This window comes from Streptomyces sp. NPDC002868 (assembly GCF_055563295.1).
This window is the reverse complement of the sequence record NZ_JBVHDR010000008.1, coordinates 226655-275669: the sequence shown is the minus strand read 5'-3', so window position 1 is coordinate 275669 and position 49015 is coordinate 226655. Positions and strand designations below refer to the sequence as shown.

At 69.1% G+C, this 49015-nt stretch carries 49 protein-coding genes, 2 tRNA genes, 4 pseudogenes and 1 riboswitch (1 of these 56 only partly in view); of the genes and pseudogenes, 34 read left to right on the top strand and 21 right to left on the bottom strand.

Features of this window, described 5'->3' with window-relative positions; translation table 11 throughout:
- Positions 1-201 precede the first annotated feature (201 nt).
- A complete protein-coding gene (locus ACZ3H8_RS24685; RefSeq protein ID WP_467405242.1) occupies positions 202-600 on the top strand; it encodes a hypothetical protein in 399 nt (132 codons plus the stop codon).
- Between the two features lie 130 nt (positions 601-730).
- Positions 731-955, top strand: a pseudogene (locus tag ACZ3H8_RS24680) (DUF5324 family protein); the annotation flags it as partial.
- A gap of 303 nt (positions 956-1258) precedes the next feature.
- On the opposite strand, the gene ACZ3H8_RS24675 reads toward ACZ3H8_RS24680, so the two are convergent.
- Positions 1259-1330, bottom strand: a tRNA-Cys gene (locus ACZ3H8_RS24675).
- Positions 1331-1508: 178 nt separating this feature from the next.
- Between ACZ3H8_RS24675 and ACZ3H8_RS24670 the strand changes: the two genes are divergently transcribed.
- The 4 genes from ACZ3H8_RS24670 to ACZ3H8_RS24655 all read left to right on the top strand — a co-directional run bounded on the left by ACZ3H8_RS24670 (position 1509) and on the right by ACZ3H8_RS24655 (position 6855).
- On the top strand, positions 1509-2972 hold the full coding sequence (locus ACZ3H8_RS24670; protein WP_467405239.1) for an MFS transporter: 1464 nt from the start codon (positions 1509-1511) through the stop codon (positions 2970-2972).
- A 165-nt stretch (positions 2973-3137) separates the two neighbouring features.
- Entirely contained in the window at positions 3138-4922 is a 1785-nt protein-coding gene (locus ACZ3H8_RS24665; RefSeq protein WP_398989833.1) for a DEAD/DEAH box helicase, read from the top strand.
- Between the two features lie 323 nt (positions 4923-5245).
- Entirely contained in the window at positions 5246-5887 is a 642-nt protein-coding gene (locus ACZ3H8_RS24660) for an IclR family transcriptional regulator (protein ID WP_356226496.1), read from the top strand.
- Between the two features lie 179 nt (positions 5888-6066).
- Positions 6067-6855: a S16 family serine protease gene (locus tag ACZ3H8_RS24655; RefSeq protein WP_467405235.1), complete on the top strand. Its 789-nt coding sequence runs from the start codon at positions 6067-6069 to the stop codon at positions 6853-6855.
- A gap of 113 nt (positions 6856-6968) precedes the next feature.
- Here the strand turns inward: ACZ3H8_RS24655 and ACZ3H8_RS24650 are convergent, their stop codons facing one another.
- The 7 genes and pseudogenes from ACZ3H8_RS24650 to ACZ3H8_RS24620 form a co-directional block, all read right to left on the bottom strand.
- On the bottom strand, positions 6969-7148 hold the full coding sequence (locus tag ACZ3H8_RS24650; protein WP_467405234.1) for a hypothetical protein: 180 nt from the start codon (positions 7146-7148) through the stop codon (positions 6969-6971).
- Positions 7149-7162: 14 nt separating this feature from the next.
- Positions 7163-7747, bottom strand: coding sequence for an ArsR/SmtB family transcription factor (locus tag ACZ3H8_RS24645; protein WP_398989837.1), 585 nt, complete (start codon positions 7745-7747; stop codon positions 7163-7165).
- Positions 7748-7836: 89 nt separating this feature from the next.
- Positions 7837-8820 carry a glycine betaine ABC transporter substrate-binding protein gene (locus ACZ3H8_RS24640; protein WP_467405231.1) on the bottom strand — a complete coding sequence of 328 codons (984 nt, stop codon included), beginning with the start codon at positions 8818-8820 and terminating at the stop codon, positions 7837-7839.
- On the bottom strand, positions 8820-9629 hold the full coding sequence (locus ACZ3H8_RS24635; RefSeq protein WP_467405229.1) for an ABC transporter permease: 810 nt from the start codon (positions 9627-9629) through the stop codon (positions 8820-8822). The genes ACZ3H8_RS24640 and ACZ3H8_RS24635 overlap by 1 nt, the downstream gene beginning before the upstream one ends.
- A pseudogene (locus ACZ3H8_RS24630) lies at positions 9626-10917 on the bottom strand (ATP-binding cassette domain-containing protein). Before ACZ3H8_RS24630 ends, ACZ3H8_RS24635 begins: the two are co-directional and overlap by 4 nt.
- Positions 10910-11557, bottom strand: a complete 648-nt coding sequence (locus ACZ3H8_RS24625) for an ABC transporter permease (RefSeq protein ID WP_467405226.1) — start codon at positions 11555-11557, stop codon at positions 10910-10912. The pseudogene ACZ3H8_RS24630 and the gene ACZ3H8_RS24625 overlap by 8 nt, the downstream one beginning before the upstream one ends.
- An 11-nt stretch (positions 11558-11568) precedes the next feature.
- Complete coding sequence (locus ACZ3H8_RS24620; RefSeq protein ID WP_467405223.1) at positions 11569-12045, bottom strand: Lrp/AsnC family transcriptional regulator; 477 nt, start codon at positions 12043-12045, stop codon at positions 11569-11571.
- Positions 12046-12167: 122 nt separating this feature from the next.
- On the opposite strand from ACZ3H8_RS24620, the gene hppD reads away from it, so the two are divergent.
- From hppD to ACZ3H8_RS24595, 5 genes are all read left to right on the top strand, one after another.
- The gene (gene hppD / locus ACZ3H8_RS24615; protein WP_467405221.1) at positions 12168-13313 is read left to right on the top strand and encodes a 4-hydroxyphenylpyruvate dioxygenase; all 1146 of its coding nucleotides are present in this window, start codon (positions 12168-12170) and stop codon (positions 13311-13313) included.
- 89 nt (positions 13314-13402) lie between these two features.
- A complete protein-coding gene (locus tag ACZ3H8_RS24610) occupies positions 13403-14110 on the top strand; it encodes a response regulator transcription factor (RefSeq protein ID WP_467405467.1) in 708 nt (235 codons plus the stop codon).
- A complete protein-coding gene (locus tag ACZ3H8_RS24605) occupies positions 14097-16022 on the top strand; it encodes a sensor histidine kinase (protein WP_467405218.1) in 1926 nt (641 codons plus the stop codon). Before ACZ3H8_RS24610 ends, ACZ3H8_RS24605 begins: the two co-directional genes overlap by 14 nt.
- A gap of 170 nt (positions 16023-16192) precedes the next feature.
- The gene (locus tag ACZ3H8_RS24600) at positions 16193-16612 is read left to right on the top strand and encodes a hypothetical protein (RefSeq protein WP_467405216.1); all 420 of its coding nucleotides are present in this window, start codon (positions 16193-16195) and stop codon (positions 16610-16612) included.
- Between the two features lie 118 nt (positions 16613-16730).
- Positions 16731-17324: a class F sortase gene (locus tag ACZ3H8_RS24595; protein WP_467405214.1), complete on the top strand. Its 594-nt coding sequence runs from the start codon at positions 16731-16733 to the stop codon at positions 17322-17324.
- Positions 17325-17381: 57 nt separating this feature from the next.
- On the opposite strand, the gene ACZ3H8_RS24590 is transcribed toward ACZ3H8_RS24595, so the two are convergent.
- The gene (locus ACZ3H8_RS24590; RefSeq protein WP_467405211.1) at positions 17382-19085 is read right to left on the bottom strand and encodes a tetratricopeptide repeat protein; all 1704 of its coding nucleotides are present in this window, start codon (positions 19083-19085) and stop codon (positions 17382-17384) included.
- Between the two features lie 109 nt (positions 19086-19194).
- Between ACZ3H8_RS24590 and ACZ3H8_RS24585 the strand changes: the two genes are divergently transcribed.
- The gene (locus ACZ3H8_RS24585) at positions 19195-20562 is read left to right on the top strand and encodes an FAD-binding oxidoreductase (protein ID WP_467405209.1); all 1368 of its coding nucleotides are present in this window, start codon (positions 19195-19197) and stop codon (positions 20560-20562) included.
- A 98-nt stretch (positions 20563-20660) separates the two neighbouring features.
- Positions 20661-21041 carry a VOC family protein gene (locus ACZ3H8_RS24580; protein ID WP_398989844.1) on the top strand — a complete coding sequence of 127 codons (381 nt, stop codon included), beginning with the start codon at positions 20661-20663 and terminating at the stop codon, positions 21039-21041.
- Between the two features lie 3 nt (positions 21042-21044).
- Here ACZ3H8_RS24580 and ACZ3H8_RS24575 read toward each other — a convergent pair whose 3' ends face one another.
- Positions 21045-21524, bottom strand: a complete 480-nt coding sequence (locus ACZ3H8_RS24575) for an SsgA family sporulation/cell division regulator (RefSeq protein ID WP_467405206.1) — start codon at positions 21522-21524, stop codon at positions 21045-21047.
- A 219-nt stretch (positions 21525-21743) separates the two neighbouring features.
- Between ACZ3H8_RS24575 and ACZ3H8_RS24570 the strand changes: the two genes are divergently transcribed.
- A complete protein-coding gene (locus tag ACZ3H8_RS24570; protein ID WP_467405204.1) occupies positions 21744-23300 on the top strand; it encodes an RDD family protein in 1557 nt (518 codons plus the stop codon).
- 64 nt (positions 23301-23364) lie between these two features.
- Positions 23365-24093, top strand: a complete 729-nt coding sequence (locus ACZ3H8_RS24565; RefSeq protein WP_467405202.1) for an RDD family protein — start codon at positions 23365-23367, stop codon at positions 24091-24093.
- Here the strand turns inward: ACZ3H8_RS24565 and ACZ3H8_RS24560 are convergent.
- Complete coding sequence (locus ACZ3H8_RS24560; protein ID WP_467405200.1) at positions 24079-24426, bottom strand: hypothetical protein; 348 nt, start codon at positions 24424-24426, stop codon at positions 24079-24081. The genes ACZ3H8_RS24565 and ACZ3H8_RS24560 overlap by 15 nt on opposite strands.
- 371 nt (positions 24427-24797) lie before the next feature.
- Between ACZ3H8_RS24560 and ACZ3H8_RS24555 the strand changes: the two genes are divergently transcribed.
- Both ACZ3H8_RS24555 and ACZ3H8_RS24550 read left to right on the top strand, forming a co-directional pair.
- Positions 24798-27215: an immune inhibitor A domain-containing protein gene (locus ACZ3H8_RS24555; RefSeq protein WP_467405198.1), complete on the top strand. Its 2418-nt coding sequence runs from the start codon at positions 24798-24800 to the stop codon at positions 27213-27215.
- Positions 27216-27338: 123 nt separating this feature from the next.
- Positions 27339-27641: pseudogene (locus ACZ3H8_RS24550) on the top strand (hypothetical protein); the annotation flags it as partial.
- Between the two features lie 303 nt (positions 27642-27944).
- Here ACZ3H8_RS24550 and ACZ3H8_RS24545 read toward each other — a convergent pair.
- Positions 27945-28529: an isochorismatase family protein gene (locus ACZ3H8_RS24545; protein ID WP_467405196.1), complete on the bottom strand. Its 585-nt coding sequence runs from the start codon at positions 28527-28529 to the stop codon at positions 27945-27947.
- Between the two features lie 121 nt (positions 28530-28650).
- The gene (locus ACZ3H8_RS24540; RefSeq protein ID WP_467405194.1) at positions 28651-29979 is read right to left on the bottom strand and encodes a nicotinate phosphoribosyltransferase; all 1329 of its coding nucleotides are present in this window, start codon (positions 29977-29979) and stop codon (positions 28651-28653) included.
- A gap of 80 nt (positions 29980-30059) precedes the next feature.
- On the opposite strand from ACZ3H8_RS24540, the gene clpS reads away from it, so the two are divergent.
- The 7 genes from clpS to ACZ3H8_RS24505 all read left to right on the top strand — a co-directional run bounded on the left by clpS (position 30060) and on the right by ACZ3H8_RS24505 (position 34870).
- Positions 30060-30374: an ATP-dependent Clp protease adapter ClpS gene (gene clpS / locus ACZ3H8_RS24535; RefSeq protein ID WP_307663148.1), complete on the top strand. Its 315-nt coding sequence runs from the start codon at positions 30060-30062 to the stop codon at positions 30372-30374.
- Positions 30374-30967 (top strand): DUF2017 domain-containing protein, encoded by a 594-nt coding sequence (locus ACZ3H8_RS24530; protein WP_467405191.1) that lies wholly within the window; start codon positions 30374-30376, stop codon positions 30965-30967. The genes clpS and ACZ3H8_RS24530 overlap by 1 nt, the downstream gene beginning before the upstream one ends.
- 344 nt (positions 30968-31311) lie before the next feature.
- The gene (locus tag ACZ3H8_RS24525; protein WP_467405189.1) at positions 31312-32778 is read left to right on the top strand and encodes an amino acid permease; all 1467 of its coding nucleotides are present in this window, start codon (positions 31312-31314) and stop codon (positions 32776-32778) included.
- Between the two features lie 81 nt (positions 32779-32859).
- Complete coding sequence (locus ACZ3H8_RS24520; protein WP_467405186.1) at positions 32860-33282, top strand: M67 family metallopeptidase; 423 nt, start codon at positions 32860-32862, stop codon at positions 33280-33282.
- Positions 33283-33392: 110 nt separating this feature from the next.
- Positions 33393-33509 carry a putative leader peptide gene (locus ACZ3H8_RS24515; RefSeq protein ID WP_467405184.1) on the top strand — a complete coding sequence of 39 codons (117 nt, stop codon included), beginning with the start codon at positions 33393-33395 and terminating at the stop codon, positions 33507-33509.
- A 132-nt stretch (positions 33510-33641) separates the two neighbouring features.
- Positions 33642-33920 carry a MoaD/ThiS family protein gene (locus tag ACZ3H8_RS24510; protein WP_356226465.1) on the top strand — a complete coding sequence of 93 codons (279 nt, stop codon included), beginning with the start codon at positions 33642-33644 and terminating at the stop codon, positions 33918-33920.
- Positions 33920-34870 (top strand): PLP-dependent cysteine synthase family protein, encoded by a 951-nt coding sequence (locus ACZ3H8_RS24505; protein ID WP_307663153.1) that lies wholly within the window; start codon positions 33920-33922, stop codon positions 34868-34870. Before ACZ3H8_RS24510 ends, ACZ3H8_RS24505 begins: the two co-directional genes overlap by 1 nt.
- Positions 34871-34958: 88 nt before the next feature.
- Here ACZ3H8_RS24505 and ACZ3H8_RS24500 read toward each other — a convergent pair whose 3' ends face one another.
- Entirely contained in the window at positions 34959-35423 is a 465-nt protein-coding gene (locus tag ACZ3H8_RS24500) for a type II toxin-antitoxin system PemK/MazF family toxin (protein ID WP_467405180.1), read from the bottom strand.
- A 178-nt stretch (positions 35424-35601) separates the two neighbouring features.
- Here ACZ3H8_RS24500 and ACZ3H8_RS24495 point away from each other — a divergent pair, with 178 nt between their 5' ends.
- On the top strand, positions 35602-36354 hold the full coding sequence (locus ACZ3H8_RS24495) for an MBL fold metallo-hydrolase (RefSeq protein WP_467405179.1): 753 nt from the start codon (positions 35602-35604) through the stop codon (positions 36352-36354).
- 109 nt (positions 36355-36463) lie between these two features.
- On the opposite strand, the gene ACZ3H8_RS24490 is transcribed toward ACZ3H8_RS24495, so the two are convergent.
- Together ACZ3H8_RS24490 and ACZ3H8_RS24485 are read right to left on the bottom strand one after the other, a co-directional pair.
- Positions 36464-37717 carry a PTS transporter subunit EIIC gene (locus tag ACZ3H8_RS24490; RefSeq protein ID WP_467405176.1) on the bottom strand — a complete coding sequence of 418 codons (1254 nt, stop codon included), beginning with the start codon at positions 37715-37717 and terminating at the stop codon, positions 36464-36466.
- Between the two features lie 266 nt (positions 37718-37983).
- The gene (locus tag ACZ3H8_RS24485; RefSeq protein WP_467405175.1) at positions 37984-39279 is read right to left on the bottom strand and encodes a PTS transporter subunit EIIC; all 1296 of its coding nucleotides are present in this window, start codon (positions 39277-39279) and stop codon (positions 37984-37986) included.
- Positions 39280-39519: 240 nt separating this feature from the next.
- On the opposite strand from ACZ3H8_RS24485, the gene ACZ3H8_RS24480 reads away from it, so the two are divergent.
- The 4 genes from ACZ3H8_RS24480 (at position 39520) to rdgB (ending at position 41764) form a co-directional block, all read left to right on the top strand.
- Entirely contained in the window at positions 39520-39753 is a 234-nt protein-coding gene (locus ACZ3H8_RS24480) for a PTS sugar transporter subunit IIB (protein WP_307663158.1), read from the top strand.
- Positions 39754-39925: 172 nt separating this feature from the next.
- Positions 39926-40675 (top strand): ribonuclease PH, encoded by a 750-nt coding sequence (gene rph, locus ACZ3H8_RS24475; RefSeq protein ID WP_467405172.1) that lies wholly within the window; start codon positions 39926-39928, stop codon positions 40673-40675.
- 92 nt (positions 40676-40767) lie between these two features.
- Complete coding sequence (locus ACZ3H8_RS24470; protein WP_467405170.1) at positions 40768-41151, top strand: hypothetical protein; 384 nt, start codon at positions 40768-40770, stop codon at positions 41149-41151.
- A 10-nt stretch (positions 41152-41161) separates the two neighbouring features.
- Complete coding sequence (gene rdgB / locus ACZ3H8_RS24465; RefSeq protein ID WP_467405167.1) at positions 41162-41764, top strand: RdgB/HAM1 family non-canonical purine NTP pyrophosphatase; 603 nt, start codon at positions 41162-41164, stop codon at positions 41762-41764.
- A 47-nt stretch (positions 41765-41811) separates the two neighbouring features.
- Here the strand turns inward: rdgB and ACZ3H8_RS24460 are convergent.
- From ACZ3H8_RS24460 to bcp, 4 genes are all read right to left on the bottom strand, one after another.
- A tRNA-Leu gene (locus ACZ3H8_RS24460) sits at positions 41812-41887 on the bottom strand.
- Positions 41849-42475, bottom strand: coding sequence for an HNH endonuclease signature motif containing protein (locus ACZ3H8_RS24455; RefSeq protein ID WP_467405464.1), 627 nt, complete (start codon positions 42473-42475; stop codon positions 41849-41851). Before ACZ3H8_RS24455 ends, ACZ3H8_RS24460 begins: the two co-directional genes overlap by 39 nt.
- Positions 42476-42738: 263 nt before the next feature.
- Positions 42739-43365, bottom strand: coding sequence for an HNH endonuclease (locus ACZ3H8_RS24450; RefSeq protein WP_467405166.1), 627 nt, complete (start codon positions 43363-43365; stop codon positions 42739-42741).
- A gap of 134 nt (positions 43366-43499) precedes the next feature.
- Complete coding sequence (gene bcp, locus ACZ3H8_RS24445) at positions 43500-43967, bottom strand: thioredoxin-dependent thiol peroxidase (protein ID WP_307663162.1); 468 nt, start codon at positions 43965-43967, stop codon at positions 43500-43502.
- A gap of 126 nt (positions 43968-44093) precedes the next feature.
- Between bcp and ACZ3H8_RS24440 the strand changes: the two genes are divergently transcribed.
- From ACZ3H8_RS24440 to ACZ3H8_RS24430, 3 genes are all read left to right on the top strand, one after another.
- Positions 44094-44414 carry a DUF3618 domain-containing protein gene (locus tag ACZ3H8_RS24440; protein WP_467405163.1) on the top strand — a complete coding sequence of 107 codons (321 nt, stop codon included), beginning with the start codon at positions 44094-44096 and terminating at the stop codon, positions 44412-44414.
- 43 nt (positions 44415-44457) lie between these two features.
- The gene (locus tag ACZ3H8_RS24435) at positions 44458-44799 is read left to right on the top strand and encodes a GroES family chaperonin (protein WP_307663164.1); all 342 of its coding nucleotides are present in this window, start codon (positions 44458-44460) and stop codon (positions 44797-44799) included.
- Between the two features lie 68 nt (positions 44800-44867).
- Positions 44868-44932: riboswitch (guanidine-III (ykkC-III) riboswitch) on the top strand.
- A gap of 32 nt (positions 44933-44964) precedes the next feature.
- On the top strand, positions 44965-45285 hold the full coding sequence (locus ACZ3H8_RS24430) for a DMT family transporter (protein ID WP_467405161.1): 321 nt from the start codon (positions 44965-44967) through the stop codon (positions 45283-45285).
- A 49-nt stretch (positions 45286-45334) separates the two neighbouring features.
- Here the strand turns inward: ACZ3H8_RS24430 and ACZ3H8_RS24425 are convergent.
- Positions 45335-47629 (bottom strand): annotated as a pseudogene (locus tag ACZ3H8_RS24425) (transglycosylase domain-containing protein); the annotation flags it as partial.
- 127 nt (positions 47630-47756) lie between these two features.
- On the opposite strand from ACZ3H8_RS24425, the gene ACZ3H8_RS24420 reads away from it, so the two are divergent.
- Together ACZ3H8_RS24420 and ACZ3H8_RS24415 are read left to right on the top strand one after the other, a co-directional pair.
- The gene (locus ACZ3H8_RS24420) at positions 47757-48557 is read left to right on the top strand and encodes an ABC transporter permease (protein WP_467405159.1); all 801 of its coding nucleotides are present in this window, start codon (positions 47757-47759) and stop codon (positions 48555-48557) included.
- Positions 48558-48600: 43 nt separating this feature from the next.
- Positions 48601-49015, top strand: partial view of an ABC transporter permease gene (locus ACZ3H8_RS24415; protein ID WP_467405462.1) — the 5' portion only. 350 nt of this gene lie beyond the right edge of the window; 415 of the gene's 765 nt are visible here — the first part of the coding sequence; its start codon is at positions 48601-48603; its stop codon lies beyond the right edge, outside the window.

Below are 49015 nucleotides of genomic sequence, written 5' to 3'. Positions count from 1 at the left end.
GCGCCTGCGCCTGCTGCTCCGGCTGGAGCGCCTGCTCCTGCGCCTGCGCCTGCTGCTCCGGCTGGAGCGCCTGCTCCTGCGCCTGCGCCTGCTGCTCCGGCTGGAGCGCCTGCTCCTGCGCCTGCGCCTGCTGCTGCGACCGCTCTGGCTTATGAGGCGGCAGCTGATCACTTGAAAACTCAGAATGGCACCATTGGGAATATGCGCACCCGCGCTGCGGGGCTGATCGTGGTCGCCGCGCTAGTGACGTCGTTTTCGACAGGACTTGGTCTAATCAATACCGATTCCAATAAAGGCGAAGTTATCCCTGCGTGGGAAGTCGGTGTTCTGGTAACTGTATTCGTGCTGATCGGATTGTTCTCGATGGCCGTCGTATGGCCAGCGAGATTCTGCTTCGGGCCCAGTCCTGCAGAGATTCTTCGCTGGCGCAACTTTGGACTTAGTGACGTAGATATCCGCAACTATATTACTGAAAAAATGATTGAGGGGATCGGGCAGAATGAGCGCCTTATTCGCGTAAGGGCAGTCTTTTTCCAAATAGCCATCACTCTTACCATCTTTGAGGTGGCTGTTGTCGTGGTCGCTGTCCTGCCCAAATGATTGGAAACTGCATATGACTATTGACGGCATTGGTGCCCGGCACCGGAGGACGTCCACGGACCGAAAGGCCCGTCGCAAGAAGTTGGCTAAGCGCGGCACGATCCTGATCACTGTGGGCGCGTTGCGGCTACGGTGGGCCAGGGCCGGTCGTCTCGCCAAGGGCCTTACGGTCATCGGCGTATTGGCCGGCGGAGCGTTCGCCGCATGGAAGTGGTGGGACAGGCAGGCCCACCCCGATTGGCTGGTGGAACCTCCCGCTGCCGCAAAGATCTCCAGCGGCAGTGACGATCTCGACCCGGAGGTGCACGCCAAGCAGGCCGGGGCGGGAACTGTGGACCGCGACGATCTCCGATGACATACCGCCCCCGAACAGAGCCACCATCGCACAGAGCTAATAGAAGCGAGGGTGACTCATGGGGTTGTCGTCGACGTTCCTTGGCTGTGCGCTATCAGCCCGCGGTGGACGGATTCCGCAGCGACGTCGGCCAACAAGTCGACGGACTCATCTGGAAGCTGTAGGGAGACTTGCCGGACGACGATGATGACAGGCCTGCCAGATCCTTCGCTGGCAACTGAGACGGGAACTGAGACGGACGAACAAAGGGGCGGCACCCCTTCGGGGGTGCCGCCCCTTTGTTCTGCCTGTTCAAGGCGGTAGAGGCCGTGACCGGAATCGAACCGGCGTAACTCGCTTTGCAGGCGAGTCCCTCAACCACTCGGGCACACGGCCGTGTGCATCCAATACGTCGACCGTAGGCGGGGCCGGGACACTGCTCAAGGGTTCCGCTCGGGACGCAATGCGACTGCCATACGGCGTTCACGGTTCATGGTCGTACGACCAAGGGACCAGCGGGGGGCCCGTCCAGAGACAGGGCCCATCCAGGGCCACGCCCCTTACTCTGAGGCTCATGACCGCCCTCGAACCCCGTGACGCCGAGGTCACGCCGCCGACCGATGACAGAGATGACAGAGACGCGGTGCCCGATGGCCAGGGCGTCCTCGGCAGGACGCATCGTGCGCTCAGTGTCGGCATCGTCTCCGTCGTCGTGCTGATCGCCTTCGAGGCGACCGCCGTCGGCACCGCGATGCCGGTCGCCGCGCGGGAGCTGCACGGCATTGAGCTGTACGCCTTCGCCTTCTCCGCGTACTTCACCACCAGCCTCTTCGCGATGGTGCTCTCCGGGCAGTGGGCCGACCGGGACGGGCCGCTCCGGCCGCTCGCCACCGGGATTTCGGCCTTCGGCGCGGGGCTGCTGATGTCCGGGACCGCGGGCACGATGTGGCTCTTCATCATCGGGCGGGCCGTCCAGGGGCTCGGCGGCGGGCTGGTGATCGTGGCGCTGTACGTGGTCGTCAGCCGCGCGTACTCGGAGCGGCTGCGGCCCGCGATCATGGCGGCCTTCGCCGCGAGCTGGGTCATCCCGTCGGTCGTGGGGCCGCTCGCGTCCGGGACGGTCACCGAACACCTCGGCTGGCGCTGGGTGTTCATCGGCATCCCGGCGCTGGTCGTCTTCCCGCTTGCGCTCGCGCTGCCGGCGATCCGGCGGATGGCGTCCGGGCCCGCGGATCCCGCCGCGACGCCGCAGCCGTTCGACGGGCGCCGGATCAGGCTGGCGCTGGGCATCTCGATGGGCGTGGGTCTGCTTCAGTACGCGGGGCAGGACCTGAACTGGTTCTCGCTGGTCCCGGCGGCGGCGGGCGCGGCACTGCTGGTGCCGGCCGCGCTCGGGCTGCTGCCGCGGGGTACGTACCGGGCGGTGCGGGGGCTGCCTTCCGTCGTACTGCTACGGGGCATCGCGGCCGGGTCCTTCATCGCGGCGGAGTCGTTCGTACCGCTGATGCTGGTCACCCAGCGCGGGCTGTCGCCGACGATGGCCGGGCTTTCGCTGGCGGTGGGCGGGGCGACGTGGACGCTGGGCTCGTACGTACAGTCCCGGCCGCGGGTCGAGCCGTACCGGGAACGGCTGATGGCGCTGGGGATGGTGCTGGTCGCGGCGGCGATCGCGACGGCGCCGAGCGTGCTGATCGCGTGGGTTCCGGTGTGGATCGTGGGGGTCGCGTGGGGCGTGGGCTGCTTCGGCATGGGGATGGTGATCGCGTCGACGAGCGTGCTGCTGCTGAAGCTGTCGGCGCCGGAGGAGGCGGGCGCGAATTCGGCGGCGCTGCAGATCTCGGACGGGCTGTCGAACGTACTGCTGCTGGCCGCGGGCGGTGCGGCGTTCGCTGCGCTGGGCGGGGGAGCGGTGGGGGCGGCGCACGTCGCGTCGGGGGCGTCGGGCTCGCACCCGGGGGCGTTCGCGGCGGTGTTTCTGCCGATGGCGGGGGTGGCGCTGGCGGGGGCGTGGGTGGGGACGAGGCTGCGGACGCGGTGAGGTCGGGCGGGGTGAGGGTGAAGTCGCCCAAGACCCGCGCACTGTGAGGCGGGTCTCAACAAGGCCCGCCTCGCCTCGTCTGCCGTGGGGTGCGACAGTCCCACCGGTAGGGTGGCCCGGTTGTCGTACCGACCGACGTGTACCCGAGCCCGTGAACCGGAGACCGTGACTACTACCGCCTCCCACCACCTCTCACCCGCCTTCCCCGGGCGCGCCCCCTGGGGTACCGCCAACAAGCTGCGTGCCTGGCAGCAAGGCGCCATGGAGCGGTATCTCCAGGAGCAGCCACGCGACTTCCTCGCCGTCGCCACCCCCGGCGCCGGCAAGACCACCTTCGCGCTCACCCTCGCCTCCTGGCTGCTGCACCATCACGTCGTCCAGCAGGTCACCGTCGTCGCGCCCACCGAGCACCTCAAGAAGCAGTGGGCCGCCGCGGCCGCGCGGATTGGGATCAAGCTCGATCCGGAGTACAGCGCCGGGCCGCTGAGCAAGGAGTACCAGGGCGTCGCCGTCACCTACGCGGGCGTCGGTGTACGGCCCATGCTGCACCGCAATCGCTGCGAGCAGCGCAAGACCCTCGTCATCCTCGACGAGATCCACCACGCCGGTGACTCCAAGTCCTGGGGCGAGGCATGCCTGGAGGCCTTCGACCCGGCGACCCGCCGCCTCGCGCTCACCGGTACGCCCTTCCGGTCCGACACCAATCCGATCCCCTTCGTCCAGTACGAAGAGGGCAACGACGGGATCCGACGGTCCGCCGCCGACTACACGTACGGATACGGAAATGCGCTGGGCGACGGGGTCGTCCGCCCGGTGATTTTCCTCAGCTACAGCGGCAACATGCGCTGGCGCACCAAGGCCGGCGACGAGATCGCCGCCCGCCTCGGCGAGCCGATGACCAAGGACGCCATCTCGCAGGCCTGGCGCACCGCGCTCGACCCGCGCGGCGACTGGATGCCGAACGTGCTGCGCGCCGCCGACAAGAGGCTGACCGAGGTCAGGAAAGGCATCCCGGACGCCGGCGGGCTCGTCATCGCGTCCGACCAGGACTCCGCCCGTGCGTACGCCAAGCTCATCCGCGAGATCACCGGCACCAAGGCGACCGTCGTGCTCTCCGACGAGACCGCCGCCTCCAAGCGGATCGAGGAGTTCAGCGAGAACGAGGACCGCTGGATGGTCGCGGTCCGCATGGTGTCCGAGGGCGTTGACGTGCCGCGCCTCGCCGTCGGTGTGTACGCCACGACCATCTCGACGCCCCTCTTCTTCGCGCAGGCGGTGGGCCGTTTCGTACGGTCCCGGCGCCGCGGCGAGACCGCGTCCGTCTTCCTCCCCACCATCCCCAACCTCCTTGGCTTCGCAGGCGAGATGGAGGTCGAGCGCGACCACGTACTCGACAAGCCGAAGAAGGACGGGGACGAAGACCCGTACGCCGAGTCCGAGAAGGAGCTCGCGGAGGCGGAGAAGCAGCAGGACGAGGACACGGGCGAGCAGGACATGCTGCCCTTCGAAGCCCTCGAATCCGACGCGGTCTTCGACCGAGTGCTGTACGACGGCGCCGAGTTCGGCATGCAGGCGCACCCCGGCAGCGAGGAGGAGCAGGACTACCTCGGCATCCCCGGGCTCCTCGAACCCGACCAGGTGCAACTGCTGCTGCAGAAGCGGCAGGCACGGCAGATCGCGCACAGCCGCAAGAAGCCGGACGACGAGGCGGACCTGCTGGAGCTGCCCGCCGAGCGGCGGCCCGTCGTCTCCCACAAGGAACTGCTGGAGCTGCGCAAGCAGCTGAACACGATGGTCGGGGCGTACGTCCACCAGAGCGGGAAGCCGCATGGGGTCATCCACACCGAACTGCGACGGGTGTGCGGCGGGCCGCCGAGCGCGGAGGCGACGGCCGGGCAGATCCGGGAGCGGATCAAGAAGGTCCAGGAGTGGGCGACCCGGATGCGGTGAGTTCCGCTCGTACCCAGGACCGCCCCCCACGGGCGCCCATCGAATGATTCCAGAGGTAATAGGTAGTTAAGGGCTTTCTGTCGCCTAAAGTCCATCGATGTCCGGATCTAAGTCCCTGCCGCGCCCGGATTCTGGACGAGGTCTTCCGCTGAGCGAACCAGGTCGCTACTGTCCCCGCATTGCACACGCCCCGTGGCAGCGCCGCCGCGGAGCGCAGCCGGTGCGCATGGCCTGCCGGCGGCCTCTGGGTGCGTCGCCAACGGGACCGGTGTCGTAACTTCCGTAAGAGGACCGCCGTCACTCACTCCGAAGGAGAGGGCGACGTGACCGCGGAGACCTCCCAGACGCTCGACCGGGGACTACGTGTCCTCAAGCTGCTCGCCGATACGGACCACGGACTGACCGTCACTGAGTTGTCCAACAAACTCGGTGTCAACCGCACTGTCGTCTACCGTCTGCTCGCCACCCTCGAGCAGCACGCCCTCGTCCGCCGCGACCTCGGCGGCCGCGCCAGGGTGGGCCTCGGCGTACTCCGCCTCGGCCGACAGGTGCACCCGCTGGTGCGGGAAGCCGCGATGCCGGCGTTGCGCTCGCTCGCCGAAGACATAGGGGCTACGGCCCATCTCACCCTGGTCGACGGCGCGGAGGCCCTCGCGGTCGCGGTCGTCGAGCCGACCTGGACGGACTACCACGTCGCGTATCGGGCGGGCTTCCGGCACCCGCTGGACAGGGGCGCGGCGGGCAAGGCGATCCTCGCGGCCCGTCAGGGCAAGTCGAACGAGCCCGGGTACACGCTCACCCACGGCGAACTCGAGGCTGGCGCGAGCGGCGCGGCCGCGGCGCTGGTCGGGGTGACGGGGATAGAGGGGAGCGTGGGCGTGGTGATGCTCGCGGACTCGGTCCCGGAGAGGGTGGGGCCACGGGTGGTCGACGCGGCCCGCGAGGTGGCGGACGCGCTGCGCTGACGCGGGGCGGGTGTCTGTACCGGGGTGCGGGTCCGCGGGGTGCCGGGTCCGCTGGGCGCGGTGTCTGTCCGGGGCGCGAGGTCCGCTGGGCGCGGTGTCTGTCCGGGGCATGGGGTCCGCTGGGCGCGGGGCGCCCGGTGCCCCGTGGGGCGAGCATCCCCGCCCGATAGATTGACGCCGTGCTCTCCAGTCTCACGCGCCCCCGCGCCATTGCCCTCTGCGCCCTCCCCGTCGCCGCGCTCTTCGCCGTCGCCGGGCTCGCGCCGCTGCCGTACGCCGTGGCGCAGCCCGGCTCGACCGCGAACGTGCTGGGCGAAGACAAGGGCACACCCGTCATCACCATCACCGGCGCGCCCACCCGTACGACCAAGGGCGAGCTGCTGATGACGACCATCGTCGCGACCGGGCCGTCCGCCGACGTCGACCTCGGAGATGTGGCCGGCGCGTGGTTCAGGACCGACCGCGCGGTCCTCCCGCACGACTCCGTCTATCCGGCCGGCAAGTCCGACGAGGAAGTCGCACGGCACAACCTCAAGGACATGCGGCAGTCGCAGGCCTTCGCCACCCGTGCCGCGCTCTCCTACCTCGGCGAGGACCCGTCGAAGGTGAAGGTCACCCTGCACCTCGCCGACGTCGGCGGGCCCAGCGCCGGGCTGCTCTTCTCGCTCGGCATCGTCGACAAGCTCGACGGGGACGGTGCGGGCGGGGATCTCACCGGCGGCCGCAGTGTCGCCGGTACGGGAACGATCAGCGCCGACGGCAAGGTCGGCGCGGTCGGCGGGGTGTCCCTGAAGACCCAGGCCGCGAAGCGGGACGGCGCGAGCGTCTTCCTGGTGCCCGAGGGCGAGTGTTCGGACGCGCAGGCCGAACTCCCCGACGGGTTGCGGCTGATCCCGGTCACGGCCCTGAAGGACGCGGTGGAGTCCCTTCGGGCGCTGGAGAAGGGCGGCAAGGTCCCGAGCTGCTGACGGAGCCCACGGCCGGCGCGTCCGCGTCGGCGAGGCGGGCCCCCGGCAGGCACGTCCCTGGCGAACGGGCCGGCGGCAGGCACGTCCGCGCCGACGACCGGGCCCCGCCGCGCTCATGCGATGCGCGCGGTCCGTGCGGGCGGCTGCCGCTGCACCAGGCGCAGGCCCAACTCGACGAGCGTCCAGCCCAGTCGCGTACGGAGGTTCTTCCGCGGCCGGCGGTACCTGGCGGCCTCCGCCTGCAGCTCCGCGGCGCGCAGCGCATGCAGCTGGAGATGTATGTCGGAGTGCATGTGCGGTGATCCCCTCAGTCGGTGGCGCGCGGGAACGCGTGCAGATGGAAGCGGACCTGGGCGGAGTCCTGTGTGCCGGTTTCCACTTCCAACTCCCGGTAGCTCTCGATGAGTTGGTGCATTTTCTCGTTCAGCTCATCGGTGAGCTCCGGAGTCAGCCGCAGGGTCCAGTCGCTGAGGTCCGCTGCCTCGATCCAGGGCTTCGGCCAGTCGCCCAGCGTGCCGACGAAGGTCGTCAGCTCCTGTCCGTGGATGGACGCGACCTCGTGGATGAAGAAGTTCGCGGCCCCGCGGACGGATGGATCGGGATTGCTGTAGAGGTCGTTGTTGAAGCGGATGGACTGGTACGAAGCCTTCCACCAGCGCTCGCGTCCCTTGCCGTGCTCCGGGGCGTCCTCCACGAAGCCGTGCGCGGCCAGCTGGCGCAGGTGGTAGCTGGTGGCCCCGCTGGATTCGCCCAGGGCGGCGGCGAGTTGGGAGGCGGTCGCGGGACCGTCGGCACGCAGCTTCGACAGCAGCCGCATCCGCAGCGGGTGGGCGAGCCCGCGCAGGGTGCGCGGGTCGAGCTCGTGGACCTGTTCCTCGGGAATCTCCGGCATGGCACCGACTGTAGAGTTGCAAAGGAGCCTTTGCAAGAGGTTCTTTGCAACCAGTTCTTTGTAACTAGCCCTTCCTGGCTGACAGTTGACTAACCGTTCTTGATGAAGCCCTGCTCGATCAGCCAGTCCTTCGCCACCTTGTGCGGGTCCTCCCCATCCACGTCCACCTTCGCGTTCAGCTCCTGCGCGATCTGTGTCGTCAGCCGCGCGCTCAGCGGGTTCAGCAGCTCCGCGATCGCCGGCCACTTGTCGATCGTCGCGCTGTGGATCTCCGGCGCCGCGTTGTAGTTGGGGAAGAAGTGCTTGTCGTCCGCGAGCGTGTCCAGATCCATCTCCTTGATCCGGCCGTCGGTGGTGTACGCCTCGCCCAGCAGGCACGAGTTGGACTTCGACACCTGCGTGTAGATGATCCCGGCGTCCATCTTCTTGATGTTCCCGGCCGGGATCTCCATCCCGTACGCCTTCTGCATGCCCGGCAGCCCGTCCTCGCGCGAGGCGAACTCGTTCTCCACGCAGAGCGTCACCGCCGACGGGTCCTTCTTCGACAGCGCCGCCATGTCCGACATGGTCTTGAGCTTGTACTTCGCGTTGTTCCGCTTGCTGATCGCCAGCGTGTACGTGTTGTCGAGCGTGGACTGCGGCAGCCAGGTCACGCCGTTCTTCAGATCGGCGTTGTGCACCGCCTGCCACTGCGCCTGCGGGTTGACGATCGGCTTCTGGTTGCCCAGATAGGTGATCCAGGCGGTTCCGGTGTAGTCGTACATCGCGTCCGCGTCGTCGCCCACGATCGCCTGGCGCGCGCTGATCGAGCCGGGCAGGTTCGTACGGTCGAGCACCTCCGCGCCCGCCGCCTTGAAGATCAGGCCGATCATCTGGCCCAGGATGATGTTCTCGCTGAAGTTCTTGGAAGCGACCGTCAGCGACGCGCCCTTGAGCGGCTCGCCCCTGCCGACCGGGCCCGGCGTCACATCGTCCACCATCGGCGAGCCGCTCTTGAGCCCGCAGCCGGTCAGGCCCGTCAGCGCCAGTGTGAAGGCGACCGCCCCGCTCAGCGCCGTGCGCACGTACCGCATCACGCCTCCAGTCCGCGCGGCGTCAGCGCCAGTTCGGCCAGCGAGGCCAGCCAGTCCACCAGCAGCGCCAGCGCCACGGTCAGCACCGAGCCGAGCACCAGGACCGGCATCCGCTGGGTCTGGATGCCGGAGGTGATCAGGTCGCCCAGGCCCCCGCCGCCGCCGAAGGTGGCCAGCGTCGCCGTGCCGACGTTCAGCACCAGCGCGGTCCGCACGCCCGCGAGGATCAGCGGTACGGCGAGCGGCAGTTCGACCTTCGTCAGCGTGCCCATCGCGGACATGCCGATCCCGCGCGAGGCTTCCACCAGCTGCGGGTCGATCGCCTTCAGACCTGCCACCGTGTTGGAGAGCACCGGCAGCACCGCGTAGATCACCATGCCGATGATCGCGGTGGACGGGCCGATGCCCAGCCAGATCACCAGCAGCGCCAGCAGGCCGATCGCCGGGGTCGCCTGGCCGATGTTGGCGGTCGCGGTGACCACGGGGGCCGCGCGGCTGAGCCCCCGCCGGGTGAGGGCGATGCCCAGCGGGATCGCGATGATCAGCACCCAGAAGGTGGAGATCGCGATGAGCTGGACGCTCTGCCACAGCCGCAGCTGCACATTGCCGCCCGACAGCGAGTTCTCCGCGATCGCGTCGAGGTCGGCGTTGGAGATCCACAGGAAGGTCACCAGCAGCACGACGGCGAGCACGGCGGGCATGACCACCAGCTTCTGCCAGGTGAACCGGGGCGGGGGCGGTGGTGGCGGCGCCGGCTCCCGTTCCTCCTCGGCCAGCAGGTCCACCTCGGCCTGAGAGGGCTCGCTCATCCGCCCGCACCGCCCTCCAGCTCCACCTCGGTCCGGTGGTGGCGCAGATGCTCCAGATCGTGCTGGTGCTCCATGGCGGCGAGCCGGTCGGCCTCCAGCATCTCCTGTACGGAGTTCATCAGCGTCTCCATGTCGACGACGCCGATGAACTCGCCGCGCCGCCCGGTCACCGCGACCCGCCCGCTGGAGTCGGTGAGCACCGCCTCCAGCGCGTCGTGCAGTGTCGCGTCCCGGGTCACCGTGTCGTGCACCAGCTGCCCTGCCCGGGCCAGCGACCCCTTGGCGCGCATCAGATCGCCGCGCCGCAGCCATTTGTACGGACGGTTCCTGCGGTCCAGCATCAGCAGCTCGTTGTACGGGCCCTCGCTCAGCTTGTTGAAGATCGACTGGAGCGGGTCGTCCACGGTCACCGTCGGGAAGTCGGCGATCCCGACGTCTCGTACGCGCGTGAGATTGAGCCGCTTCAGGGCCGCGCCCGCGCCCACGAATCCGGAGACGAAGTCGTCCGTCGGATTGGTGAGGATCGCCTCCGGGGTGTCGAACTGTGCGATGTGCGAACGCTCCCGCAGCACCGCGATACGGTCCCCGAGCTTGATCGCCTCGTCGAAGTCGTGGGTGACGAAGACGATCGTCTTGTGCAACTCGTGCTGGAGCCGGATCAGTTCGTCCTGCAGATTGTCGCGGGTGATCGGGTCGACCGCCCCGAACGGCTCGTCCATCAGCAGTACGGGAGGGTCCGCCGCCAGCGCCCGCGCGACGCCCACCCTCCCCCTGCCTTCGGCGGGGGGACCCCCAGCTGCTGGCCGCCCGACAGCTGCCGTGGATAGCGCCCGTGGAACTCCCGCGGGTCGAGCCCCACCAGATCGAGCATCTCCTCGACCCGGTCCTTCACCCTCGACTTCGACCAGCCGACCATCTTCGGTACGAGGGCGATGTTCTCCGCGACCGTCATGTGCGGGAAGAGCCCGGACGACTGGATCGCGTATCCGACCTTGCGGCGCAGCTTCACCGGGTCGATGTCGGTGACGTCCTCGTCGTCGATCCTGATCCGCCCGGATGTCGGCTCGATCAGCCGGTTGATCATCTTCAGCGTGGTCGACTTCCCGCAGCCGGACGGACCCACCAAGATCACCGTCTCGCCGGGCTTGATCTCCAGCGAGACGTTGTCCACGGCCGGGCTCGCGCTGCCCGGATAGCGCTTGGTGAGGTTCTCCAGCTGGATGCGGGCGCCGGAGGCGGCGGAGGCGGCAGCCGTCTCGGTCTCGGTCTCGGTCTCGGTCTCAGTCACGGATCCCCCTGGAAATGGTCAGCCGTCCGAGCAGGACGTACGCGGCGTCGAAGAGCAGGGCGAGGATGACGATGCCGACGGTCCCGGCCAGGACCTGGTTGATCGCGTTGGCGCTGCCCAGCGAGGCGATGCCGCGGAAGATCTCATTGCCGAGCCCGGGCCCGGAGGCGTACGCGGCGATCGCGGCGATGCCCATCAGCATCTGGGTGGAGACCCGGATCCCGGTGAGGATCGGCGGCCAGGCGAGCGGCAGCTCCACCCGGAACAGCCGGGCGGTCCGGGACATCCCGATGCCCTTGGCGGCATCCACCAGGGAGGGGTCCACGCCGCGCAGCCCCACGATGGCGTTACGGACGATGGGCAGCAGCCCGTACAGCGTCAGGGCGATCACCGTGGGCGGCACGCCCAGGCCAACCATCGGGATCAGCAGACCGATCAGGGCGAGGGAGGGGATGGTGAGGAAGGCGGCCGTGGAGGTGATGGCCAGATTCCCGCCCCAGGTGCTGCGGTAGGTGAGCAGCGCGATCAGGATGCCCAGCAGGGTGGCGATGACCATGCACTGGAAGACGGCGCTGGCCTGCTGGAAGGCGTCGGTGAGCAGCTGTTGGTGGTGACCCGCGAGATAGTCCCAGAAGCTCACACCGCTTCACCTCAGACCTCGTCGTCCTCCGCGGCCTGCTCCACCAACGGAATGATCCGCAGGGTGACCGGATTCTCCATGACGATCGCCGTGGACGCCCGCACGATGCCATCAAAACCGACAACCCGGTCGATCACACGTTGAAGATCGGCGTTGGAACGGGCGACGAGCCGGCAGAGCATGTCACCGTGACCGGTGGTGGTGTGCAGCTCCAGCACCTCGGGGACGCCGTCCAAATGGGCGCGTACGTCCGCGCCTTGTCCCTGCTTGATCTCCAGCGTCGCGAAGGCGGTGACGGGGTAGCCGAGCGCCGCCGGATCGACGTCCGGGCCGAAACCGCGGATGACGCCATTTGACTGAAGACGGTCCAGGCGGGCCTGCACGGTGCCGCGGGCCACACCGAGGCGGCGGGACGCCTCGAGCACACCTATCCGCGGCTCGCGCGCCAGCAGGACGATGAGCCGGCCGTCCAGATGATCGATCGCCATGGGTGTCTCCCGAATGGTCATCCTGTACAGATAGCCCCTTCATAGTGCGCATACGCAATGCATATTGCCCAGAGTAAACTCAAACTATTGCGCACCTTGTGGATCGGAGGGAGTCTGCGGTCATGACTGAGACCATCGATCACACCCCGGACACCGCGCGCAAGGCAGACCCCTTCCCGGTGAAGGGAATGGACGCGGTCGTCTTCGCCGTCGGCAACGCCAAGCAGGCCGCGCACTACTACTCCACTGCCTTCGGCATGAAGCTGGTCGCGTACGCCGGACCGGAGAACGGCAGCCGCGAGACCGCGAGTTACGTGCTGACCAACGGCGCCGCGCGCTTCGTCTTCACCTCCGTCATCAAGCAGTCCACCGACTCGGGCCGCTTCCTCGCCGATCATGTCGCCGAGCACGGCGACGGCGTCGTCGACCTGGCCATTGAGGTGCCGGACGCGCGGGCCGCGTACGCATACGCCACCGAGCACGGCGCCCGCGGCATCACCGAGCCGTACGAGATCAAGGACGAGCACGGCACTGTGGTGCTGGCCGCGATCGCGACGTACGGCAAGACCCGGCACACGCTGGTCGACCGCTCCGGCTACGACGGTCCGTACCTGCCGGGCTTCGCCGCCGCCGCCCCGATCGTCGAGCCGCCCGCCAAGCGCACCTTCCAGGCCATCGACCACTGCGTCGGCAATGTCGAACTCGGCAGGATGAACGAGTGGGTGGCCTTCTACAACAAGGTCATGGGCTTCACCAACATGAAGGAGTTCGTGGGCGACGACATCGCCACCGAGTACTCCGCACTGATGTCGAAGGTCGTCGCCGACGGCACGCTGAAGGTGAAGTTCCCGATCAACGAGCCGGCGATCGCGAAGAAGAAGTCGCAGATCGACGAGTACCTGGAGTTCTACGGCGGGGCGGGCGTCCAGCACATCGCGCTCGCCACGAACGACATCGTCGCGACGGTACGGTTCATGCGCGCGGCGGGAGTTCAGTTCCTGGACACCCCCGACTCGTACTACGACACGCTCGGCGAGTGGGCGGGCGAGACCCGCGTGCCCGTCGAGACGCTGCGCGAGCTGAAGATCCTCGTCGACCGCGACGAGGACGGCTATCTGCTGCAGATCTTCACCAAGCCCGTGCAGGACCGGCCGACGGTCTTCTTCGAGATGATCGAGCGGCACGGTTCGATGGGCTTCGGCAAGGGCAACTTCAAGGCGCTCTTCGAAGCGATCGAGCGCGAGCAGGACAAGCGCGGAAACCTGTAGCGGTTGGCCTGCCAGTACTTGCGGCCCCACGGATCCTGACCCGTGGGGCCGCTGAACTGCTTACGATCGGCGGCGTGTGCGCATACGTCATGGTCGCGGAGGACGACGAGAAGCAGGCCGAACTGGTCCGCCGTTATCTGGAACGGGAGGGCCATGCCGTCACGCTCGTACGGGACGGCCGCGCCGCCATCGAATCCGTCCGGCACAAAGCCCCCGACCTGCTGGTCCTCGATGTGATGATGCCGCGGGCCGACGGCCTGGATGTGCTGCGCGTGCTGCGGGCCGAGGCCCGCGAGCTGCCGGTGCTGATGCTGACGGCCCGCAGCACGGAGGACGATCTGCTGCTGGGCCTGGACCTCGGCGCGGACGACTACATGACCAAGCCGTACAGCCCACGGGAGTTGATGGCCCGGGTCCGCACGCTGCTGCGCCGCACCCGCCTCTCCGGCGGCGTGGGCCCGGCCGCCGCCGCGCTGTCGGTGGGCACGCTCGTCGTCGACCCGGACCGGCACGAGGTGACCGTCGACGGCGGCCATATCGACTGCACGCCCGGTGAGTTCCGCATCCTCGCAGCGATGGCCGCCGAGCCGGACCGGGTCTTCACCCGGCAGCGGCTACTGGAGGAGTTGCACGGCTTCGACCGCTATATCAGCAACCGCACCGTCGACGTACACATCATGAACCTGCGGAAGAAGATCGAGCAGGCCCCGCGGAGCCCGGCCCGGCTGCTCACGGTCTTCGGCGTCGGCTACAAACTGACCGACCCCGCGAGGAGCACGACCCGTGCCTCGTCGTAGGCAGGGCAAGCGGCTGCCGCTGCGCAAGAGCCTGCTCGGCCGGCTGCTGGCCGTGTCCGCGCTGGTCGCCGCCTGCTCGGTGGCCGCCACCGCCTGGCTGGCCGTGCAGACCACCTCCGGCGCGATCAAACAGGAGCAAGGGCAGAACCTCGCCGACGACGCCCGGATCTACCAGACCCTGCTCGGCCATGCGGCGACCCACCTGCGATGGGACGGGGTCGATGGGACCGTACGCGACCTGGCGAGGCAGACCGGCCGGCGGATCGCTCTGACCACCCCGAAACGGCAGCTCCTCGCCGACTCCGCCACCCAGGCTTCGCCGCCCGCGCTGCCGCCCCAGGCCTCGGCGATCGTCGACCCGCTCTCCGCGGACACCGCTCTCGCGTCGGCGGGTCAGCAGAGTTCCGGTACCACGGCGGACCGCATCGACCCGCGCGCCGTCGGTCCGTTCCGGCTGCCGGTGGCGGAGCGGGACCGGCTGCGCGAGAGCGCGGACCGCGGCGTGGAGTGCCTGCGCCAGTACGGCATCGCCTCGGACGTCGTCGTAAGCCCCAGCGGACGTCCGCGCATCCAGATCGTGGGCAACGGCGTCGGGCGCATCGAGGGCACCAGGTGCGTGACCGACGCCCTGGACGCGCCGACCGCCACCGAGAAGAAGGCGCTCACCGCCCTCAATCAGCTGGCGAACGCCTGCCTGGACCGCCAGGAACTCGCGCACGTACAGCTGAATCCGGACCTGTCCTGGACGACGAATCCCGCGCCGAGCGCGCCGACCGTCCGCGGCCCCAGTGACAACGACCGGGCCGTCGCCTCCTGTGTCTCGGCCGCGCGCCGCGAACAGCTCAGCTCCCATGTCGCCTCGCCCGCCCTGCTGTTCATCGGCGACGCCGACAGCGCGACCGTGCCCGGCTTCGACCTGTCCCCGGCCAACACCGCCCGGATCGCGGGCGCGGCGGCGCTCGTACTGGCCCTCACGGTGGGCGCGTCCGTGCTCGCCGCCACCCGGCTCGTACGGCCGCTGCACGCGCTCACCGGCGCGGCCCAGCGGATGAAGGACGGCCAGGAGTCCTCCCCGGTCCCGGTCACCGCGGACAACGAGATCGGGCGGCTGGCCGCGGCCTTCAACGACATGTCGGCGCACCGGGCGCGCCTGGAAGAACAGCGCAAGGCGATGGTCAGCGATGTCGCCCATGAACTGCGCACCCCGCTCAGCAATATCCGCGGCTGGCTGGAGGCGGCGCAGGACGGCCTCGCCGACCCGGACCCCGCCTTCGTCTCCTCCCTGCTGGAGGAGGCGATGCAGTTGCAGCACATCATCGGCGACCTCCAGGACCTGGCGCAGGCGGACGCGGGCGTGCTGCGTCTGCACCTCGAGCCGGTCCGGATCGAGGAGCTCCTCGGACAGGTCGCCGCGGCCCACCAGAACCTCGCCGAGACCGCGGGCGTCACGATGACGGCGCAGACGGGGCCGCTCGAGGGCCGGGTCCCCGCACCCGCGCTGAGTGCCGATCCGGTCCGGCTGCGGCAGGCCGTCGGCAATCTGGTCTCCAACGCGGTACGCCACACCCCGCCCGGCGGCGGCGTCACCCTTCGCGCGTACGGCTCAGCGGCCGGTTGCGAGGTGGTCGTCGACGTCGCCGACACGGGCAGTGGCATACCGGCCGAGGACCTTGCGTACGTCTTCGACCGCTTCTGGCGGGCCGAGAAATCACGCAGCCGGCGCACCGGCGGCAGCGGTCTGGGGCTCGCGATCGTCCGCAAACTCGCGGAGGCGCACGGCGGCACGGCGCACGTGGAGAGCATGGAGGGGCAGGGCTCGGTCTTCACGCTGCGGATACCGGCCGCGGGCCCTGACGGGGCCCTGATGGGAAATGGGATGACGACTCCGAGCGGTGACGACTCCGAGCGGTGATGACCCCGACGCGGTGACGACTCCGACGCGGTGACGACTCCGACGCGGTGACGACTCCGATGCGATGACGACGCTGATGCCATGACCACAGCGTTCTGACAGCTTCTTCATAACTTCGCGCCAGCCTGTCGCCATCACCACCAAGGCCGAGCTGGAATTGGAGCTGTCCCATGTCCCACCGTCTGTCCCTGCGTGCACTCGCCCTCGCCACCGCCGTGGCCGGCGCGCTGATCGTCCCGTCCACGACGGCCTTCGCCGACACCACGCCCTCGCCACGGGCGACCGAGCGGACGCCGGCGCCCTCCAAGGGCGGCGACACCGTCACGGCCCCGCGGGACCGCGGGCCTTCGGCCGCGCCGCGCGGCGGCGTGGACGCCGGGGACAGGCGCACCCCCGCACCGGCCTCGGATCAGGTCTCGAAGCGGCGCTCAGCCGCGCCCCGGGGCGGCGTGAACGCCGGTGAGCAGCCGGCCGGGAACGAGTCCGGCACCACTGCCGCCCTCGCCGGATCGGCCGCCGCGCTCGCCCTGGTCGCGGGCGCGGGCACCGTCGTGGTGCGCCGGCGCGTGGCCGCTCATCGCGCCGGCTGACACCCGCGCCGGCTGACACCCGCGCCGGCTGACACCCGCAGCGGCGCCGCCCTCGGGCGGCGCCGTTCCGTTCGTCCCCGTTCGCCGCCCCCTTCGCCGTCCCGTCCCTGGAGAGTTCATGTCCCGTACGCACCACCGGGCGCGGTGCACCGGCGCGCTGGTCGCGCTTGCCTGCATCGCGCCGGCGGGCTGTTCGGCCGGCGCCGTGGAGACGGCGGTCGACTCGGCCTCCCGCGCCCCCTCACGTACTGCGTCCGCCTCCACAGCCCCCGGCGAGCCTGCCCAGGTGGCCATCCCGTCGATAGGCGTGGCGAGTTCCCTGATGCGGCTCGGCCTCACCAAGGACGGCACGGTCCAGGTCCCGCCGGCGGACAAGGGCATGACCGCGGGCTGGTACACCGGCGGCGCCGTCCCCGGCGAACGCGGGGCCGCGGTGATCATCGGCCACAACGACACCCGCTTCGGCAAGGCGGTCTTCCACGACCTCAAGAAGATCACCAAGGGAGCGGACATCGCCGTACGGACGACTCGGGGGACGACGGCCCACTTCACGGTCACCGGCACCGAGACGGTCAGCAAGAGCGCGTTCCCGACCGAGAAGGTCTACGGCGCGACCGGCGAACGCGCGCTGCGCCTCATCACCTGCTCCGGGGACTTCGACGACCAGGGCCACCCGGTGGACAACCTCATCGTCTACGCCACCCTGCGCTGACGCCGGTCCGCGGCGCGAAACTGCCGCCGCGGACCGGCTGGTTGGGGCCGGGGCCCCTCACTCGCTCTCCTGCGACGGCGTCGGGCTCGCGGAAGGCTCCACCGTCTCCACGCTCTGCTCCGGCGACGACGACTGCGTCACCTGGGCTGCGTCCGAGCGACTCGCGTCCGACGGCGGCGAAGCCTCCTCGTTCTCCGAAGCCGCGTCCGACGGCCTGCCGTCCGAGGGTGGCGACGCCTCCTGGTCCGCCGAAGTCGCACCTTCACCCGATGCCGATGCCGATGCCGATGCGGATGGCGATGGCGAAGCCGAGTCCGAAGCCGAGTCCGGACCCGCCTCCGTCTCCGTCTCCGTCTCCATCTCCATCTCCTCGGGGTCGTAGCCCAGCACGTCCTCCGGGCCGCCCGGCGGCGGCTCCCCCAGCATGTCCAGCGCCTCCCTCGCCGCCGGAGCCAGCAGGGGCGAGAAGTACGGGTTGATCCGCACCGCCTCGCCGAGGTGGCGGCGGGCCGGGCCGGGCAGGTCCAGTGCGCGTTCGATCTCGCCGCGGTGGTACGCGAAGAGCGGGCTGCGCAGCCCCTGGTCCGTCGCCGTCTTTGCGTAGGGCAGCGCATCCGTCGCCCTGCCCGTGCGGTACAGCGCCCAGCCCAGCGCGTCCGCCACGTACATGCTCCGGTGCCCCCGGTCCCACTCGGCCTGCAGGCGTTGGACCGCTGTCTGCGGATCGCCGTGGTCCGCCTCGAAGAGGCCGAGCACGAGTTCCTCGTTCACCCCGTCGATCCCCGCCCGCACCCCCCTCTTCCGCAGCTTCTCGTACTGAGACGACGCATCCCCGTCCAGCCCCAGCGACTGGTACAACTCGCCTGCCTCCAGGGCATATTCGGGCAGCTGGGCACGGTCGAGCGCCGACTGGTAGTCGCGGAAAGCCTCATCCGTACGGCCCAGCGCCGCCAGCGCACGCCCTCGTGACGCCAGCGACGGATGGTGGTCCGGCGCCAGCTTCAGCGCCATGTCGTACTCCCCGATCGCCTCCTCCGGCTCGCCCCGCTCCCATGCCAGGTCGCCCAGCCGGTGCAGCGCGACCGCCTTCTCCGCGGGCGACTCGGCACTGCCCACCGCGTCGTACGCCTTCGCCGCCGCGTCCTCGCGCCAGCCGCGCTCGCGGTAGACCTGGGCCATCCGGCCGAGCGTCTGCGCGCCCGGGTGCAGCTTCGTGAGCTTGTCCATCGCCTTGTTCACGGCCTTGTAGTCCCCGAGCCCGCTGTACGCGTCGATCAGCACCTGATACGCCGTCCACCGCTTCGGCTTCTGCTCCGCCGCGCTTTCACCCAGCGTGCGCGCCTTGGCGAAGTCGTGCCGGGCGTTGGCCAGCGACGCGAGCCCCACCAGCGCGTCGACGTTCCCCTCTTCGCCCGGCAGCACGTCCAGCGAGCGCTGCAGCGCCTCCTCCGCCTGCGTGTAGTACGCCGGCTCCGCCAGCCGGGAGCCCCGCTCCACATACGCCGACCCCAGCACCGCCCACGACTCCTCGTCCCGCGGGTGCGCCCGTACCCATCGCTCCCGGTCCTCGATCAGCGCGGTCAGATCCAGCATGCTGGCAGGTGCCCCCGCGCCCACCGCCGCCATGGCCCGCCCGGCGGCGCCCGGCGTGGGCCGCGGTCCTGCGTTGCCCCACCCGGGCGCGAGCGTGATCACCCCGACAACCAGCGTCGCCCCGACCAGCGTGCTGATCGTGGCGTTCTTCACGTGTTCGCTCTTCATGGCGCTCACTGTGCGCCAGCGCGCAGTCAATACGAAGAACACACCCCGCCCCGCGAGGCTGAAGGCCGACGGGTTCACACCGATGGCCCCCCGGTGCGAGGCTTGCACCATGGACGATCTTCTCGAGCGGCTGCGTACCGGTCTGCCTGCCGAAGCCCTGATCACCGACCCCGACGTCACGGTCTCGTACGCCAACGACATGGCGAGCTTCTGCGCGGCGGGCACCCCCGCCGTCGTCGTCCTGCCGCGCACCGTCGAGCAGGTCCAGCACGTCATGCGCACCGCGACCGCGCTGCGCGTCCCCGTCGTCCCGCAGGGCGCCCGCACGGGCCTGTCCGGCGGCGCCAACGCCTCCGACGGGTGCATCGTGCTGTCCCTGACGAAGATGGACCGGATCCTGGAGATCAGCCCGGTCGACCGGATCGCGGTCGTCGAGCCCGGCGTCGTCAACGCCGTGCTGTCCCGCGCGGTGGGCGAACACGGCCTGTACTACCCGCCGGACCCCTCCAGCTGGGAGATGTGCACCATCGGCGGCAACATCGGCACCGCGTCCGGCGGCCTGTGCTGCGTCAAGTACGGAGTAACCGCCGAGTACGTACTCGGCCTGGATGTCGTCCTCGCCGACGGCCGCCTGATGACCACCGGCCGCCGCACCGCCAAGGGTGTTGCCGGCTACGACCTGACCCGCCTCTTCGTCGGTTCCGAAGGAAGCCTCGGCATCGTTGTCAAGGCCGTCCTCGCGCTCCGCCCGCAGCCGCCCGCTCAGCTCGTGCTCGCCGCCGAGTTCGACTCCGCTGCCGCCGCCTGCGAGGCCGTTTGCGCGATCATGGAGCGCGGTCACACCCCCTCGCTGCTCGAGCTCATGGACCGTACGACCGTCCACGCCGTCAACGCCATGGCGAACATGGGCCTGCCCGACTCCACGGAGGCACTCCTCCTCGCCGCCTTCGACACCCCGGACCCCGCCGCCGACCTGGCCGCCGTCGGCGCGCTGTGCAGCGCGGCGGGCGCCACTGAGGTCGTCCCGGCCGACACCGTCGCCGAGTCCGAACTCCTCCTCCAGGCCAGAAGGTTGTCGCTCACCGCCCTGGAGACCGTCAAATCGGCCACGATGATCGACGATGTCTGCGTACCGCGCTCGAAGCTCGGCGCGATGATCGAGGGCACGGCCGCCATCGCCGAGAAGTACGACCTCACCATCGGCGTCTGCGCGCACGCGGGCGACGGCAACACCCACCCCGTCGTCTGCTTCGACCACACCGACGCGGACGAATCCCGGCGCGCCCGCGAGTCCTTCGACGAGATCATGGCTCTCGGCCTGGAGCTCGGCGGCACCATCACCGGCGAACACGGCGTCGGCGTACTGAAGAAGGAGTGGCTGGCACGCGAACTGGGCCCGGTGGGCGTGGAGATGCAGCGCGGCATCAAGCAGACCTTCGACCCGCTCGGCATCCTCAACCCGGGAAAAATCTTCTGAGTCCGCAGCCCTACGACCCGTGCCCGATGGTCCGGACACCGCTCTGCGCCTAGCGTGAAGGGAGAGGTCAAACCGCCTCACACCGCAGAGGAGGAGCCGTGCCCGCACGCCTTGACCACACCATCGTTCACAGCCGCGACCGGTTCGCCGGCGCCCGCTTTCTCGCCGAGCTGATCGGGGAGCCGGAGCCCAAGCCCTTCGGCCCGTTCGCCAGCCTGCCGCTGGACGGCGGCGTCACTCTCGACTATCTCGACGAACGGGGCCGCATAACCTCCCAGCATCTGGCCTTCCTGGTCTCGGAGGACGAGTTCGACGAGATTTTCGGCCGGATCACCGACCGTGAACTGCCGTACTGGGCCGACCCCACACACGACAAGCCGCAGCAGATCAACCACCTTTTCGGCGGCCGCGGGGTGTACATCGACGACCCCGACGGCCACTCCATCGAATTCATCACGCATACGTACGTCACCGACTGACCGCTACTGGCTGTCACTCTGCGACGACTCGTCCGAAGGCCAGGCGTTCGGCAGCCACAGATCGTCGGCCGCGGTGGGCGCGAGCAGTTTGGCGAGGCCGTCGTCGATGTCGAGGTGCTCGGACTCGGAGCCCGGAGGAACCACCCGCAGGGTCCGCTCCAGCCAGTTGGACACCACGGCGGCGGGCGCTTCGAGCAGTGCGTCGCCGTCGGGGGAGCTCAGGGCCATCAGCACCACGCCGTGGTCCTCGACCTTGGTCGGCCAGATCCGGACGTCTCCCTGGCCGCACGGCCTGAACACCCCCTTGACCAGCAGCTCGCGGGCGAAGGCCCACTTGACGGGGTTGTCGGAGCCGATGTGAAAGGCGATGTGCACGGCGTACGGGTCGTCCGTGCGGTAGGTCAGCCGGGCCAGGACGGGGATGCTGAGCTCGGGCGACAGCACCAGTTGGAGCTCCAGCTCACGTTCCACCACGGTGTGCATGACAGTGCCCTTCCTTCCGCTACGAGGCCTTGTGAGCGGGCCTTGCAGGGAGAGAGCGCGCTCCTGCGCGGCTATGACGCACCTTTCGGCAACAACTTTCTGTGATGGCTCGGTGACTGGAAAGTGGTCGTTACGGCAGGACCCGCCCGGCGATGCGCAAGGGTCTGATAGATGTGGAGCCTTGAATTGAGGCTCTCGAGGAGATACGGGACCACGGTGATGAGCGCCCCCACCCCGGCCACCGGCGACGGCAGCCCCACGCCCGGCTACTACCCGGATCCATCCATTCCTGGATATGTCCGGTACTGGAACGGTGCTGCCTGGGTTCCCGGCACCAGTCGGCCCGCGCCCAAGACGGGCGAGGCGATGCCTGCCGCGCCCGGCCCGGCGGCAACCGCGGCCGACGCCGGGCCTGCGGCCCAGCCCCAGGCCCCAGCCCCGGCATCGGTGGAGGAGACCGGTCCGGTCTTCTTCGACGAGGAGCCGGACGACGCACCGTCACGCCCGGAGCCGGCCACCGCCTGGCAGGCCGACGCCGCGCGCCAGACCGGCTTCGGCGGCGAGCGCGACAACCGCGTCGCGTGGGGCGGCGGCCAGGACCCGCGCACCTCGGACCGGGGTGGCGCGCCCGCCGACCCGCGCCGGCCCGCCTCGTCGAGCGCGCCCGCGGACCCGACGGGCGGCGCCCTGCCCGGCGTACGCTCGCTGGGCCCGGCCGCCGGGGGCGAGCCCCCTGTGGACGGTACGGTCGCGATCCGCGCCCTGCGCCCGGGCAAGGGCGCGCCCGCAGCCGGGAGTTCGGGCACCGCGGACCCCGCGGCGGCAGCGCCCACCGGCGACCCGTCCGCCCGTCGCCCCCAGCCGCAGCCTCCCGTCGACGGGACGGTCGCCATCCGCGCGCTGCGCGCCGGCGGCGGTGCGTCCGCCGGGCAGGCCGATGGACCGTTGTCCGTCCGGTCGATGACCCCGGGCGCATCCGCGGCACCCACCGCGTCCGCGGCCCCGACCGCGCCCGCACAGCCCCAGCCCCAGCCCCAGTCCCAGCCGCAGGCCCCGGCCCAGCGCCGCCCGCAGCCCCAGGCGCCCGTGCAGCCGCAGCCCCAGCCGCAGGTGCCCGCGCAGGCCCAGGCGCCCGTCACCAACGGCCCAGGCGGCGGCTCCGCATCCTGGGCGCAGCAGGTCCACCGGCTCGCCCAGCCCGGACCCGCGTCCGTGGCCGAGGCCGAGCAGCCCGTCGTGCCCTGGAAGCCGCCGGTCAACGACCCGTTCCTGCAGGCCGCCCAGGCCCAGGCGGCGGCCCGTCCCGCCTCGCTCGGCAAGCGGCTCGCCGCCCGGCTGATCGACGCCGTGCTGCTCGGAGCGCTCGTAGGCGCCGTCGCCGTACCCGTCCTGTCCCAGGCGCGCGCCCACGTCGACGACAAGATCGAGGCGGCGAAGCAGTCGGGCGAGACGGTCACCGTCTGGCTGGTCGACTCCACCACCGTGGGCCACCTCGGCATCATCCTCGGCGCGCTGCTGGTCCTCGGAGTGCTGTACGAGGCGCTGCCGACGGCGAAGTGGGGCCGCACCCTCGGCAAGAAGCTCTGCGGACTCACGGTCTGGGACATCGAGTCCCACGAGCCCCCGTCCTTCGGAGCCGCGCTGCGCCGCTGGCTCGTCTACAGCGTGCTCGGCGTGATCGCCCTCGGGGTGCTCAATGTGCTGTGGTGTCTGTTCGACCGCCCGTGGCGGCAGTGCTGGCACGACAAGGCGGCGCACACCTTCGTGACCGGCTGACCGCGTTCCCCCGAACGGCGTGCGAGCCGTTGCGGGGGCCATCGGGGCGCGGTGCACTGCCCCCATGAGCAACAACCATCCGCCGCCCGGCCAGCCGCCCGAGGACGACCCCTTCTTCAAGAAGCCACAGGAACCCACCCCGCCGTCGGCGGGCGGTCCTCAGGAGCCCCCGCCTCCGGGGGGACCGCCGCCGCCAGGGGGACCGTACGGCACTCCACCGGGTGGTTCCGGTCCGTACGACGGCGGAGGCGGCCAGCCCCCGCCGCGCGATCCCTACGGAGGCGCGTACGGCGGCGCGGCGGACCCGCTCGCCGGGATGCCGCCGCTCGCGGACTTCGGCAGACGGTTCCTGGCCCGCGTGATCGACGCGCTGATCGTCTTCGTGCCGCTCTTCCTGATTTCTCTGGCCTTCGGAGGCTGGGACGTCGGGGCGGGCACCGGCGACAGCTGGGACGACATCACCGACCAGGTGAACACCGGCAGGCAGTGGATCTGGTCGCTGGTCTCCCTGGTCGCGTACGTCGGCTACGACACCGTGATGACCACCAAGGGGCACGGGCAGACCGTCGGCAAGCGCCTGATGAAGATCCGGGTCGCCATGCTCAACGACGGCAGCGTGCCGGACACCAGCTCCTCGCTGATGCGCGCCATCGTGCTCTGGGTGCCCGCGCTGGTCTGCTGCTTCTGTATCTGGTGGCTCGTCATCATGGTGACGATCCTGGCCGACAAGCCGTACAGACAGGGTCTGCACGACAAGGCGGGCAAGACGGTCGTGGTGTCAGCGTCGCAGTGACGGCTCGCCAACCCTTGTCTCGGCGCCCACGTGCGCGCGGGATGCGGGCACCCGGGTGGTGAGACCGTCGGCGGAGGCGGCCGAGGCGGAAACGCCGGAGGCGGCGGCATGGTTCGTACGGACCGTGTGCGCCGCCTTCGCCGTCCTCGCTCCCTGTGCGGTCCTGCCCATCGGCAGGGCGACCGCGACCACCAGACCGAGCGCCATCGATGCGACGCCTATGGCGGCGACACCGATGCCGTTGGTGGTACGGGTGAGCAGCAGCAGGGCGAGGGTCGAGAAGACGACTGTGGCCGAACCGTAGGCAAGCTGTGCGGCAGTCGGACGCGGCATGACGGTATCCGTCCTCGGGACATGGTCAGGGGGTGTCTCTCAACGCGGTCGCACTAGTCAAGTGACTCTACGACGGTGGATGCCCGGGAGGAACCGGCGGTAAGCGTGACCTAACACACGGTGCCGGTGCATGGGGGGCGCACTGAGTCATTCGTTCGCCCAACTGTTCAATCCAATGCGCCCGTTGTTCGATTGCTCGTCGTCCGGATACCGGAACCGGGCTCGCGCATAGTGCAGTTGGTCTGCTCAAGTCAAGGACTGTCTTTTCTTCGGTAACTCCGGTCGAATGTCGTCACTTGTGACGCGACACCGCGCGCGGACGACCCCACATCCGGTCCGTTGCGACGGACCGCGGGGGAGGACAGCATCAAGTGACCACCAAGCGACGGACGATCAGAGCGTCCGCGGTGCTCGTGGCCCTGGCCGCGACAACCGCGTCGGCCTCGGCGTTCAGCAGTGCGCAGGCCGACAACCAGCCGTCGTCGGGCCCGGCAGGCATCGAGCGCCATGACCCGGCGCCGCAGAAGGGCCAGGTCGAGCACGACCTGGAGGGCCCGTTCAGCAAGCAGCAGGAGCAGCAGCGCGAGGCTGCGCTGGAACAGGTCATAGCCGGCGACGCGACCGTGCAGAAGCGCGGCGCGTCCAATGTCGTGAAGCTCGGCGACAAGAAGTACGTCGAGCTCGGCCGGGAGAAGACGGACAAAATCTTCACGATCCTGGTGGAGTTCGGCGACAAGGTCGACGACACCACGATGTTCGACCCGGACGGCCCCGACGGACCCGAGGCCCCCGTCAAGAAGTACGGCGGCACCCCGGGCCCGCTGCACAACAAGATCGCCAAGCCGGACCGTAAGACCGACAACTCCACGGCCTGGCAGGCGGACTACAACCAGCAGCACTTCCAGGACCTCTACTTCGGCACCGGCAAGGACAAGAACGGCAAGCCGAAGGAGTCCCTGAAGACCTACTACGAGAAGACCTCGTCCGGCCGTTACTCGGTCGACGGCGGCGTCTCCGACTGGGTCAAGGTCGACTACAACGAGGCCCGCTACGGCTCCAACTACTGCGGCGACAGCAACTGCGCCAACGTCTGGGACACGGTCAAGGACGGTGTCACCGCCTGGGCCGCCGACCAGAAGGCCAAGGGCCGTACCGACGCGCAGATCAAGGCGGACCTGGCCAAGTACGACCAGTGGGACCGCTACGACTTCGACAACGACGGCAACTTCAACGAGACCGACGGCTACATCGACCACTTCCAGATCGTCCACGCGGGCGAGGACGAGTCGGCGGGCGGCGGCGCCGAGGGCACCAACGCACTGTGGGCGCACCGCTGGTACGCGTACGGCACGGACGCGGGCAGGACCGGCCCGGCGAACAACAAGGCCGGCGGCACCCAGATCGGTTCCACCGGAATATGGGTCGGCGACTACACCATGCAGCCCGAGAACGGCGGCCTCGGTGTCTTCGCCCACGAGTACGGTCACGACCTCGGTCTGCCCGACCACTACGACACCTCGGGCAAGGGCGAGAACTCGACCGGCTTCTGGACCCTGATGTCGGCCGGCTCCTGGCTCGGCACCGGCAAGGACTCCATCGGCGACTTGCCGGGCGACATGAACGCCTGGGACAAGCTGCAGTTGGGCTGGCTCAACTACACCAAGGGCAAGGCGGGGACGAAGTCCGCGCACAGGCTGGGTGTGGCGGAGTACAACACCAAGAACCCGCAGGCGCTCGTTGTCGAGCTGCCGAAGAAGCCGGTCACCACGACTGTCGTGAAGCCCTCCGAGGGCTCCAAGCAGTGGTGGAGCGACATGGGTGACGACCTCAAGAACACCCTGTCCCGCCCGGTCGACCTCACCGGCAAGTCCAAGGCGTCCCTTGAGCTTTCGGGCTGGTGGGACATCGAGGAGGGCTACGACTACCTGTACGCCGAGGTCTCTACGGACGGCGGCGCCAACTGGACGCCGGTGGACGGCACGGCGGACGGCAAGCCGATCAGCCGGGACGCGGGTGACAAGCCGGCGCTGACCGGTGCGTCGGGCGCGTACAAGAAGCTGGCGTACTCGCTGGACGCGTACGCGGGCAAGAAGGTCGACGTCCGCTTCCGCTACCAGACGGACGGCGGCGCGGGCGGCAAGGGCTTCGCGGCGGACGCGCTGAGCGTGGTCGCGGACGGCACGGCGCTGTTCACCGACAACGCCGAGGGCGACGACGCGGGCTGGACCTCGAAGGGCTTCTCGCGCATCGGTGAGTCCTTCACCAAGGAGTACGAGCAGTACTACCTGGCCGAGAACCGTCAGTACGTCTCGTACGACAAGACGCTGAAGGTCGGCCCGTACAACTTCGGCTTCAAGGCGCCGAAGGACTCCTGGGTCGAGCACTACCCGTACCAGAACGGCCTGATGATCTGGCTCTGGGACACCTCGCAGAAGGACAACAACACCAGCCAGCACCCGGGCCGCGGCCTGGTCCTCCCGGTGGACGCGCACCCGAAGGCCCTCAAGTGGGCGGACGGCACGCTGATGCGGAACAAGATCCAGACGTTCGACTCGCCCTTCAGCCTGCGGCCGACCGACGGCTTCACGCTGCACAAGGCGGATGTGGGGCTCCGGATCAAGCCGCAGGCGGGCAACCCGGTCTTCGACGACCGCAAGGGTGTCTACTGGTTCGCCGAGAACCCGACGGCGGGCGTTCAGGTAACTGACACCAACACCAAGATCTCGGTCGTGAGCGAGCCGTGGAACGGCCAAACGATCACGGTCAAGGTTGGCCCGTCGACCAATTAATTCGCGTTTTACCAGGTCAGAGCATGATCGGCCGTCGCCCTCTAGCGGGCGGCGGCCGATCGTGTTTAGGTGCGTCTTGCCAGGTCCTTATTGACATGCCATCTCACGGGGGAGTGGTTTCGCATGCCCGGCGGAGGTTTTTGCAAGCTGCCGAACGGCAGCGTGGTGGTCGCGCTCAGCCTGCCGAGCCCAGTGGGCGACGGCAGCCAGGTCCGCTTTCTGGTCCACGCGGCGAACCGCGCGAGGGCGCTGACGCGACTGCGGAATCTGGGCCTGCGGGCGGTGTATCTGCGGGGCAACGCGGAACCGCCGACCCCGGACGAGGTCACGGCCGTGCTGCACCACCCGGACGGCCTGCTGTGGCGCGCGACGCCGGAGGACCACGAGGAGCTGTGGCACCCGATACGGGCGTTGTTCAGCCCGGCAGCGGGCACCCGACGTGAACTGGGGGCCAGCCCCCGGACCCTGGTACGCCCGCTGGGATTCCCCCCACGCCCTCCGGGCGTAGGGGGAGTGTCCTCAATCGCCGGACGGGCTTGATTTCCGCCGGTCGGCCTGAAAGTTCAGGCCGACCCGCGAGAGCTTCAAGTCCGCCGGGCGAGATCAAGCCTCTCCGGCGTTTGAGGAGCGGGGTCCGGGGCGAAGCCCCGAAAACAGCCTCGTGGGGGTCCCCCCGGACGAAGTCTGGGGGAGTTTGAGGCGTGGGGGGCCGGGGGCGGAGCCCCCAGGTCAGACCACCGGCTTGCCGGACAGCTCCACGCCCGCCGCCCGCAACTCCTCCAGCGCCCTCTCTGTCGTCGCCTCCGCGACCCCCGCCGTCAGGTCGAGCAGCACATGCGTCGTGAAGCCCTCCCGCGCCGCGTCCAGCGCCGTCGCCCGTACGCAGTGGTCCGTCGCGATGCCGACCACGTCGACTTCGGAGACCTCACGCGCCCGCAGCCACGCCGCCAGTGTCGTGCCGTTCTCGTCCGTGCCCTCGAAGCCGCTGTACGCAGCCGCGTACGCGCCCTTGTCGAAGACCGCGTCGATCGCGCCCGACGCGACCGCCGGTGCGAAGTTCGGGTGGAAGCCCACGCCCTCCGTGCCGGCGACGCAGTGGGGCGGCCACGACCTGACGTAGTCCGGGTGCTCCGAGAAGTGGTCGCCCGGCTCGATGTGGTGGTCGCGGGTGGCGACCACATGGCGGTAACCCGGCTGGGCCTGGCCCACCAGGTCCGTGATGGCGGCAGCGACTTCGGCACCCCCCGCCACCGCGAGGCTGCCGCCCTCGCAGAAGTCGTTCTGAACGTCCACGACGATCAAGGCGCGGTGCATGGCGGGTGTCCTTCGATGGGGGTTGGCGGGGAGACCTGCACCCGCGAGCGGATGTATTGAGCCTAGAGACTCCCGCCGCCTTGCGGGAGAGGGCTACGGGCGGCGTTCACGCGGACTGAAGTCATACGTACTCCGTGGGCAGGACCGGCTCGCCCCTGGACAGTTGCATCGCCGACAACGGCAGCCCCGCCCGCGCCGCTATGTGCCGCTCGCGCACCGCGTCCAGCGGCTCGCGGGCGACGACCTCGCCGCCCTTGACCAGTTCCACCAGCAGCTGCCGGTCCACCAGGTCCGACGGCACCGTGTCCACGCAGATCACCTCTGCCTCGGCGACCCCGTCCTCGTCCAGCCGGCGCGCGGCCCACTTGCGGCCGCCGATGGAGGTCTTGCCGCCCAGCGACTTCTTCGCGACCGGCAGCAGCGGAGCCCCGGGGTCGGCGGACTCGGACCTGGCGACCAGCTTGTAGACCATCGAGCAGGTCGGGTGCCCGCTGCCGGTGACCAGCTGTGTTCCCACGCCGTACGCGTCCACCGGCGCCGCGGCCAGCGAGGCGATGGCGTACTCGTCCAGGTCCGAGGTGACCACGATCTTGGTGCCCGTCGCGCCGAGCTCGTCCAGCTGCTGCCGCACCCGGTGGGCGACCAGCAGCAGGTCCCCGGAGTCGATGCGTACGGCGCCGAGCTCGGGACCGGCGATGTCCACCGCCGTACGGACGGCCTCGGCCACGTCGTAGGTGTCGACCAGCAGCGTCGTGCCCCGCCCGAGCGAGTCGACCTGCGCCTGGAAGGCGTCGCGCTCGCTGTCGTGCAGCAGGGTGAAGGCGTGCGCGCTGGTGCCCACCGTCGGAATGGCGTAGCGGAAACCCGCCGCCAGGTCGGAGGTGGAATTGAAGCCGCCGACGTACGCCGCGCGGGCCGACGCGACCGCGGCGAGCTCGTGCGTACGCCGTGCGCCCATCTCGATCAGCCCGCGCGCGCCCGCCGCCGTCGACATCCGGGAGGCCGCGGCCGCGATCGCCGAGTCGTGGTTGAGGATCGACAGGACGACGGTCTCGAGCAGCACGCACTCGGCGAAGGTGCCCTCGACCCGCAGGATGGGCGAGCCCGGGAAGTAGACCTCGCCCTCCGGATAGCCCCAGATGTCGCCGCTGAAGCGGCACGAGGCGAGCCACCGCAGCGTCGGCTCGTCGACGATCTTCCGCTCCCTCAGAAAGTCCAGCACGCCCGCGTCGAAGCGGAAGTTCTCGACGGCGTCGAGCACCCGGCCGGTGCCCGCCACGACGCCGTACCGCCGGCCCTCGGGGAGCCTGCGGGTGAAGACCTCGAAGACGGATCGGCGGTCGGCGGTGCCGGACTTCAGTGCCGCCTGGAGCATCGTGAGCTCGTACTGGTCGGTGAAGAGCGCCGTCGACGGAACGTCCACCGGCAGCCCAAGGTCCGCAGGGTTCATACGCCGGATGCTATCGCACATCTCGTCAGAGTGACGAGATGTGCGGGTCGTTTGTGCGATGAGCCCCCTTGGGTGGCAGCATGGACCAGGTGAGTGTTGCTCCCACTGAGATCGAACGCCCTGAGTCGGCGGAGGAGACCTTCGCCGTGCCCGAGCCCGACGTGCCGTGGGTGACGCTCGTCCACAACGACCCGGTCAACCTGATGAGCTACGTCACCTATGTCTTCCAGGCCTATTTCGGCTACTCCAAGGACAAGGCGCACAAGCTGATGCTCGACGTCCATCACAAGGGACGCGCCATCGTCTCCAGCGGCAGCCGCGAGGAGATGGAGCGTGATGTGCAGGCGATGCACGGTTACGGGCTGTGGGCGACGCTGTCCCAGGACCGCTTCTGATGGCCGGGCACTTCGAGTCGATTCCCGGCGGCGGCGCCGCCGTCGCGCTCGACGAGGTCGAGATCTCCATCCTGCGCTCGCTGGCCGTACAGCTGCTTGAGCTGATCGGGCCCGGCGACGAGCCGGTGGAGGGCGAGGACCCGCTGGCCGCGCTGTTCTCGGAGGGGCCGAGCGAGCCGCCGACCGACCCGGCGCTGGCCCGCCTCTTCCCGGAGGCGTACGCAGGTCCCGGCGCCGACATAGAGGACGAGGAACTGCTCGCCGCGTCTTCGGAGTTCAGGCGCTTCACCGAGAACGACCTGCGTTCCCGCAAGCGCGACGACGCGCTCGCGGTCGTCCGCACCCTCGACTCGCTGGCCTCGGCCGGCGAGGGCGGTGCCGTCCTGAAGCTGACCGCCGACGACTGCCTGCACTGGCTCGGCGCGCTCAACGACCTGCGGCTGACCATCGGCACCCGCCTGGAGGTCAGCGACGAGGACGAGAACGGCGAGCTGTACCGGCTGCCCGACTCCGATCCGCGCAAGCCGATGGTGATGGCGTATCTCTGGCTCGGCGCGCTCCAGGAGACGCTCGTCGAGACCCTGATGTCCTGACCCCTGATGTCCTGAGATGTCCATTCGGACGCCATGAGGCGTTCGCTCAACGGACACTCAAATCCGGATAACGATCCCGTTATCACCGCGCCTTGGATTGCGGTGTCCGGGGGGCGTTTGTCCTCTTCTTCATGTGGTGTGTGCCACGTCTCCTGGGTGAATCAATGTTGCCGGCGTGATAAATCTTCACGACCGCCTGCGGGACGCCACCCATGTCCCCAGGGGCGCTTGGGCCGGCTGATCGCCGGTAGCACTCCATCCATTTCCGGGGGGATCAGGACCTGATCCGCAGTCCGCGGCAGATGCAGCGGACGCGGACCAGCATGGAGAAAGGGCGCATCACCATGACCTCACTGCAGGTCGACAAGCACGACGGCAATGAGGCCGCGGGGTCCGCGGCAGGCGCGGACGAGGGCTACCAGCGTGGACTGGGTGCTCGTCAGATCCAGATGATCGCGATCGGCGGGGCCATCGGCACCGGCCTCTTCCTCGGCGCGGGCAAGGGCATCTCCAAGGCCGGCCCCAGCCTCATCCTGGCCTACGCCATTGCGGGCCTGGTCATCTTCTTCATCATGCGGGCGCTGGGCGAGCTGCTCATGTACCGCCCCGTCTCGGGATCCTTCGCCGAGTACGCGCGTGAATTCGTCGGTCCCTTCGCGGGCTTCGTCACCGGATGGACGTACTGGCTCTTCTGGGTCGTCACCGGCATCACCGAAGTCACTGCGGCCGCCACGTACATGACGTACTGGTGGGACATTCCGCAATGGCTCTCCGCGCTGGTCTTCACCGTCATCCTCTACGGCGCGAACCTCATCTCCGTGAAGCTCTTCGGTGAGCTGGAGTTCTGGTTCTCGATGGTCAAGGTGACGGCCATCATCGGCATGATCCTGATCTGCGCCGGTGTGCTCACGATCGGCTTCTCCGATGCCGGTGACACCGCGTCCGTCACCCACCTGTGGTCCGACGGCGGCTTCTTCCCCAAGGGCCTCGGCGGCACGCTGATGACCCTGCAGCTCGTGATGTTCGCCTTCCTCGCGGTCGAACTGGTCGGCGTCACCGCCGGCGAGTCCAAGGACCCGGAGAAGACCCTCCCCAAGGCCATCAACACCGTTCCGTGGCGTATCGCCGTCTTCTATGTCGGCGCGCTGATCATGATCCTGTCGGTGGTGCCCTGGACCCACTTCCAGCCGGGCATCTCGCCGTTCGTCGCCGCCTTCGAGAAGATGGGCCTCGGCATCGGTGCCGCGATCGTCAACTTCGTCGTGCTGACGGCCGCACTCTCCTCCTGCAACTCCGGTATGTACTCCACCGGCCGCATGCTGCGGGACCTGGCGCTCAACGGGCAGGGCCCGAAGGCCTTCACCAAGCTGACGAAGAACGGCCTGCCGCTGATCGGCACGACCTTCTCCGCCGCGCTGATGCTGGTCGGCGTCTGGATCAACTACAAGGCTCCGGGCGAGGCGTTCAACTACGTCGTCTCCTTCGCGACCATCTCCGGCATGTGGGCCTGGATCATGATCCTGGTCAGCCAGATCCGCTACCGGGCCAAGGCGGACCGCGGTGAGCTGCCGCAGTCGGCCTTCAAGGCGCCCGGCGCCCCGTACACCAGCTGGTTCGCTCTGCTCTTCATCTGCATGGTCATCGTGATGATGGGCATCGACAAGGACGCGCGGATCTCGCTGTACTGCGCGCCGCTGTGGGCGCTGCTCCTCGGCGTCTCGTACCTGGTCCTCAAGAAGCGCAACCCCGAGGGCGCGGCCTTCGCCAAGCGCTCACCGCAGCGCGGACCCCGGCGCCGACCGCTGCGCTGACCCCAGCGCCGACGTCCATCATCCGGGCCGGTCCGTACCACCCTTCGGTACGGGCCCGCCCTTCTGCTTATCCTGTCGCTCATGCTGACCCTCACCCAGGCTCTGTTCGACCAGATCGTGGCGCACGCCCGCGCCGACCACCCCGACGAGGCCTGTGGCGTGGTCGCGGGCCCCGAGGGAAGCGGCCGCCCCGAGCGCTTCATCCCGATGCTGAACGCCGCCCGCTCGCCCACGTTCTACGAGTTCGACTCGGGGGACCTGCTGAAGCTCTACCGGGAGCTGGACGACCGCGACGAAGAGCCGGTGATCATCTACCACTCGCACACGGCGACCGAGGCGTACCCGTCCCGTACGGACATTTCGTACGCCAACGAGCCGGGCGCCCACTATGTCCTGGTCTCCACGGCCGACACCGATGACGCGGGCTCCTTCCAGTTCCGCTCCTTCCGCATCGTGGAGGGCGAGGTCACCGAGGAAGACATCAAGGTCGTAGAGGCATACTGAGCGCGGCCTGCACGCCGCGGCTCCTTCCCTGTACCGCATGCTGAGCAGAGTTCGTCCATCATGCGAGATCACATTCCGGAACCCGGGCGGGGAATCGTTACGATGACCGCATGGTTTCCCATGACGTGAGCGACAAGACGCCGAGCGCCCTGCTGCTCGTGGCGCGGCTGCACGTCGACCTGTGCCGTCTCGCCAGCGCGATGTGTACGAGCCGCGCTGCGTCCTGACCGTCCTGGCCGGTTGTGAACCACGGCCTCACGGCCCGAGCGCACTGCACCGCACCACCCCCTCGCGCGGGGGCCAGAGCCGCGCGCCCCTTGTGCCACCCCCGCCACACTCCCGAAACAGGAGCCCATGTCATGGCCATTGAGGTCCGCATCCCGACCATCCTCCGTACGTACACCGACGGCGCGAAGGCCGTCGAGGGGAGCGGGGACACTCTCGCCGAGCTCTTCGCCGACCTCGAGACCCGGCACAACGGCATCCGGGAGCGCATCGTCGACGGCGACCAGCTGCGCCGCTTCGTGAACGTCTATCTGAACGACGAGGACGTCCGCTTCCTGGACGGCATCTCCACCAAGCTCGCCGACGGCGACAGCGTCACGATCCTCCCGGCCGTCGCCGGCGGCATGGTCTGATGCGTTACGACTCCCCGCTCGCGGCGGTCGGCAACACCCCGCTGGTCCGCCTGCCGCGGCTGTCCCCGTCGGACGAGGTCCGCATCTGGGCGAAGCTGGAGGACCGCAACCCGACCGGCTCGATCAAGGACCGCCCGGCGCTCCACATGATCGAACAGGCGGAGAAGGACGGCCGCCTGACGCCGGGCTGCACGATCCTGGAGCCGACGTCCGGCAACACCGGCATCTCGCTGGCGATGGCGGCGAAGCTCAAGGGCTACCGGATCGTGTGCGTGATGCCGGAGAACACGAGCGAGGAGCGCCGTCAGCTGCTGGCGATGTGGGGCGCGGAAATCATCCCGTCGCCCGCGGCGGGCGGCTCCAACACGGCGGTACGGGTCGCCAAGGAGCTGTCGGCCGAGAACCCTTCCTGGGTGATGCTCTACCAGTACGGCAACCCGGACAACGCGGGCGCGCACTACGCCACGACGGGCCCGGAGATCCTGGCGGACCTCCCCTCCATCACCCACTTCGTGGCGGGCCTGGGCACCACCGGCACGCTGATGGGAGTGGGCCGCTACCTGCGCGAACACGTCCCGGGCATCCGCATCGTCGCCGCGGAGCCGCGCTACGACGACCTGGTCTACGGCCTCAGGAACCTGGACGAGGGCTTCGTCCCCGAGCTGTACGACGCGTCGGTCCTGACGACCCGCTTCTCGGTGGGCTCGGCGGACGCGGTCACCCGCACCCGCGAACTCCTCCAGCAGGAAGGCATCTTCGCGGGCGTCTCCACGGGGGCGGCGCTGCACGCGGCGATCGGCGTCGGCAAGAAAGCGATGAAGGCGGGCGAACAGGCGGACATCGTCTTCGTGGTCGCGGACGGCGGCTGGAAATACCTGTCGACGGGCGTCTACACGGCCCCGACGACAGAGGCGGCGATCGAAGCGCTGCAGGGCCAGCTCTGGGCGTAGGAGCGCCGGCGACGCTGCGAGGGTGTGGGGGCGCGAGCCCCACGTACCCGCGGGTCAGTGAGGGCGCGAGCCCCCACGTACCCGCGGGTCACGCCGACAGATGCCGCACCTGGTCCCACACCGTCGGGTCCACCACCCCCACCCTTCGGCGGAACTCCCACACCCCCACATCCCGCAGCTCGTCCGTCTCCAGAAAACTCGCCCGTCCCCGCGCATCCCCCACCGTCCCCGGTGGCAGTGAGATCACGCCCGGACTCTCGTCGTGGTACTTGCTCGTGATCTTCGCGACCTGCGCCGTCCCGCCCCGCACCGACAGCACCAGGCACGGCCTGTCCTTCGACCCGGGGCCGTCCTCGTACGGGACCTCCGCCCACCAGATCTCGCCCGGCCGCGGGCGCCGCTTCGGGCCGCGCCGGGGGCCCGTCGGGCGGCCCGGCGGGCGGGCGCGGCCGCCCGGGCGGCGGGACGCGGTCCGGCCGCGCCCGTCCATCACCGTGGCGACCAGCGCGATCACCACCACGGCGAGCACAGCGAGCCACCACGACGTGTCCATACCCCAGACGGTACCGGCGCGCCGCCACACGCGCGCGCTCCGTCCGAACCGGTGACAGAGCAGGTGAGTTCCCCCACAACCCCCCGCCACCGAGGAGCGACCAGCCCTTTCGCGCCTTACGCTCGACAGACCGCACGACCCTCTCCCAGCCCTCCCCGTCAACGGAGGTTCAAGCTCCATGAAGCTCACCGTCGTCGGCTGCTCGGGGTCGTTTCCGTCCGCGGAATCGGCCTGCTCGAGCTACCTCGTCGAGGCCGACGGCTTCCGGCTGCTTCTCGACATGGGCAACGGCGCCCTTGGCGAGTTGCAGCGCCACATCGGTCTCTACGACCTCGATGCGATCTTCCTCAGTCACCTTCACGCGGATCACTGCATCGACATGTGCGGGTATTTCGTGGCCCGCTACTACCGCCAGGATGGCGGCCGCTGCGACGCCCTGCCGGTCTACGGCCCGGAAGGCACCGAGCAGCGCCTGACCACTGCGTACGCGGACACCCCCTCCGCCAGCTCCATGAGCGAGGTTTTCGACTTCCACACGCTGAAGGCGGGCAGCTTCCACATCGGCCCGTTCTCCGTCCGTACGGAGAAGGTGAGACACCCCGTCGAGGCGTACGGCATCCGCCTGGAGCACGCCGGCAAGTCGCTGACGTACTCCGGCGACACCGGGGTCAGCGAGACCCTGCACGAACTCGCCGAAGGCGCCGATCTGTTCCTCTGCGAGGCGTCCTTCACGCACGGCAAGGAGGACATCCCCGACCTCCACCTCAACGGCCGTGAGGCCGGAGCCCACGCCCAGCGCGCGAACGTCGGCCGGCTCGTGCTCACCCACATCCCGCCGTGGACGAATGGGCAGCAGAATCTGGCGGATGCCCGCATGGTCTACGGCGGCCCTGCCGAACTGGCTGCCGCGGGCGCGATCTACGAGATCTGATCCCGAAGAAACTCGAAGAAACTCGAAGAAGCTCGAAGAAAGCCGAAGCCCATGCCTTCCGTACGGAAGGCATGGGCTTCGGTCCTCAGCGGACGTCCTCGGCGTTTGACTACGCCTTCGTCAGGTCCTCGACCTCTTCCTCGGGCTCACGGCCCGGGGTGGTGAGGTTGAACCTGATGATCGCGAAGCGGAAGACCGTGTAGTAGATCGCCGCGAACGCCAGGCCGATCGGAATGATCATCCATGGCTTGGTCGCGAGTCCCCAGTTCAGGAAGTAGTCGATCGCACCGGCCGAGAAGCTGAAGCCGTGATGCACGCCGAGCGCCCAGGTGACAGCCATCGAGACGGCGGTCAGAACCGCGTGGATGGCGTACAGGAGCGGCGCGATGAACATGAACGCGAACTCGATCGGCTCGGTGATGCCCGTGACGAAGGACGTCAGCGCCAGCGACATCATCATGCCCATCACGGCCTTGCGGCGCTCGGGGCGAGCCGTGTGCGCGATGGCGAGCGCGGCGGCCGGGAGGGCGAACATCATGATTGGGAAGAAGCCCGACATGAACTGACCGGCGGTGGGGTCGCCGTGGAAGAAGCGCGGCAGGTCACCGTGCCACATCTGGCCCGCGGAGTCCTTGAAGGAGCCGATCTCCTGCCAGGCCACGGTGTTCACGAACTGGTGCATACCGATGGGCAGCAGCGCCCGGTTGATGACGCCGAAGATGCCGGCGCCGACGGCGCCGAGACCGGTCATCCACTGGCCGAAGTCGGTGATGACGTTGCCGACGGGCTCCCAGACGAGGCCGAACAGCACGCCCATGGCCGTGCCGACGAAGGCCATGATGATCGGCACGAGTCGGCGGCCGTTGAAGAAGCCGAGCCAGTCGACGAGCTTCTTGCGGTGGTACCGCTGCCAGATGACGGCAGCGAGCAGGCCCATGATGATGCCGCCGAAGACCTTCGGGTCGTTGTAGGTCGCGGGTATGTCGGCGCCGGCCTGGACCTTGGCCTCGGCGATGGGGAACGCAGTGAGGACGTTCTTGTACACCAGGAATCCGACCAGCGCGGCGAGCGCGGTGGAGCCGTCGGCCTTCTTGGCGAAGCCGATCGCGATGCCGATACAGAACAGCAGCGGCAGGTTGGCGAAGACCGCGTCACCGGCCGTGGCGAAGACCGCGGCGACCTTGTTCCAGCCCAGGCCGTCCTTGCCGAACACGTCGTCCTGGCCCAGACGCAGCAGGATGCCTGCCGCCGGCAGGACGGCGATCGGCAGCTGCAGGCTTCTGCCGACCTTCTGCAGGCCCTGGAACAGACCCGATCCCCACTTCTTGGTGGGCGACGCCGCCGTAGCGGTAGCCGTACTCATCAACTTCCTCCAGTGGGCAAGGCGCCGCCAGGGGGCAATACACGGGGGAGGGCGGCATCTCAAGGGGAACGCGGCGAAGCGCCACGTGGTCTACACCACTCAGTGGTGTAGACCAGTTTTAGCACGGTGAGGGCGAGATAAGGAACCTTCGATTTCTGTGGCCTGGGCCATAGCGCGAAATGCGCGACATAAGGCCCCCGGACCACAGGTCCGTGGGGCCTTATGAGGCATTACGTCGGGGGCCGCAGGGCTCAGGAACCACTGCCCTACTTGATGACGTCCCGCTCCAGTTCGCCCTCGACTTCTTCCGGTTCACGCCCCGGCGTCGGGATATTGAACTTGGTGATCGCGAACCGGAAGATCGCGTAGTACACCACCGCGAAGCCCAGACCGATCGGAATGAGCAGCCAGGGCTTGGTCGCCAGGCCCCAGTTGATGACGTAGTCGATCAGACCCGCCGAGAAGCTGAAGCCGTCCTTGGCCCCGAGGCCCCAGCTCAGCGCCATCGAGACACCGGTGAGCAGCGCGTGGATCACGTACAGCAGCGGCGCGACGAAGAGGAACGAGTACTCGATCGGCTCGGTGATGCCCGTGACGAAGGACGTCAGCGCGACCGACAGCATCAGGCCGCCGATCTCCTTGCGGCGGTGCGGCTTGGCGCAGTGCGTGATCGCCAGCGCCGCCGCCGGCAGAGCGAACATCATGATCGGGAAGAAGCCGGTGGTGAACTGGCCCGCGTTCGGGTCGCCCGCCAGGAACATGCTGATGTCGCCGTGCACGACCGTGCCGTCCGGCTTGGTGTAGCTGCCGAACTGGAACCAGATGGGCACGTTCAGGAACTGGTGCAGGCCGATGACGAGCAGCGCCCGGTTCGCGACACCGAAGATGCCCGCACCCCACGCGTCCAGGCCCGCCAGCCAGTCGCTGAAGCTCTCCAGCGCGTCGCCGACCGGCGGCCAGATCCACAGGCACAGGGCCGCGAAGGCGATCGCGACGAAGGACATGATGATCGGGACGAGCCGCCGGCCGTTGAAGAAGCCGAGCCAGTCCACCAGCTTGGTGCGGTGGAAGCGCTGCCAGAAGTAGGCGGCCAGCAGGCCCATGATGATGCCGCCGAAGACGCCCGGGTTCTGATAGGCGTACGGCACGATCATGCCGCCCTCCGACTGGCAGCCGACGGTCACCGCCTTCGCCGCGCCCTCGCAGTCCTTGGGGAACTGGTGCAGGACGCCGTAGTAGACGAGGAAGCCCGCGACGGCCGCGAGCGCGGTGGAGCCGTCCGCCTTCTTGGCCATGCCGATCGCGATGCCGACGCAGAACAGCAGTGGCAGACCGATGTTGGGGTCCAGCAGCGCGCCGCCGGCGCCGGCCATTACCTTGGCGACGTCGATCCAGCCCAGTCCGTCCGCGCCGAAGACATCGGGCTGGCCGAGCCGGTTGAGGATGCCGGCCGCGGGGAGGACGGCGATCGGCAGCTGCAGGCTGCGGCCCATCTTCTGGAGCCCCTGGAACGCACCGGTCCACCGCTTGTGCTTCGGCGCGGCAGCACTTTCCGAACTCATCGGCGTCCTCCCGGAAGGTGCCTGGTTTGGCAGGTGTTGCAGACTGGTGTAGACCAGTCGCGGTACGGTCCCGGGGACCAGTCGCGGGAGAGGGTTCCCGTGATCGTCATCATTCGGTACGAGATGGTTACTCGCCCGTGAAGATGGGCCAACCGTGCGTTACCGTGACAAAGCGGACCGATGTAGGCCGAGGCAGCGCTGAGCGCCCAGTGAACGCGCTCTTGAACGCAGGGAGAAGACATGGCCAGCAAGGCTGAGAAGATCGTCGCCGGGCTCGGCGGGATCGACAACATCGAAGAGATCGAGGGCTGCATCACCCGCCTCCGTACCGAAGTCGTGGACCCGGCCAAGGTCGACGAGGCCGCCCTCAAGGCAGCCGGAGCCCACGGCGTCGTCAAGATGGGCAACGCGATCCAGGTCGTCATCGGCACCGACGCCGACCCGATCGCCGCCGACATCGAAGACATGATGTGAGCCGCTGAGCCGGCGTACGAGGCCGTACGAGGCGTACCAGGCCGTACGAGAAGGGCCCCGCTCCGGCCGGAGCGGGGCCCTCGCGCATGCGGAACGGCGCCCTCGTACACCCGGTGCGGGTCCTCGTACACGCGGAACGAGGCCCATGCGCACAGCAGCTAGGCTCGACGCCATGTCTCGAATCGACGGCCGCACCCCCGAACAGCTCCGCCCGGTCACCATCGAACGCGGATGGAGCAAGCACGCCGAGGGCTCCGTCCTCATTTCCTTCGGCGACACGAAGGTCTTCTGCACCGCCTCGGTCACCGAAGGCGTCCCGCGCTGGCGCAAGGGCAGCGGCGAAGGCTGGGTCACCGCCGAGTACTCGATGCTGCCGCGCTCCACCAACACCCGCGGCGACCGCGAATCCGTACGCGGCAAGATCGGCGGCCGTACGCACGAGATCAGCCGCCTCATCGGCCGTTCCCTGCGCGCCGTCATCGACTACAAGGCGCTCGGCGAGAACACCATCGTCCTGGACTGCGACGTCCTCCAGGCCGACGGCGGCACCCGCACCGCCGCCGTCACCGGCGCGTACGTCGCTCTCGCCGACGCCGTCGCCTGGGCCCAGGCCAAGAAGCTCGTCAAGGCCGGCCGCAAGCCGCTCATCGGTACCGTCGCCGCCGTCAGCGTCGGCATCGTCGACGGCACTCCGCTCCTCGACCTCTGTTACGAGGAGGATGTGCGCGCCGAGACCGACATGAACGTCGTCTGCACCGGCGACGGCCGCTTCGTCGAGGTCCAGGGCACCGCCGAGGCCGAGCCCTTCGACCGCAAGGAGCTCAACGCGCTCCTCGACCTCGCGACCGGCGGCTGCGCCGACCTGGCCGCGCTCCAGCTCGAGGCGCTCGGTTCGAGCGAGTCGCTCGGACAGTTCGGGTAAAGAAGCAACCAAGAACGCGCCACTGGGCGTCGATAGAGTCACGGGCGCACGGGCCGAACCGTGCGCCCGTCCGTATCCGGGAGGACAGCTCCATGTCTGCGCGCCGCCGAATAGCTCTCACACTCGCCACCGCCGCTCTGATCGTCCCCGTCACCGTCGGCTGCGCCGCCATCGACAAGGCACTCGACTGCGTCGAGACCGCCGACGCGATCGCCACCAGCGTCGACAAGCTCCAGCAGGCCGTCTCCAGCGCCGGCGACGACCCGGCACAGGCCCGGCAGGCTCTCGACGACATCGACAAGGAACTGAAGAACCTTGGCGACAAGACCGACAATGCCGACCTGAGCAAGGCCGTCGACGACCTGAACGCCGGCGTCGACAACGTCCGCAAGGCGATCGAGAACGGCGACACCACCCCGGACATCAAGCCCGTCACCGACGCCGCGGGCGAGATCGGCAAGGTCTGCACACCCTGATAATCGGGGCATGACCCGTCTGATCCTCGCCACCCGCAACGCCGGAAAAATCACCGAACTCAAGGCCATCCTCGCCGACGCGGGCCTCACCCACGACCTCGTCGGCGCGGATGCCTACCCCGACATCCCCGACGTCAAGGAAACCGGCGTCACCTTCGCCGAGAACGCCCTGCTCAAGGCGCACGCCCTGGCCCAGGCCACCGGCCTGCCGGCCGTCGCCGACGACTCGGGCCTCTGTGTCGACGTACTCGGCGGCGCGCCCGGCATCTTCTCCGCCCGGTGGGCGGGCAGCCACGGCGACGACACGGCCAACCTGAACCTGCTGCTGGCCCAGCTCGCCGACATCGACGAGGCCCACCGCGGCGCCCACTTCGCGTGCGCGGCGGCCCTGGCCCTCCCGGACGGCACCGAACGCGTCGTGGAGGGCCGCCTGCTGGGCACCCTGCGCCACGGGCCCTCGGGTACGGGCGGCTTCGGGTACGACCCGATTCTGCAGCCGGAGGGCGAGACGCGTACGTGCGCGGAGCTGACCCCGGAAGAGAAGAACGCGATCAGCCATAGGGGGAAGGCGTTCAGGGCGCTGGTGCCGGTGGTGCGGGAGCTGCTGGGCTGACCCACGCCGAAGGGCGCGGCACCGATGCGGTGCTGCGCCCTTCGCTGTGGGCCCGGTGGGACTCGAACCCACGACACACCGGACCTAAACCGGCGCCCTCTTGGCCAGCTGGGGTACGGACCCGCGGCGCCCACTGTACTGTGCCTCGCCACGAGGGTTCGAGAAGGATCTTGTCTGGCTGTGGCATGACGGGCAGAGGAAGCGCAGGTTTTCCAATCGGTTGTCGAGACGGTCGCCGTTGATGTGGTCGATCTCCAGGACGAGCAGCTTGCCCTGCCAGGTGTTCCCGGTGCCGCACTCGCCGCATGCCTGGCGTACCCCCGACTCGTCGAGCGCGCGGCGCAGCAGCGCGGTCTTCGTCCGTGGAGATCCGGGTTCGAGTCGTCGAAGGATCTCCGCAGCGGCTTTGCGCGTGGGTGACGGCCGGCCACGCCGATGAGCCTTCCCCACGAAGTGGGCCGTGGAGATGCCGTGGATGGCGAGGCTTCGCCGTACACGAGCGCGCCCGGCGCCGTCACTGGGGCAGCCCAGAGCGCGAAGCACGCCGGCCAGGCTGTACGACTCCGCGACGGCTCTGGCGAGCTCGTCTCGCGGAAAGAGTTCCTTCGGCGTGTTTCCGCGCCGCCCGGTGAAGTGAGACGTGTCGATCCCGAATCGCTCGAGCTTCCGGCGGAGGTGGCTGTACACACTGTCGTAGGGCGCGACACCCATGAACTCCAGCATCTCGCGGATGTTGTGTGAACTGGCTGCGGCTTCAGCGAGCAGTTCCCGCGAGTACGAGTGGGGCTTGCGCCGGGGGAGGGGTTCATTGTCAAAGTGCGAGGTGTCGATGCCGTACTGCCCCAACCGGTCCCGCAGATACCTATAGGGGCCGCTGCCCAGGGGCACGTCCAGCCTGCGCAGCAGGTCGACGAGGCTCGTGGCGGTGGCGGCAGTCCGGACCAGCAAGTCGCGAGGGTACTTGTGGCCATTGCTCATGCCGCATGCCTCCGATTGCGGCCACGGTAAGTGTCCGTCACCGCATGGCAGTTGGGGCAGAGCAGCCGGAGGTTCTGCGGGCGGTTGTCCCACCAGTCGCCGTTGCGATGGTCGACTTCGAGCCGGAGCGGTTTGCCGTTCCACTCCGTGCCGGTGCCACATATTGCGCACGACTCCTGAATCCCGGTCCGGAGCAGTTCGCGGCGCAGGCGTTCGCCGGGGATCCTGCCGTCGGCCGGCGAGCCCAGGACAAGTCGGTTCCCGAGGGAACCCTTCGGTCGGCCCCGGGGAGCGCGCAGGAAGTGTGACGTGTCGATGCGCAAGGCGGCTATCCGACGGCCGATGTGAGCCTGGTTGCCGCCCACGGGGTTGATTCCCAATCGACGTACGACCTCGGCCACGCTCCTGGAACAGGCGACCAGTCCGCGCAATGTCTCCTCGGTATGACGCACTCGGGCGGGGGTGAAGTGCGACGTGTCTATGCCTGCCTCCGCCATCTTGGCGCGGATGTAGCGCCTGCTGCCCGGCGTCGGGTTGCCGCCGCACCAGCGGACGGCGTCGTCGAAGTTCGTCGTCTCGCGGGCCGCCTCGTCGAGTAGCTCCCGGGTGTACCTGACCGGCATGGGTCCCCTCCGTCCCCCGGCCGCGCGTTCGCAGCCTCCCACTGAGTAACGAAGCGTTTATCGGATGGTCACGTCCGGAATACGGAAGGGCCCGCACCGCCTGCCGGTGCGGGCCCTTCCGGGAACACGGGACCTCAGACGCCGAGGTCCTTGATGATCTTGGCGACATGGCCCGTCGCCTTCACGTTGTACAGCGCCCGCTCGACCTTGCCCTCCTCGTCGACCACGACTGTCGAGCGGATGACACCGGTCACCGTCTTGCCGTACAGCTTCTTCTCGCCGAACGCGCCGTACGCCTCCAGGGTCTCCTTGGACGGGTCCCCGACCAGCGTGACCTTCAGGCTCTCCTTGTCGCGGAACTTCGCCAGCTTCTCCGGCTTGTCCGGCGATACGCCGATGACGTCGTAGCCCGCGCCCGCCAGCAGGTCCAGGTTGTCCGTGAAGTCGCAGGCCTGCTTGGTGCAGCCGGGCGTCAGTGCCGCCGGGTAGAAGTAGACGATCACCTTCCGGCCCTTGTGGTCGGCGAGCGAAACCTCGTTGCCGTCCGCGTCGGGCAGGGTGAAGGCCGGGGCCGTGTCGCCGGGCTGGAGTCGCTCGCTCATGGTTCTCCTCGGGGGACGTGAGGGTGTACGCCGTCGAGCGTAATAGGGGTGCCATGGGGTGCGGGCGCGGCCGAGCTGACAGACTGTCGAGGAAGGACTACCGGACACGACCACGGAGGCAGCGCGGTGTCGGATGCCAGGACCCCTGCGCAGATCGAGGCGGACATCGTCCGCAGGCGCGACCAGCTTGCCGAGACGCTCGACGAGATCGGGGTGCGCATGCACCCGAAGACGGTCATCGGTGACGCGAAGGCCAGGGTCGCCTCGGCTGTGGACCAGACCGCGGGTCGTGCTTTCGTCGCGATGAACCGCACGGTGTCCGACATCAAGGCGCAGTTCGTGACGGAAAAAGGCGCGCCCCGGCTGGAGCGGGTGGTTCCGGTGGCGCTGCTGGCCGTGGGGCTCGTGAGCCTGCTCGCCGTGTCGGCGAGAAGGCGACGGGCGTGACCCTCGGGCGTACGGAATGCTCCCGGGCAGGTAGGTTCAAGGCGTGAGCGACAATACCCACCACGACAAGCTGCCCATCCGGATGCTGCACGACCGCGTGCTGGTGAGGACCGACATCCCGGAGGGCGAGCGGCGTTCCAGCGGCGGCATCGTCATTCCGGCGACAGCGGCGGTCGGCAGGCGTCTGGCCTGGGCCGAGGTGGTAGCCGTCGGGCAGAACGTGCGCACCGTGGAGCCGGGCGACCGGGTGCTGTACGACCCCGAGGACCGCGCCGAGGTCGAGGTGCGGGGCGTGGCGTACGTACTGATGCGGGAGCGCGATCTGCACGCGGTCGCGGCGGACCGTTTCCAGGGTTCCGAGGACTCCACCGGGCTGTATCTGTAGCGCCTGTGCCTTGAGCACCTGCGCCTTGAGAACCTGCGCCTTGAGAACGTGTAAAGGCGCAGGTCAGGACTTTGCTATCGTTGGCTGATCCCGACGAGACGCGTCGTACCGGGTCATGCAAAGACGACGCACCCCGCTGAAGTTCCGCGTCTCGGAGGTGCCGTCATGGCCTGGGTTCTGCTTGTTGTCGCCGGTCTGCTCGAGGTCGGCTGGTCGATCGGGATGAAGTTCACCGACGGGTTCACCCGGCTGTGGCCGAGCGTGTTCACCGGACTCGGGATCGTCGCCAGCATGATGCTGCTCTCCCACGCCGCCAAGACCCTGCCGATAGGTACGGCGTACGGCGTCTGGGTCGGCATCGGCGCGGCCGGTGCGGCGGTCGTCGGCATGATGGCGCTGAACGAGCCCGCGACCGCCGCGCGGCTCTTCTTCGTCTGTCTGCTGCTGGTTGCCGTGGTGGGGCTGAAGGCGACCTCGGGTCACTGACTTGCCGGCTCACCGGGGCCGGGCGGTACGGGTGGGTGTGGGCCAGCTGCCCGCGCTCCCCGTCGGCCGCGCCCCCTTCGGTCTCACCCTCTTCGGTCTCACCGCCGTCGGTTGTTCCGCCGGTGTCCGTGCCCTCGTCGGCCTCACCGTCGTCCGTCGTCTCCCCGTCGGTGGTGCCCCTGTCCGTCTGCCCCTCGTTCTCGCCCTCTGTCTCCCCTGGCGCCTCGTCCGGCGATTCCGGCTCCTCCTCCTGCGACGCCTCGTCCGGCGGCTCCTCCTCCACCGGCTCCTCCTCCACCGGCTCCTCTTCTTCCTCCTCCGCGCCCTCCTGCAGGTCCAGGTCGAACTCCTCGATCTCGGAGCCCTCCAGCGCGGCGCCCGTGAACTGGCCCCAGATCTTCGCCGGCGCCCCGCCGCCGTTGATCCTCGGCAGCCCCAGCGCGCCATACAGCGGCTTCTGCACACCCGTGGCCGGGTCCTGGCCCATCACCGCGACCACCGTCGCCAGTGTCGGGGTGTAGCCCGCGAACCAGGCCGCCTTGTCCTCCTCCGCGGTGCCCGTCTTGCCCGCGGCGGGGCGGCCGGCCGACCGGGCCGCGGTGCCGGTGCCTTCGTCGACCACGCTCTGCAGGATCGAGGTGGTGGTGTCGGCGGCCTCGCGGCTGACGGCCTGCTCGCTGTCCTCCTCGGGCAGCCGGACGTCGAGGCCGTTCTTGGTGACCTTCTCGACGAGGGTGTACGTGCCGTGCCTGCCGTGGTTGGCGAGCGTCGCGTACGCCTCCGCCATGTCGAGGACGCTCGCGGTGGCGGGGCCCAGCGCGATGGAGGGGGAGGCGTTCAGATCCGGGGTGCTCGCGGGGATCCCGAGGTCGATCGCGGTCCGCCTGACCCTGGTGGGGCCGACGTCCATGGCCATCTGCGCGTACACCGCGTTGACGGACTTGTCGGTGGCGGTGCGGACGGTGATCGGGCCGTACGAGATGTAGTCCTCGTTCTCGGGGGCGTACGGATTGCCGCTCCAGCCCTCGACCGTACGCCTGTTGGTGCCGTCGTAGACGGTGTTGGGCGTGATGGTCCGGCCGTCCTGGGTGCTCGACCCGTTCTCGACAGCCGCGGTGAAGACGAACGGTTTGAAAGTGGAGCCGACTTGGTAGTCGCGGCGGGTCGCGTTGTTGACGTACTGCTTGGTGTAGTCGACGCCGCCGTACATGGCGACGACCTTGCCGCCGGCCGGGTCGATGGACGCTCCGCCTACGCGGACGTTGCGGTCCGCCTTGCGGTCTGAGTCCAGCTTGGACATCACCTGGTCGTCGACGGCCTCGGCGAGCGCGTCCTGCTTCTGCCGCTCCAGCGTGGTGGTGATCCGGTAGCCGCCGGTGGCCAGGGTGTTCTCGTCGATGATCTCGTTGTTGGTGAGGTAGTCCTCGACGGCCTGGACGATATAGCCGCGCTGGCCCGACAGCGCGGTCGGGGGCTTCGCCGTCTGCGGCATGGGGAACTTCATGGCCGCTCGGGCGGCGGGGCTGAGCCACTTCTTCTTGACCATGCCGTCGAGCGTGTAGTTCCAGCGGCCGAGCGCGGCCGCCCGGTTCTCCGGGTGCGTGGCGATGTCGTACGCGCTGGGGGCGTTGAGCAGCGAGGCCAGGTACGCGCCCTTCGCGGTGTCGATGTCCTGGACGTCCTCGCCGTAGTAGGCATGGGCGGCGGCCTGGATGCCGTACGCGTTGCGCCCGAAGTAGCTGGTGTTGAGATATCCCTGCAGGATGTCGTTCTTGCTCTCCTCGCGGCCCAGCTTGATCGCGATGAAGAACTCCTTCCACTTCCGCGAGATGGTCTGCTCCTGGCCCAGGTAGTAGTTCTTTACGTACTGCTGAGTGATGGTGGAGCCGGACTGTTTGCCCTTGCCGGTGAGGGTGTTCCAGGCGGCGCGGACCATGGCCTTGGGGTCGACGGCGCGCGCGGAGTAGAAGTCCCGGTTCTCGGCGGCCAGTACGGCCCGCTGCACCGGAAGGGGTACCTGCGCGAGGGTCACGTTCTCCCGGTTGACCTCGCCGTCGCGGGCGATCTGGGTGCCGTCCTCGTAGAGGTAGACATTCGACTGGGCGGTGGCCGTGGCGTTGGCGGGCGGGATGTCGACGAGCTTGTAGCCGGCCAGGAAGCCGCCGATCAGCAGCAGGGCGACGATCAGAAGCGTACCGAGCGCCATCCGCCAGGTGGGGATGGCGCGACGCCAGCCGGTGCGCTTGCGGCGGGGCGCGAAGCCCTTCTTCTCGAGTGCGGCCGGCGGTCCGACGACGGTCGCGTCCCGGGGTTTCCAGCCCTGCTGCTTTGGCTCCTCGCTCATACGCACATACTGCACTTTTCGGTGGGTCAACCCGCGGACCCGGCAGGCGTAAAAGCGCTCGCGGCGGCTCGCCCCGCTGGGCTAGGGTCGTGCGCTTTGGTGCCCGCGTGCGGAGGGGGGAATCGACGTGCGGCTGTACGCGGTCGTCGCCGCCGGTGGGTTCCGGCGCTATGCGACGTACCGGATCGCGACGGCGGCAGGGGTGTTCACCAACACCGTCTTCGGCTTCATCATGGCGTACACCTATACGGCCCTATGGGACGAGCGCCCGCAGCTGGGCGGGTACGACCTCTCCCAGGCGCTCACCTATGTGTGGCTGGGACAGGCGCTGCTGATGACCTGCGCCATGATGGGCGGCGGTTTCGAGGACGAGCTGATGGAGCGGATCCGCACCGGCGACATCGCGATCGACCTCTACCGGCCCGCCGACCTTCAACTGTGGTGGCTTTCGGGCGACTTGGGGCGCGCGGCCTTCCACCTCATGGGCCGCGGCATCGTGCCGATGGCGCTCGGCGCGCTCGCCTTCGACCTTGCGCTGCCGAGCTCGCCGCTGACCTGGCTCGCCTTCCTGGTGTCGGTGGCGCTGGGCGTGGTGGTGAGCTTCGCGGTCCGGTTCCTGGTGGCGCTCTCCGCGTTCTGGCTGATGGACGGGGCCGGGGTGATGCAGATCTGCTGGCTGGCCGGGCTGTTCTTCTCCGGGATGCTGCTGCCGCTGAACCTCTTCCCCGGCACCCTGGGCGAAGTGGCCCGGGCGCTGCCCTGGTCCTCGCTGCTCCAGGTCCCGGCGGACGTCTTCCTCGGCAAGCACACCGGCTGGGGGCTGGTGCAGGCGTACGCCTTCCAGGGCGGCTGGGCGCTGGCGCTGCTGGCCGCCGGGCGGGCCCTGCAGACCGTCGCGACCCGCAGGGTGGTGGTCCAGGGTGGCTGACGCGCTCTCCAATGGACTGCGGGCTTACGGCCTGATCGCCGCGATGTGGATCCGCTCCACGATGGCGTACCGCGCGTCGTTCGTGATGACGGCGCTCGGGAACTTCGCCGCGACCGCCTTCGACTTCGTCGCCATCCTGCTGATGTTCTCGCACGTGGACGCGCTGGGCGGCTACACCCTGGGCGAGATCGCCTTTCTGTACGGCGCGTCGGGCACCGCCTTCGGCCTCGCCGACCTGGTGATGGGCTCGATGAACCGGCTCGGGCGGCGGGTGCGTGACGGCACGCTGGACACGCTGCTGGTGCGTCCGGTGCCGGTGCTCGCCCAGGTGGCGGCGGACCGGTTCGCCCTGCGCCGGCTGGGCCGGATCACCCAGGGGCTGCTGATCTTCGGCTACGGAGTGCTCGTCCTCGACATCGAGTGGACGCCACTGCGGGTGCTGATGGTGCCGATGATGC

What these genes read in the sequence shown, in the direction of transcription:
- ACZ3H8_RS24685 (WP_467405242.1), top strand. Translation starts at nt 202, where the DNA reads ATGCGCACCCGCGCTGCGGGGCTGATCGTGGTCGCCGCGCTAGTGACG.
- ACZ3H8_RS24670 (WP_467405239.1), top strand. Translation starts at nt 1,509, where the DNA reads ATGACCGCCCTCGAACCCCGTGACGCCGAGGTCACGCCGCCGACCGAT.
- ACZ3H8_RS24650 (WP_467405234.1), bottom strand. Translation starts at nt 7,148, where the DNA reads ATGCACTCCGACATACATCTCCAGCTGCATGCGCTGCGCGCCGCGGAG.
- ACZ3H8_RS24645 (WP_398989837.1), bottom strand. Translation starts at nt 7,747, where the DNA reads ATGCCGGAGATTCCCGAGGAACAGGTCCACGAGCTCGACCCGCGCACC.
- ACZ3H8_RS24640 (WP_467405231.1), bottom strand. Translation starts at nt 8,820, where the DNA reads ATGCGGTACGTGCGCACGGCGCTGAGCGGGGCGGTCGCCTTCACACTG.
- ACZ3H8_RS24635 (WP_467405229.1), bottom strand. Translation starts at nt 9,629, where the DNA reads ATGAGCGAGCCCTCTCAGGCCGAGGTGGACCTGCTGGCCGAGGAGGAA.
- ACZ3H8_RS24620 (WP_467405223.1), bottom strand. Translation starts at nt 12,045, where the DNA reads ATGGCGATCGATCATCTGGACGGCCGGCTCATCGTCCTGCTGGCGCGC.
- hppD (WP_467405221.1), top strand. Translation starts at nt 12,168, where the DNA reads ATGACTGAGACCATCGATCACACCCCGGACACCGCGCGCAAGGCAGAC.
- ACZ3H8_RS24610 (WP_467405467.1), top strand. Translation starts at nt 13,403, where the DNA reads ATGGTCGCGGAGGACGACGAGAAGCAGGCCGAACTGGTCCGCCGTTAT.
- ACZ3H8_RS24600 (WP_467405216.1), top strand. Translation starts at nt 16,193, where the DNA reads ATGTCCCACCGTCTGTCCCTGCGTGCACTCGCCCTCGCCACCGCCGTG.
- ACZ3H8_RS24595 (WP_467405214.1), top strand. Translation starts at nt 16,731, where the DNA reads ATGTCCCGTACGCACCACCGGGCGCGGTGCACCGGCGCGCTGGTCGCG.
- ACZ3H8_RS24590 (WP_467405211.1), bottom strand. Translation starts at nt 19,085, where the DNA reads ATGAAGAGCGAACACGTGAAGAACGCCACGATCAGCACGCTGGTCGGG.
- ACZ3H8_RS24585 (WP_467405209.1), top strand. Translation starts at nt 19,195, where the DNA reads ATGGACGATCTTCTCGAGCGGCTGCGTACCGGTCTGCCTGCCGAAGCC.
- ACZ3H8_RS24575 (WP_467405206.1), bottom strand. Translation starts at nt 21,524, where the DNA reads ATGCACACCGTGGTGGAACGTGAGCTGGAGCTCCAACTGGTGCTGTCG.
- ACZ3H8_RS24570 (WP_467405204.1), top strand. Translation starts at nt 21,744, where the DNA reads ATGAGCGCCCCCACCCCGGCCACCGGCGACGGCAGCCCCACGCCCGGC.
- ACZ3H8_RS24565 (WP_467405202.1), top strand. Translation starts at nt 23,365, where the DNA reads ATGAGCAACAACCATCCGCCGCCCGGCCAGCCGCCCGAGGACGACCCC.
- ACZ3H8_RS24560 (WP_467405200.1), bottom strand. Translation starts at nt 24,426, where the DNA reads ATGCCGCGTCCGACTGCCGCACAGCTTGCCTACGGTTCGGCCACAGTC.
- ACZ3H8_RS24545 (WP_467405196.1), bottom strand. Translation starts at nt 28,529, where the DNA reads ATGCACCGCGCCTTGATCGTCGTGGACGTTCAGAACGACTTCTGCGAG.
- ACZ3H8_RS24540 (WP_467405194.1), bottom strand. Translation starts at nt 29,979, where the DNA reads ATGAACCCTGCGGACCTTGGGCTGCCGGTGGACGTTCCGTCGACGGCG.
- clpS (WP_307663148.1), top strand. Translation starts at nt 30,060, where the DNA reads ATGGACCAGGTGAGTGTTGCTCCCACTGAGATCGAACGCCCTGAGTCG.
- ACZ3H8_RS24530 (WP_467405191.1), top strand. Translation starts at nt 30,374, where the DNA reads ATGGCCGGGCACTTCGAGTCGATTCCCGGCGGCGGCGCCGCCGTCGCG.
- ACZ3H8_RS24525 (WP_467405189.1), top strand. Translation starts at nt 31,312, where the DNA reads ATGACCTCACTGCAGGTCGACAAGCACGACGGCAATGAGGCCGCGGGG.
- ACZ3H8_RS24520 (WP_467405186.1), top strand. Translation starts at nt 32,860, where the DNA reads ATGCTGACCCTCACCCAGGCTCTGTTCGACCAGATCGTGGCGCACGCC.
- ACZ3H8_RS24515 (WP_467405184.1), top strand. Translation starts at nt 33,393, where the DNA reads ATGGTTTCCCATGACGTGAGCGACAAGACGCCGAGCGCCCTGCTGCTC.
- ACZ3H8_RS24510 (WP_356226465.1), top strand. Translation starts at nt 33,642, where the DNA reads ATGGCCATTGAGGTCCGCATCCCGACCATCCTCCGTACGTACACCGAC.
- ACZ3H8_RS24505 (WP_307663153.1), top strand. Translation starts at nt 33,920, where the DNA reads ATGCGTTACGACTCCCCGCTCGCGGCGGTCGGCAACACCCCGCTGGTC.
- ACZ3H8_RS24500 (WP_467405180.1), bottom strand. Translation starts at nt 35,423, where the DNA reads ATGGACACGTCGTGGTGGCTCGCTGTGCTCGCCGTGGTGGTGATCGCG.
- ACZ3H8_RS24495 (WP_467405179.1), top strand. Translation starts at nt 35,602, where the DNA reads ATGAAGCTCACCGTCGTCGGCTGCTCGGGGTCGTTTCCGTCCGCGGAA.
- ACZ3H8_RS24490 (WP_467405176.1), bottom strand. Translation starts at nt 37,717, where the DNA reads ATGAGTACGGCTACCGCTACGGCGGCGTCGCCCACCAAGAAGTGGGGA.
- ACZ3H8_RS24485 (WP_467405175.1), bottom strand. Translation starts at nt 39,279, where the DNA reads ATGAGTTCGGAAAGTGCTGCCGCGCCGAAGCACAAGCGGTGGACCGGT.
- ACZ3H8_RS24480 (WP_307663158.1), top strand. Translation starts at nt 39,520, where the DNA reads ATGGCCAGCAAGGCTGAGAAGATCGTCGCCGGGCTCGGCGGGATCGAC.
- rph (WP_467405172.1), top strand. Translation starts at nt 39,926, where the DNA reads ATGTCTCGAATCGACGGCCGCACCCCCGAACAGCTCCGCCCGGTCACC.
- ACZ3H8_RS24470 (WP_467405170.1), top strand. Translation starts at nt 40,768, where the DNA reads ATGTCTGCGCGCCGCCGAATAGCTCTCACACTCGCCACCGCCGCTCTG.
- rdgB (WP_467405167.1), top strand. Translation starts at nt 41,162, where the DNA reads ATGACCCGTCTGATCCTCGCCACCCGCAACGCCGGAAAAATCACCGAA.
- ACZ3H8_RS24455 (WP_467405464.1), bottom strand. Translation starts at nt 42,475, where the DNA reads ATGGGTGTCGCGCCCTACGACAGTGTGTACAGCCACCTCCGCCGGAAG.
- ACZ3H8_RS24450 (WP_467405166.1), bottom strand. Translation starts at nt 43,365, where the DNA reads ATGCCGGTCAGGTACACCCGGGAGCTACTCGACGAGGCGGCCCGCGAG.
- bcp (WP_307663162.1), bottom strand. Translation starts at nt 43,967, where the DNA reads ATGAGCGAGCGACTCCAGCCCGGCGACACGGCCCCGGCCTTCACCCTG.
- ACZ3H8_RS24430 (WP_467405161.1), top strand. Translation starts at nt 44,965, where the DNA reads ATGGCCTGGGTTCTGCTTGTTGTCGCCGGTCTGCTCGAGGTCGGCTGG.